This window comes from Streptomyces sp. NPDC028991, from assembly GCF_055564775.1.
The window spans coordinates 1-57,495 of sequence record NZ_JBVHVP010000032.1 but is presented as its reverse complement, the minus strand read 5'-3'; the positions used below and the strand labels follow the sequence as shown (position 1 = coordinate 57,495).

The window sequence follows — 57,495 nt, the reverse complement described above, 5'->3', positions numbered from 1 at the left end:
CCCCTCCCCGGGGGGAGGGGGGGGGGTTTTTTGTTGCAGAACTACCCGAAAGCCTTGTCGTTTGTCGTTCACCCCCTTTGGGAACTGTGTGAGGGCCCCCCCCCCCCCCCCCCCCCAGGGCCCGAAGGAACTGCTACACCATCTGCCGGCCCCACTGCTGCGCCGGCCTTCTGTCACCGCACACCCGGCCGGAATGCTGCCGGGGATGCTGGGATCGCGGTTGCTTGACCGGAGACCACCTCACTATCGATGTCCTGCGGTACCCGGACTCGAAAGGCCGCCCGGGCGATCCTGATGGCGTCCACTTCCTCCGTTCATTCCCTCATTGCCGGTACTGCTCTACTGGGTACTGCTGGTGATGCGAACTGCTGGTGGCCTGTTGCAGCGCCACTCTTCGGCAGCCAGCCCCGTCGCCCGTCCTGCGTCTGCTCTGGCTTGGAACCCCACTGCCGAACCTCCCGGTGCGCGCGCCCGCAGCCGACGCCTTCACCGAGGTACTGCTCACTGATTCCACTGCGGATACAGCGGGTACTGCTCGCGGCGGCCCCTGATCACTGCGGGCCACCCGGTCCGGCCGTCAGTCCCGTCGCCGTCCTGCAACAACCCTGGCTTCGGAACTCCACCACCGCACCGTCCTGCGCACTGCAACTGCGGTACTTCTCCCCGGCAGTTCATGTCTGCCGGGCCCTGCGGTCTCTCTGGGTTACGAGAGAAACCATAACCACACCACTAACCAATGTCTACTCCGACAAAGATAGATTTTCGGGGGTGGGTGGTGAGGTGTGGCCTCGAGCCGCAACGGAGGAGCCGCGTGAGCGCAGCATCGACTCCGCCTCGAACACGGACGAGCGCGGCATGGGCCAGCACGTCCGCTTCGAGCTGCGCGACGGAAAAGGCGCGGACGGGCACACGCCCGACGGCCGGGAGGCGGACGTCGGCGACGAAACTGAGCCCAGTTCCCGCAGGAAGGGTGAAGAAACCAGGAAGATCGGCTGCGTGTTCTTCGAATCGCCGGGCACAAGGAGCAGCGGAGGTTGATAACTATGGTTCCCCTGCTTCTCGTCCTGCTTCTGGCCCTGATCCTCTTCGGTGCGGGGTTCGCACTGAAGGCACTGTGGTGGATCGCCGTCATCGTGCTGGTCGTCTGGCTGCTGGGCTTCGTGCTGCGCAGCGCGGACACAGGCGGGCGCAAGGGCCGCTGGTATCGCTGGTAAACCACCACACGGAAGCCAGTTGTGGGCCCCGGGAACACCCGGGGCCCACAGGCATGTCCGGCCTCATGACATCTCCCCGGACAAACGGAGTAACCACCACCTTCCCGGGCACAAGGTCCCATAGCTGGGGCCCGGTGAAGCAGCGGTACCTGCACCTCCAACCACCGGACCCCAGCCACATCCCGACACCCGACGGCCGACGTCGCCTCTCACAGCAGAAGCCGGCAGTCACGAGGAACCCCGCCCTGATTCCCCAGACGGTCACTCCAGGCCAGAACCCCGAAGGCTCGGCAACCAGCCTGCTGTTACTCACTTTCGAGTGACGGACCGATCCACTGCGGGGTGGCGCACCGTAGCGGAAAGACGCCATGCCCCAACCTCCGCAAGGCCTGGCAGGCTGTCGGGGCGTCAACACCACGCACGGGTGGCATACATGGGTGTTGCATCCGAGAGGCATGCAAAAGTGGACAACAAGTAACAAGGTGTCGCATTTCCCCGCAACTTCTCCACGGCGTGGACAGAGTGTGTGCGCGGCCAGCCGGTCGCCGACGCACACCACACCCACTCCCCGGGCAGCCTGCACGCCGGCTCCTCGAGGGAAGGTGTCCGCACCCCGAGGGGGCTCTTGTCCGCTTCCGCTTCTGTCACCACTCGCCGTCTCGCAGACGCCGCGCGGTGGTACGGCCACAATGCGCCACAGTGGCGAGAAACAGCAAGAGTCCGGACAAGCAGAGGCCCCGCTGTCCGGACAGCGAGCTGAGGCCGTTCGGTTATGCGGCGGGTTCGTACGTCACGCTCTGGTCCGGGCAGTCGGCCGCCACCTCGCGCAGCGCCGCCACTTCGGCCTCGTCCGCCGACAGGGTCCAGCGCAGCTTCGTACCCACCCATTCCGCGATGTACCGGCAGTGCACCTCGGCCGCCGGCGGCAACCACGTCGAAGGGTCCTGGTCGGACTTCGACCGGTTCGAGGGGGCCGTGACCGCGACCAGACTCGTGGTCGCGCCCAGGTCGTTGGCGTACGCCTCACGACGCTGCGCCGACCACCCGGACGCACCGCTATCCCAACTTTCCGCAAGTGGCACCATGTGGTCGATGTCGAGGCTGGAGGCCGACGTCATCCACAGCTGGTCGTAGTACGACCACCACCGACCGCCCGACAATCGGCACCGAGGCCCCACCGTCGGCGCCTCCACTGCCTCCACGATCAGGACCTCCGCGCGGGTGTTGCACCCGTCCCGGGGGTCGGCGCCGGCGTTCCAGTGTTTGAAGGCACTCCGGTCGTAGCCCTCACGGGACTCGGCCGCCACCGGCAGGCGCGTGACGGCTTCGGTCAGGGGGAGGCTCTCCGCCGCATGGGCAGACGTAGAGACGGTGAGGGGCAGGACGGCGAGGGAAGCGGTGGCCAGGCCGCGCAGCAGTGTTTTGAGCATGCACCGTTGGTATCGGCCCGCGTGGGGGCGCTCAGAGGCGTTTGGCGAGTGCGCCGCCCGTGTGGGTGCAATGGTCGTACCGGGACGGGCGTGGCATGGCATGGCATTCCTGCTGCGCATCACCGTCGAGCTCGTCCGTGCGTCCGGCTGCTCGGAGCGGGGCGGGCTGATCTGGCGTCCGTACGGTCACGCGGGCACACGACGGAGGTCAGCTCGCGCGTTGCGCCGTACCCGGTCGGGTGACGCTGCCCGCACGCGAGAACTTCGGCAGGTGACGCGGCGTCGTGCCAGGTATGAGGCCGATCAATGACGGGCATGTGGCGGAGCCGGGACTTGCAGTGGTAGAGGTCGCGGCCGTCGATGACGAGACAGCGTTCGCAGTCCAGGAGCTGCTCGCTACACGGTGGGCGATCGCACCAGCGGACCGCACAACCCACGAGCCCGGCGAACCAGGCCTACGGCTGCGCTGCTTCCTGAATCTCCGGCAGCAGCCCGGCTCGTAGACGTGGAAGGGAGCTGGGATGACATGAAGGCTGCCGGAGCCGGTGCTGAGTGCCTCCGTCCCCAGCCCTGATCTGCCGCTGGTTGGGGGCGAGGCCAAGTGGATCGGATTCGGGCAGCCGTCTCCGTCAACTCGGGCCAGGCCGTGCTGCGCTCCGGGCGCGGCACGGAAATGGGGCCGGCGTTTGGGAGGCCGTGGCCGGGGCCGTGCAGCTGCCGGATGTGACCGCGATGGACGGCGAGCTGGTCGTAGGGGACGCCGCGGGCCGCCTCGCGTTCGAGCGGTTGCAGAACCGGCTTGCCCGGCGCGGGGCTGGCGCGGTCCGGGCATCTGAGGAGTGGCCGGCTCACTTCCTGGCGTTCGATCTGCTCAGGCTGTCCGGGGCCGACAGGGGCGCAGGGCCAGGTCGTCCGGGAAGGAAGCCAAGGCAGCGTCGTGCTGATAGTCGTCCGCCTGGCCGGCGCTGTGGGGGGCGTGATCGGTTTGCGGATGCGCCGGGCGTGCGCCGGAGCGAGTGCGCCTGGCGTGCATGCTGCGGGCGCGCTGTGTACCGACCGGCGTCCGGGTGAGGTCCGTGTGCCCGGGTGTGCTCACTGGTTGGCCGTGGGACAGCTCTGGCAGGCCGCTGGTGCTGCTGCGGCGAACGGGAAGGCTGATGAGAGGCCGGATCGATGCGACCCGGCACTGCAGTGGTGGGTGCGCTTCGTGCCGGTCCTTTTGACCCCCATCTGGGAGACGACGTGACCGACGGCAGGAAAGCCGGCTTGAAGACCCTGATCTCGTTCGTCGGCCGTCGTGCCGCGATGTTCGCCGGCAAGGATGCCCGAGACGTCTCTGGCCTGGTGCGACGGACGCTCGACCCTGACTGCCTGCCTCCCGCACCCACCGCGCCTGCCGGGTTTGCCGCGCAGGGGGCGCGGACGCGCCCGGGCGCGTTGCGGTGGTTGCGCGCGGTGACGGCCTCTCCTTCCCTGTTCAGGGACTACCGGCAGGTGGACGGGACGGTGGCGACCGGCTCGTACCTGCCCGCCGCGGGAGCACCGGCTGGGCGGTGTATGTCGGTGGTGGCGCGCGTGTACGGGTATCCGCCGGACCACAACGCCGGTTCGGAGTGGATGCTGCACTCGATGCTGCGTCCTTTGGCCGAGCGCGGTCACCGGGTGGAGGTCTGGCTGTCCCACCCCGGCAAGAGTGAGAAGACGTATGAGATCGACGGGGTGCGGGTGGTGCCGTTCCAGGAGGGCCTCGAGTTCTCCGCCCGTGCCCGCCGTGCGGACGTGCTGGTGTCCCACTACGAGAACGTGCCCCTGGTGGCCGGCCTCGCCCGGGACGGCCGTATCCCGATGGCGGTGATCTGCCACGACAACTTCCCCGCGACCTTCCACAACGCCGCGGGCGCCGACCTGGTCGTCTACAACAGCGAGTGGATCCGCCGGGACGGAGAGATCCTATACGCCCGCTACCCTCCCGAATTCCTGCCCCAGCGCAGCATCGTGGTGCGCCCGCCCGTCATCGCGGATGAATACCGTACGCGGCCCGGTGACTGCGCGACTCTGGTCAACCTGAACGCGGACAAGGGCGGCGAGCTGTTCTGGCAGATCGCCGCCTGGACACCCCAGTGGAAGTTCCTCGGCGTGCGCGGGGCCTACGGCCAGCAGGTCATGCCACCGCCCCGCCTGCCGAACTGCGAGGTCCTCGACTCGGTGCCCGGACAGCGGATGCGCGAACACGTCTACGCCCGCTCCCGGGTGATGCTGATGCCGAGCCTGTACGAGTCGTGGGGACGGGTGGCGGTGGAAGCGTTCGCCTCCGGCATCCCCGTGATCGCCCACCCCACCCCCGGCCTCGTCGAATCACTGGGCCAGGCCGGCATCTTCGCCTACCGCGACGACCCCAACGCCTGGATCAACGCCCTCGCCTCCCTGCAGGACCCCGACAACTGGGCCCGCGCCTCCCGCCGCGCCCTGGCCCGCTCCCAGGAACTGAGCGCCGCACCCGACCTCAGCCAGTGGTGCGACGCCGTCGAAGCCCTGGCACCCACACCCCGGCGCAGCACCCGCCACGGGCACACGACCGGCGCGGCCGGCGGCGCCGGTGAGATGAACCCCAGCCCCAGCAGCGACACCGCGGCCACCAGGAGATGACCCGCACCATCCACCACGGCCCGGTCACACACCAGCAACCCACACCCCCGGACCCGGACGACTCACCGCGAGAGGACGGCACACCCTGACCACGCCCGCACCGGGGTGCTCTCCCCCGCTGCCCGCGCCCGGTACAGCGGCAGCGGAGTTACTTCGGGGCGTCGAGGTGATGCCGGTGGAGGTTCCCCGTCCCGGGGCGTGGTGGGAAATGCTGGGGCGTTCGGTGGTGGGGCCGAGCGAGCCCTATGCCTATGCCGTCAGGCGTCTTCGAGCCGCGGCATCTTGCCTGCCCCGGAAGCAACCGGTCAAAGGTGCGCTTCATGCCCGACGGGAAGTCGGGGCGGTCTACTTGACAACGACCTTCAGGCCGGTAGAGGCCGATTCGATGCCGCCCACCCGGAAGGTCAGATGAGTAGTTTCGGTCGCCGCGGTGGCGGTAGCCGTCACGGCTACCCACACGGCGGAGAGCGGATACTGCTGCGAGAGGTCGAGATCCACATTCCGACAGGTCAGAGTCTGCCCGTCGTCGGACAGTTCCGCGTCGAAGTTCTTTGTTCTCGTCGCTTTACGCGAAAGCACGGTCATCTGGTGTTTTCCGTCGTTTTCGGGCTTGAAGGCGAAGTCGGCTCCTGAAGGGAGGAGCGCGGTGATGGTCTGCGGAGGGACTGGTCCTGCTCGGTGGACTTCCACCCCCGGGTACCTGGGGCCGCCGCCCGGCACCATCTCCACCGGCGGCGATGTAGGCGTCACAGTGAACTGGGGACCTTCCGTGACAGTGGCTCTCAGCGGGATGCCTGGGTGACGGCCCACGGTCAACTGCCCGTCGTGGTAGGTGTTGGGCTCCACCGCTGCGACCGCTGTGACTGGGATGGTGCAGGTCAGTGGGCCCTTGTCCCTGGCGCGGGTGTTGAGGTGCAGGTTGCTGGTGACGACCATGACGCTGCGGTCGGATTCGAAATAGCAGCCGAGGCTTCCTCTGCGGGCGTCATTTCCGTTGTAGGAGTAGGTGGGCCAGTCGGCGAAGGCGAAGCCTTTGGGCGCGGTGAACGTCTGCACGACGTTCCCCGCGTCGACGGCCTGCCCCGTGCGGTAGGCAGTGATCTCCACGGTCAGCTTGACGGTCTCGCCGAGACTGGCCTGCGGCGCCTCGACCTGTCGGATCTTCAGGCTCCGCTCCTGGGGACCCGCGACCTTCCGCACCCGGCCGTTGGTGGTGTCGGCGATGTACAGGTTGCCGTACGGGTCCAGTGCCAGCCCCGTGGGGTACTTGAGCCTGGCCCTTGTGGCCTGCTCATTGTCCCCGCTGAAATAATTGCTGGCCCCCCCCAGATCGCTGCCTGCGAAGGTGTTGATGATGCCGTCCGGCGTTACCTTCCGCACCCGGTCGTTTGCGGTGATGTACAGATTCCCGTAGATGTCCCGCACGACCCCGGTGGGCCAGAAGAGCTCGGCTTTGATAGCCGGTCCGCCGTCGCCGAGATTCTGCACGCCGGGGCTCGCCCCTGCGCCGGCAACCGTCGTGACGATGCCGTCAGGGTCCAACTTCAGCACTCGATGGTGCGAATCGTCGGCGATGTACAGGTTGCCGATCTCGTCCAGGTACAAACCCTCGGGCCGGTAGAGTGAGGCGTCGGCTGACACTGTGGTGATCTTGCCATCCGGAGTCACCTTCCGCACCCGGTTTGTGTCGTATTCGGCGAAGTACAGGTTCCCCGCACTGTCACATGCCAGGCCCTTCGGCCGTTTCAGGTCGGCGACCGCCGTGGTGATTTTGCCGTCCGGAGTCACTTTGCGCACTCGAGAGTATTCGGAGATGTACAGGTTCCCCTTGGTGTCCAACGCGAGCCCCCAAGGCTCATGGAGCCGGGCGTCCACCGCGGGCCCGTCGTCACCTTCGTCACCTGCCGTGCCGTCTCCGGCCACTGTGAACATCTTGCCGTCCGAGGATACTTTCCGTACCCGGTGGCCGCTGTTTTCGGCGACGAACAAGGTTCCGTCCCGGGCAACCACCACGCCCGTCGGACGGTTGAAGCTGGTACTGGGGGCGCCGCCGCTGCGACCCTCGGCTTCGGTGTACTCCACCGAAGTGATCACACCTTCCACAGCCGCTGACGCGTGCTGCCCGTCCAGCGGAGCAGAAATTGCCAGTGGCATGTTCAGCCCAGCGAAGTCCACAGTCTGAGTCACCGTTGATGCTCCTGTCTCACGTGCGCGACACGAGCGGCCATGGGAGATTTCGCACAGCCACACTCGCGTGAGCGGCCCATAGCGACACTGCCGCTCCATCGGAAAGGGGATGCCGAAGAAGAAAGGGGCCGGCACATCCGCCTACGGGCATCGTCCATCAGGACCTCACAGCCCGCATCTGTAGGAAAACAGCCCGGGCCACCACCCCCGGGCGGCATAAGCAGGCGACGGCGACGTTGAGCGGCTTGTCACCGTCCTTCGCGGTGTCGACCACACGCCAGAACGCTTCGGTGTCCATGACCGGCGGTATGCCAGGGTGCATGACAGTCTCCCGTGCTCGGGCACAAGGAGAGGAATAGCTCCGGCCACGAATACGTACCTGCTACCAGTTCCCCGCCCCGACGTTCCCCTCCTGACGACGCCGCCTCACGATGGCACGCGCGGAGGCCCCGGCCGACGCGCAACCGGCTGATCGCGCCCCGATCCCCGGCCGCGGCCGTACCGCCCATCCCGCCCGCCCCTTACTCCTTCACTCCAGCCAGGGGACATGGGCAGAGCGGCCGCGTGCGACGGCGGTGGAACCGAGGCGGTTCGCCGGCGGTTTCGGCTCCACCCGCACGAGGCCGGCGTCCTTGCGCAGGTGCGTGAGCCGCACGGCGAGCGCCTCGCGGGCCGCCTGTGCGCTGGACGATGGGGAGGCGGTCGTCGTGAAGTGCGGGGCCCTTGGGTCGTGCGTCGGTCAGATGCGGTAGTCGGTGTGGTCGGTGGCCAGGTCCCACACCGAGCGGAACGCCTCAGCGCACAGCTTGACCGCTTGCGGGTCGTCGGTGTGGTCGGGCTCGAGAGCCTGGCCGTCGCCGGAGAAGATGTTCCAGCGCACGAGGCGGTCGTCGATGAGCCAGAAGTCGTTGCCGGGCAGGGCGAGTGTGGAGGCGCGGCGGCGGGGCAGCCAGCGGACCTGTTCGCCGGCGCGGAGGTTGGCGTCGGTGATGGCGTGCTCGAAGCGGATGTAGTCGGTGACGGGCTCGGAGACGATCCGGGCCCGGCGGACCTTCACCCCCCGGGCGACGGTCCGCTGGACCAGGGGCAGCCACCCGCTCCAGTACTCCGAGTCGTCCGCGGGCACGCTCCCGTCGCGCAGGAACGCCTCAAAGACCTCGTGCTCCTCCCCCACGGCGTAGACGTCGCGGAGCTCCAGGTGCAGGGCGTGGGCCTGGGCGGAGTCGATTGGGAAGTCGTTTGACCCCATCAGAGGGTGACGTAGTCACCGGCCAGCCGAAAGCGGTTTCGGCTCCGGAAGTTTCGCGGCTCCGACAGAAGCCTATCCGGAAGCACTGTCCAATAAAGCTTCATCTCGCCATCCGGCATTGCGGGAACTATTCGAGGATCAAGACGTCATCACGATCGGAATAGGAACCCCATAGCACCGTTTCTTTATCATGTTCTCCAGCCCACAGCGCGCCAGAGCAGCCGTCGTCAAATCGCACAGATATTTCGCTTCCATTACTTCCCTTGAATATTTCCCATACACCCTCTCCGGACTTCACATGTACACCCTCCAGAGAGCATTCAAAATACTCCAACGTCAAACCATTGGCGAAAAAGGAGCCGTCGGCACTAAAGGAAATACTCGCACTATCCGACACCCATTCGCGCACCACATCTTTTCGCCGAATGTCGACACTTTCCGGATATCGACCGTAGTCACTCGAGGCGTAACAGCCAGACAGTCCGACGGCGCAAACCACGACCGACAGGAGCCCTCGCCTCCACTTTCTCAATGAATTCTCTCGACGATTTACAGCACACATCATCATCTTCTCCCAAAACGGAGGTCGGGGTGCTTTGGTAGCACCCCGACCGACCTCACTTCACAGCACAGCACAGCACAGCACGCCAGCTAGTTGGGGATAACCACTCGGAACGAGATATTCATGTAGTGAGAGGTGCCTGCACCGCCGAGCGCGACAATCCCGTCGTGATCAACCTTTTGCACCATTCTATCCGATCTCGTCCCATAGCCAGTCGCAATGTGCGCGAACGACGACATTGTCATGCTGTTCTCGATGGTGATCCGTGCTTGCACGCCAGTCGAGTTGGCGCGCAAGATTTCATACTTCGCAGTATAAGACCCCAACACGGCAGTCGCAGTGTTGTGATCTCCTGTGAGAATGGACCACTGATCAGCCATGAACTGCCCAGCTCTAGAGCCTTTTTCCCCGATGGAGTTCGACGTCAACTGCCCCTTCTTCTTTTCGAGCTCTGCCCATTTATGCGCAATCTCCTTCCTGTGCGCAGCGGTGAGATCACTCATCCCAACCTGTGCGGCCACCCGACTGTCCTCACCGTAGGTCGTACTGCCATCGAGGAGACCTGCAGCCCATTTGAGGCCAATGGTGCGGAAGTCATCGTCGCCGCCACCCAGAACAGCATCCTGCGGATTGCATTTCAGCTGGATCGGCATGATCGCACAGTCACGCGCTTCCAGGTAATCGGGGTGAGCGATACCTGGAGGAATGTAGGGCATTGACATGGGCGGAGGACCAACAATGGGTCCCGCCGGTGTCACACCGCACGGCGCAAGAGGTACTACGCCACACGTTGGCGTTGCAACAGGTGCCGCACCGGAGGTTTCGCCACTACTGCCTGCTCCACTACCGCCAGACCCCGTGGCAGCCTCGTTCGGACGCCCGTTCCCTGGCGATCCGTCGGGGCGTTCTGGGCAGGGGATGTCAAAGCCTTTTCCGCATGCGAGACCCATTCCGCTGGGATCGGAGAAGGTGAGGGGGTTCTGTGCTGCGTAGCTGTAGCCGTTGAGGGTCTGCGGTTTGTCGATTTCCAGGAGTGGGTCAGCGCTGATGAACTGGCCGATGGTGGGGTCGTATTCTCGGGCGCCAATGTGGGTGAGGCCTGTGTTGGTGTCGCGGGTCTTGCCGAGGAAGCCCTTATCGTCTGGCCAGGGACCGTACAAGGGTTGGCCGCGGTCTTCGCCGAAGGGGGTGGTGTAGCGCTTGGTGTATGCCTGGTCGAGTCGGTCGATGGCAAGGCCGGAGGTGCCATGGTGGTCGCTGACGAGGAAGGTGACCTTGTTGGTGCCGGTCTGGTTGGAGCGCATGGCACCGGTGATGCCGTCGGCTGCGTAGTAGCGCTGTGCCCAGGTGGTGCCGTCGGCACGGAGGTGGAGTTCGGTGGAGCCGGCGTACAGGACGCGTTCGCCGCTTTCGGTGGCACGGATGAGGAGGGTGCCGTCCGCGCTGTAGAGGTAGTCGGTGGACTGGTCATCTTCGGTGAGGCGGGCGAGCTTGCCCTCGTCTGACCAAGCCAGGTTCTGGATCGCGTCTGCAGCATGGCCTGGACGCTCGGTGGTGTTACCAGAGACGTCGTACGTGTAGGTGCGCTCGGGGGCGGTGCAGTCCGTCTTGGTCGTGGTGCCAGTCAGGGTGTGGGGCTGCTTGGTGTTGGTGTAGCAGTAGGTGGTCTTGGTGGCGGTGTTGGTGTGCTGGGTTTCGGTGGTGCGCTGGCCTGCGGTGTTATAGGCGTAGCTGGTCCAGTAGGGGGCCGGGCCCGACAGTGAGGTGGCACTGCGGGTGTCGGTGCACTTCTGGGAGGCGGGGGTCCAGGCTTCGGTCAGACGCTGGTGGGCGTCGTAGGTGAAGCACTGGGTTTCGGCGCTGCTGGTGCCGCCGAGGGTGGTGGGGTCGCTGATGGCGGTGACGTTGCCGGCCTGGTCGTAGCTGTAGTGCAGGTCTTGCAGCTGATAGGGGTGGGTCTGGTCCTGGGCGTAGCTGCGGGTGAGTCGGCCGGTGCCTTCTTCGTAGCTGTTGGCGATGTAGACCTGGTCTTCGCCGGTGCCCATGGTGAGCATTTGTGGTTCGGTCAGGGCCGAGTAGTCAATTTTGGTGAGGTAGGTGCCGATCTCGGTGAGGTTGCCGAGGTCGTTGTAGTCGTAGCCGACGGTTTCGGCCGGCAGGCCGCCGAGGGCTGGGTCCTTGGTCTGCTTCAGCGTGCCGTCGATGTTGTAGTGGGTCTCGAAAGGCATCGTGGCCGGTTGGCCGGCCTTGACGAGCGGGTCGCTGGTGGGCAGTCGCAGTTCGGTGTGGGTGGCGCGGCCCATGCTGTCGTAGTCGGTGATGGTCTGGGTGTAGGCGGCGCCGGTCTTGCCTCCGATGTAGCGGGTGGAGGAGGTGGGCTGGCCCTTGAGGAGGGTGTCGTACGTGTAGCCGGTGAGCTGATTTGCGTCGGTCTTGGAGCCGGTCCAGGTGCCGGTGGGGCGGCCAAGTTCGTCGTAGGCGCTCAGGATCGACTTACCGCGCGAGTCGGTGGCCTTGATGACCTGGTCGAGGGCGTTGTACTGGGTGGTTGCCTTGCCCTTGTCCGGGTCGTCGGCGCTGGTCTGGCGGCCGAACAGGTCGTAGCCGTAGGACCAGATGGCGCCGTCCGGGCCGGTGATCGTCTTCTGACGGTTGCCGAGGTCGTAGGTGAATTTCGTCGAGGTATAGCCGGCGCCAGGGCCGGTGCCGAAATCGGCGTCGGCGGGACTTTCCCCAGCGTAGGCACGGGTTTCGATGGTGTTGCCGCGAATGTCCATGATGGTGCGTTGCGCGGAGCCGCCGTCGAGGGCGGTGGTGGCGGTGGACTCACCGGTGTAGCTGGTGGCAGTGGCCCACTTCTTGACGCCGCCGATGTACAGGGTGCTGCTGGTCGGCCGGCCGGCGCCGTGGAAGACGGTCTCCGTCTGAGTCGGGGCGCGGCCGTACTCCGCGCGGGTATAGGTGCCGTTGGGGGTGCTGGCGCTGTCGAAGATGTCGGCGAACGTTTCGTAGGCCAGGCCGCGGGTGTCGTAGTGCGTGTCCGTCAGCAGCCGTCCGCCCTGCGGAGTGGGCGACTGGGACTGAAGGGGGCGCAGCAGGGCATCGTAGAGGGCGTAGCTGGTGGTGTAGGTGTCCTTGTTGGTCAGGGTGGAGGTGGACACCCAGGACGCTTTGGTGTTGTCGAGGTGGTAGGCGAACTTGACGTTCGGGAGCTGGCTGCCGCTGGAGCGGTTGGGCAGCCACACCTCGGTGACCCGGCCGAGCGCGTCGTAGTGCCGTTCTGTCTTCTTCGAGTTGATGTCGTAACTGCGCAGTGCCTGGCCACGGCGCGGGTCAAGGTAGTTGACCGACCGGTAGCCCTTGGGGTCGGTGGAGAGGGTCCTGGTGAGAGGGCCGGCCTCTGCGGGGGTATAGGCGGTGGAGGTGGTGCGGCCTGCGGTGTCGGTGACGGCCAGCGGGCGGCCCAGGGTGTCGTAGGACGTGATGGCGGTGGTCTGCCAGCCGGACGGCATCCGCTGCCCGTCGCTGCCGGCGGTGGCCGTGTAGCCGGTGGCGCGGCCGGTCCAGGTGGCCTGTCCCTTGGTGGGTTTCTGGGTGGCCAGCCACGTGGTGGCGTCGGCCTTGTCGTAGACGGCCGCGGCGTCGGCAAGGACGTCACCGGAGGTGGCACTGGTGGCGGGCAGGTTCAGGCTGGCGTCGGTGACCGAGCACGTCTTGGCGACGGTGCGGGTCCGGGAGACCAAGCTGGTGATGCCGGCATCCGCGTTGCGGGCGTACCAGGTGCGGGTGCAGGTTTCGTCGCCGCCCAGACCGGCCTGGCCCCAGTCGTCGGCGGCGTACACCATGCCGAGGGCGTCGTACTTCTGGCCGGTGGTGTGGGTGCGCCAGGTCTTGGAGCCGGTGAGGTAGGTACTGGTGTAGGTGGAGGAGTTGCGAACCCACAGGGCGGTGTGGTCGGCGGCGTCCGGCACCGTCTGGCTGGCGGTGTTCTTGTAGGTGTAGTTCTTGAAGACGCTGGTGATGGGCTGGCTGCCGTTGTAGGTGACCTGCTGACGCAGGCTTCCCTTCCAGCGGTCGCTGTCGTACGGAGCGGAGAAGTCGACATCCGTGTCGAGCAGCGGAGGCACCGTCACGGACTTGGTGGTGCCGTCCTTCTTCTTGTCACCGTGCATGCCCTGCAGGTACAGCGAGACGGTCTTGGCCCGGGTGCCGCCGACCGCGCCGGTGTAGGCGGTGACCTGGCGGTAGCCGCGCCAGTCCGACCAGGTCCGCTCACCCTTCGGAGTGAACGGGTCGTCGTTGTGGTGCCAGGCGGCGCCGCTGTAGGAGTAGGCGTGCTCCACGGCCGGATTGCTGGCCGCAGGGTCGTGGACGCCGACAGCGCTGACGCGGTACTTGTGGAACCAGTCGATCGCCGCGTTCTCGGCGCCGTTGATGTGCCAGTACTGCGGGTAGCAGGAGCGGGTGTTGGTGTCCGGCGCCGCGTCCAGGACCTCGCTGCGCTTGCACTCCGGGGACGAGAGGGTGACCTCGGTAATCGCACCGGTCTCGGAGGTGACGGTGGAGATCCGGGGACGGGTCAGAGGCAGGATGTCGTCGGTGCCGTCGGCCCGGTTCGGCCGCATCTGGTAGGTGAACGCGATCGGGTCACCCGTGATGGCCGTGTCGCCGGCCTTCGCGGTGCGCTTGAGCGACTTCAGGGTCAGGACTTGGTCGGAGCTGTCGCCGATGTCACCGCCGTCCAGGTACTGCCCAGTCAGGTCCCAGGAGTCCACCGGGTCGTACGCGCTGCTGATGGCGTTGTACGAGAACGTGTCGATGCCGGTCAGCCGCTTGCGGGTGAAGAAGGAGGTGCCGGCGGCGTTGCATTCGTCGTCGTCTTTGGTGCAGATCGCGTCGAACGGTACGTCGGGCCAGTTCTCGGCGGTGTCCTTGGTCAGGCTGTCGCAGTTGGATGCGGTGCAGCGTTCGGCGTAGGTGAAGGTGACCTTGGCGTCGGCTTTGTCGGTGAACAGGGCGTCTTGGCGCAGTCCGTACTCGATGCGGTTGAGGTATCCGCCGCGGGTGTAGGAGGTGCTGGCCTTGGTGGCCTTGTTCTTCTTGTAGTAGTTCGATTCCTTGGTGTACCAGTACGTGGATGCGTTGCCGCGGGTGTCTTCGATGTAGTCGAGGTTCCAGCGCCAGGCTTGGGTCAGGGCGCGGTCGGCGAAGGCGTCGCCGGCGCTGTAGCCGGGTTCGCCGGAGTCGTCGCCGAAGACCCGGGGCGGTCCAGGTGGAGTTGGTGCGCTGGGTGCCGGCGCCGTCGAGCTTGTTCTTGCCGAAGACGTATTTGGTGCCGTCGCCGGTGATGACGGCCCAGTACTCGCCGTTGTCGTCGCCGTTGTCGGCGCCGGTGGAGCGGGTCACGGTGGAGGCGTCGTCATCGGCGAGGTGCCACTTGCCGCTGTCGTCGTCCTTGACCAGGCGGGTCGACTTGCCGTTGAGGACCAGGCTCGCGTTGTCGTACTTCCAGCACTGGTCGAAAGAGGGTCTGCCGCACGATCGGGTGACATCTGAACTGGCTTGCCCTTTGGGGCGGGTGGGAAGGATGTCGCTGTGCCCAAGCCCTATCCGGAGGAGTTCCGCCAGGACGTCGTGCGGGTTGCGAGGAACCGCGGTCCGGGTGTGACGGTCGAGCAGGTGGCCACCGATTTCGGAGTCCATCCGATGACGTTGTGGAAGTGGATGCGTCGCGCGGACGTCGACGATGGGACCAAGCCCGGAACGACCAGCCACGAGAGCGCCGAGCTTCGGGAAGCTCGTCGGCGGATCAAGCTGCTGGAGCAGGAGAACGAGGTTCTACGGCGGGCCGCAGCCTATCTTTCGCAGGCCCATCTGCCGGGAAAAGGATCTACCCGCTCGTGAAGGAGCTGGCCGGGGACGGGGTGCCCGTCACGGTTGCGTGCCGGGTGCTGAAGCTCGCCAGACAGCCCTACTACCGGTGGCTGGACCAGCCGGTGACCGATGCCGTGCTGGAGGAGGCGTATCGCGCGAACGTGCTGTTCGACGCGCACCGTGACGACCCGGAGTTCGGTTACCGCTTCCTGGCCGACGAAGCGCGCGGCGCCGGGGCCGTGATGGCGGACCGGACCGCGTGGCGGATCTGCCGGGACAACCGCTGGTGGAGCGTGTTCGGCAAGAAGCGCGGCAAGGGCAAGAAGGCCGGCCCGCCGGTGCACGACGACCTGGTTCGCCGGGACTTCACCGCAACCTGTGCGAACCGGTTGTGGCTCGCCGACATCACCGAGCACGCCACCGGCGAAGGCAAGCTCTATGTCTGCGCGATCAAGGACGCCTTCAGCAACAGGATCGTGGGCTACTCCATCGACGCGCGGATGAAGTCCCGCCTGGCCGTGACCGCCCTGGACAATGCCGTGGCCCGGCGTGGAGACGTCGACGGGTGCATTCTGCACAGCGATCGCGGATCGCAGTTCCGCTCCCGGAAGTTCGTCCGGGCGCTCGACCGCCACCGGATGGCCGGATCGATAGGAAGGGTCGGAGCTGCCGGCGACAACGCAGCCATGGAGTCCTTCTTCAGCCTGCTGCAGAAGAACGTCCTCGACCGCCGTGTCTGGGCCACCCGCGAAGAACTCCGGATCGCGATCGTGAGCTGGATCGAGCGGACCTACCACCGGCGCCGCAGACAAGCCTCACTCGGCCGGCTGACCTCCATAGAATTCGAGACCGTCAGGACCACACCGGCCCTCCAGGCCGCGTGACCGAACCTGTCACCCGAACCTGCATCAGACCCGACGGCCTTCCCAACTCGATGGCTTCAAGCATGTCTCGCATGCAGTGGATGCTGATCATCAGTCCGCTGGGACGGAAGACGTGCTGCCCCGGCCGATCAGACTCCGAGACCGCGGAAAGATCGCGGAGCGAGTCCAGCGCCGTGTTGGCCGCGTGCCGAGTCATACCGATCCGCAACGGGCCAACGCCGGTCGGTGGGGCGAGGTCGAAGTCCATGTGGGCATGATCCCAAACAGGTCTGTCAACGAGTCACGAAGGGCCATCGTCCCGGCAGGTTACAGAGCGTGAGAGCTCCACAGAAGTTGGACCAGAACCGGGTGTGTGCCTGTCTGCTCCGTTAGCGCAGCGCTTCCCCGCGGTGCTGGCGCGGGCGGCGAGTGGCGGCGAGGTAGCGGGCGCACAGATCCGTGCCCGTGGGGCAGGCCGGTATCGATCAAGCGGCGGGTCCGCAGGGCGAGCCGGAGACGGAGGGCGTCCAGGTGAGTCCAGGGCCGCGACGGTTCCGTCCGGCAGGGGCAGACGAGTCGGTGCGGGATTCGGCACCACGGGACGCCGTCACCGCTGGGGTGGGCGATGCCTGCGCTGAGATGCCAGCGGCAGTCCTCAGGGATTACGGCAGCGGCCAGCTCTGCGGGGTGCAAGGCGATGAGTCGATGGTCCGCGCGCGGGAAGAGCTCGGTCGGGTTTCCGCAGGCGCAGCAGTGGCGGGTTTGTCCTGCAGTCGGAAATCGGTCTGGGCTGATGGTATTTGCTCGCAGCGGCCGTCTGCGGGGGCGCACGGTGTGAGCGGTTCCGTGCAGAGGGGCGAGGTGGGAGCGCATGCGCGGACCGTGTCAGGCGACACGCTGTAATCGGCGTAATGACTGCCGAGGGCCCCTCGAACGGTCCAGCACTCGCGAACACATGCACGGAGATGCGTATGCGGGTGCGACTCCCTCTCGCCTCTTCGGGTGATTCGCCGCGCCGCGAATTTCGGGGCGTGGCCGGTCGGTCAGGTGTCGTTGCCGCCGGGCGGGGTGTGGTTGTCGCAGAGCACCGCGAGCAGGTGCTCGATGGGTACGTCGAAGACGTGGGCGAGGGCATGCCAGGTGGTGAGATTGCCGGGGGTCCGGCCGTGTTCGAGGTCGATGAGGGTGCGGCGGGCCAGGCCACTGCGGCTGGCGAGTTCGTCGAAGGTCCAGCCGCGTTCGCCCCGCAGGCGTGCGAATTCCACGCGTAGTGCGCTGAAGTCGGGATCGGGGGGCAAGATCGTCACTCCACCATCCGACGGTGCAGAAGCCTGCCCTGTCAGTGCGGGTTTCTGCACTATCTGTGCTGATGGGGGTGACATTCACGGTGCGGAAATCTGCACTAGCGTGCTGGCGTCCTGGCGCCTGCCGCCAAGACGCCTGCCCACCAGTTGTGTTCACGGGAGGACGACGAGCCGATGAGGCTGGCCGGTACACAGACCGCGGTGCGGCGCGTCTGGACAGTCGAGCTGCGCCCGCGAGCGGGAGAGCTGAGACTGTTCTGCATCCAGTGCCAGGCCCACACGCCCCCAGTGGACGGGTCCTCGGCCCGGTCGGCAGCCCTGACTCACCTGGCCAGCCATGCCAGGGCCGAGGCGCTGCCCGGGCACCTGCGCACGTGCCAGTGCCACGCCCTGGGCTGTTCGTGGCACTCCCGCACCCGGGGCTGCGGCGGGCCGGTGCTGCTGGCGCTCACCCGGCAGGCCGGCGGGCGCTCCTGGCGTTTGGCCGACGCCTGTGCCGCCTGCGCCGCGGCGACCGGCGGGACCGCCGTCGTGCCGGACACGCTGCTCGGCGCGCGCCGGCCCAAGCCGGCGGGCGGCATTCTGCGGCGTGCCCGCCGCGGCCTGTCTTCGGGACACGACGAGCTGGCCCGTGTGCGGGAGATGCTCACCTACCTGTCCGCTGCACTCCCCCAGTTCACCTCACCCGCTGCCCGGCTGCTCGCTCTGCAGTGCGCCCTGCGTGCGGACACCCTGGGCCGTGTCACGGTTGCGGACGGGCTGCTGCGCAGCATGCGGCTGCGCGGGCGCCGGGAGCTGTGGCTGGAGCTGGCTCAGGCCGGGTGGCTGGAGACGGTCGGCCCCCGGCCCGGATCCGTCGCCGTACGGCTGCTGGATGCCACCGTGCTGGACCAGGCGCCAGGCCGCGGCGCGCGGCGCCGCGCCGCTCACTGGGCGCTGAACCCGGCGCCTGTGGTGCAGCTGGCTGCGGCTCCTGCTGCGTTGCGGCTGACCGCTCTTGCACTCGCGTCGCATCCCTTCAGCACGGAGGACTTGGACGCTGTGTCCCGTCTATGCGGGCACTCCCCGCAGCAGACCGTGGAGTTGCTCGACCGGCTGGTTTCGGCTCGCACCCTGGTGTCCTGGCGCCAGTGTCCGGAGACCGGTGACGTGCTCTGGCAGTTCCCGCAACGGCTGTCACAGCGTCCGGCAGATCGGGACCGCTGATGCTGCAACATTGGGAGTCCAGCTCAGGCGTGGGCATGGATGTGGTCCGAGAGGGCCAATCCTCATCTCGTATCCGTACTATCTGTGCACGGGGGTATGTGCGGCAGGTGTTGTTTCGCGCCTTTCAGGCGCAGCCCGCGCATCCATGTCCGCAGTTCCCCCTCCACTTCCCTCACGCAGCCAAGGAGAACAGCACTATGTCGGAGACAGCGACCACGACCGAAGTGGCCTCGCAGTATGCCGCCCAGGTGGCCGGCGACCTCGAGCGCAACGCCCAGGAGCAGGAGCGCATCGGCGCGGACATCGCCACGCTGCAGGAGAAGCTCACCGTTCTGCAGCACGACCACAGTGTGCTGGTGAACATCCAGCAGGCACTGGCCAGCACGGTACCTGCGCCGGCTGCCGAAACCACCACCGTGCCTTCGCCCCGCAAGAAGACGGCCGCTGCGCCTGCCGGCGGCAGGCGCTCACGGGCCGAGAAGACCGCTGCCTCGCAGGGCCGCGCAGCGGCCAAGAAGCCCGCCGCCAAGAAGACCCGCGCCGCCAAGGCTGCAGGCAAGGCAGCAGCAGTGAAGAGCGACGCACCCACCCTCGTCGAACTCGTCCGCCGCCACCTTGCCGCGCAGAGCGAACCGCGGTCCGCGGCAGAGGTCACTGCCGGTCTAAACCAGGCCCATCCCGAACGCACTGTCCAGACCACCGTGGTTCGCAACACGCTCGAAGGTCTCGTCGCCAAGCAGCATGCCCAGCGCACCAAGCAAGGCTCCTCTGTCTACTACACCGCAACCGGTGCGCCCGGACCCGTAGCCGCTCCCGAGGCCGCTGCACAAGCCGAGAAGAGCAAGTAGAAACCCAAGTCCGCTGTGCTCACCGCCCGCAGACCGGGCCTGTGTCGTGTCACGTCGCCGACGGCGTGGGTTGACACGACGGGCTCTGGCCCGGGCGGACGGCGGCGCCATGGACGTTCGCCTTCTTCAGCGTGCGGCCCTGCTTGAATCACAGGTGTGCCACCAACCTGGGACGAGCAGACCGGCCGCGGCTGATGAGGATCTGTGAATTCGGCTCTGACCGCAGTTCCGTGATTCCGCTGATCGTCAACGTCTGGGCGGCGGCATGGGCCAGGGGTATCCATCTGGTGACGTGTTTGCTGGCCGTCCGGCCACCACGTAGTCAAGATACTGGTCTTGGACCACGCCAGCGTTGACCCACCTTCCGCTTCCCGCTCCAGTGACGTCTTCGGCGGCTGCGAGGGCGCCGAGAGGGTCGTCGCAAGTCGTCACAAGGCGGCCGAACTCCTCTTCCTCATCGTCGGTGTAAAGAGGAGGGAACTCGACTACGTCAACGAAGGTTTCGTGACCAACGTCTTCCAGGGTGTGCAGGTAGATCTCATAGCGGGCCCTGGTCGGTCTGACCTCGACGTAGCGGATGCTGGGACGCTCGGGTGAGCCAGCAGGGCCGAGGAACTGCTCGATCGGTCGGCCCCGGCTCAGGGCACCTAGGGCGAAGGACTGCGTCAGGTAGCGCACGTGAGAAGCGTAGAGGCCCTGCATGGACGGTCGGCGCGATGCTCATGGCTGGGCGAGGATGCGGGTCCGGAGCAGTTCGAAGGAGGCTCGGCCATACATTGCCCTCTTGAGGGTTTTCACCCGGTTCACATGTCCTTCGACCACCCCGGAACTCCACGGCAGGGTGAGTCCGGCAGTGACGGCGTCGAGGTCTTGGCGGAGGAAGCCGGCGAAGCCCTTCATCGGTATCGGCGCATCCTGTTCAGCCTGCCGGATCCATTCCATCCGGAGGTATCCGCGCTGGTGGCGGACCAGGTCGGCGAACGCACGGGCGAGGTCGCAGGCACGGGTAATGTCCGGGCAGGCGAGCCGGACCTGAAGGAGTCGCTCGTTCTGGCTGTCAGTGAGCGTCTCGGGGGAGCGCATGATCCACGAGGTGATCTTGCGCGGGCTGGGGATGTTGGCCCTGACCGGTTCGGCGGTGCCCGCGCGGAGGGCGGCGAGGTGTTTGCGGACGACTTGGCGGCGGCCGCAGTAGCCCCGGGCCTGGATCTCCAGGAACAGTCGGGTGCCGCTGACCTGGCCTTGTGCCTCGGTGAAGCGGGTGTTGAGGTATGCCTTGAAGGGTTCCAGGACGCCATTGGGGCGGCGTTCGCGGGCGGAGGCCAGCAGCTCGTCGAGGTCGGTGTCGCGGAAGCGGCGCACGGTCTTGCGGTCGAGGTTGAGTCGGCGGGCGATGGCGCTGATGGTCCAGCGTTTCACCAGGAGCTGGTGGATGTCTTCGTAGCGGTGGCGATCTGGGTGCGGGGCAGTTCCGCGGGCGGTAACAGCATCGGGGGCGGCTCCGGCACCTTGGTCACCGTCTCTTCCTCGGCACGTTTGCGCAGGCAGTCGCGGTGCTGGTGGCAAGTCTTCTGCACCGCGGCGGACAGAGTGCCATCGCCGGACCACATCCGCAGCCGATTGTAGACGCCACGCCAGTTGCCGTACTTCTCCGGCAGCTGAACCCACTGTGCCCCGGTCTGAAACTTCCAGACGATGGCGTCGATCACCTCTCGGTGGTCTCGCCATCGGCCACCCCGCTTCGGTGTCCGGTCCGGCAGTAACGGCTCGATCCGCGCCCACTGCGCGTCAGTCAACGGCACCCTCGGACAACAAGCGGACGATCCGAAAGGAGCGACTACACGCAGCCGGTGGCATCGGTAGCGACGACAACCGTCCACCAGGAGGTCACTTTGGCAGCCATCGCTTCCGGCTCTGACGGAAGGGGGGTGAGACCGAAGTGATCTACCAGCTCATGCCGCAGGAACTCGCCGATCTCCACTTGGTCGGCGCCACGTCGGAGCCGCTGCAGGAGAGGGACGAGCATGCAGTCGTACTCGTCTTGCACCTCGTCAGCGACACCAATCGGGTCCCACTCATTGAGCAGGTGCCGCAGGCCGTTCTCGGTGACGTCGGTTCCAGGTCGCATCGCTCCAGGGTGCCACCCCGGAACCGCCGTGATCGCTCGCCCCAACTTGATCCAACGAATCCGCCTAGAGCGTGTCTCTTTGGTGCGCTGGTCAGTTGATCGGACATGTCCATCCGGTTAGTGATCACTGATGCGATGTGGGACCGGACCGAGCCGCTGATGCCGGCCGATCCGGTCCGCGGTCGGCGATGGGCCGACCACCGTCGCACCCTTGAGGCCATCGCGTGGAAGTACCGCACCTGTGCGCCCTGGCGGGATCTGCCGGAGGAACTCGGATCCTTCCAGACGGCGCACAAGCGTCTCATCAGGTGGGCCGTCGACGGCACCTGGGCACGGATCCTTGCCGCTGTCCTGGCCACCGCTGACGCGGATGACGACGTGGAGTGGACGGTCTCGGTGGACTCCACTGTCTGCCGGGCTCACCAGCACGCGGCTGGGGCCGTGAAAAGGGGGCTGCGCGACGGTCAGAACCGGACGATCACGCACTCGGACGTTCTCGTGGCGGCCTGAGTACGAAGGTACATCTGGCCAGCGATAACCGGGCGCGACCGTTGGCCCTCTACGTCACCGCTGGTCAGGCGGGTGATGCTCCGGCATTCGAGGCCGTCATGGCCAGGATCCGCGTCCCGCGACGCGGACTCGGCAGGCCCCGGACCCGACCGGAGGCCGTCCTCGCGGACCGCGCCTATTCCTCTCGCTCGATCCGCATCCATCTCCGACGGCGAGGCATCCGCGCCGTCATCCCGCAGCCTGCCGACCAGGTCGGACACCGCCTGCGGAGAGGACGAGCCGGAGGCCGACCACCAGGTTTCGACGCGGAGGCGTACAAGCAGCGCAACACCGTCGAACGGTGCATCAGCCGCTTGAAGCAATGGCATGGTCTGGCAATGCGCACGGACAAACTCGCCCTGGCCTACGAGGCTGCTTTGCACCTGGCTGCCATCCTGATCTGGTCCCGCTCGACACGGTGATCAGGGCAGATCGTGCACGACCAGTCGCGACTGCTTCCCCGAAAACGCGCTTCGCAGGGCTCGGGCCTCGCGGTTCCGGGCAGCGAAGACTCCTCGCTTGTCCACGTGCACGACCAGGACGTCATAGCTGTCGATGACCTCAGAAATGCCCCGCGTCTGGATGGTGTCCCGCCAGGCTTCTGTGTTCCGGCCGAACCACTCCGGCAGTCCGCAAGGCTCAGCCACAGCGTCCCAGAAGTCATCGAGCGTCTCGATCGGCCTACCTCGCAGGTCAACCACCAGTTCCGACTCAATCCTCTTGGCCATCACGACAGAGTAATCGGCCCTCTTTCCAAGGCGTCAGAGCTCCAAAGAGACAGGGCCTAGCTGCCCTCCTCCGGAGGGCAAGCACACGAGCATGGGCCTGCATTGCTGTCCCGGCGTCGGCTGCGGGCGCGTTCCAGTGCTGCCGAGGCCGTCAGGAGCGCTGTTGAGACGCCGCACCAGGCGCTCGCCATGGTTCCGTTCTGCGCGAGCAGTTCCTCCGCCGTGAGGAGGGCACCGACCGCGCCTCCCAGAGCGGTGACGACTGTGCCGGCCATGAGGGCGGCTGGTTTCTTGTGCCGGAGGCTAAGTTTCATGACGGCTCCTTGCCGAACTCGCTGAGCGGTGCAGCGGAGTCGTCAGTCTCGGGTGCGTCCGTCTTTTCGTCAGGGGCCGTTGCCGTTCGCTGTTCCAAGGCGCCGCTGAGCGAGCACACTGGAGATGGAATCCGGCGTGGCCATTCAAGGTGGCCCTTGACTCGAGCAGGGCATGGGCGCTAAGCGCCCCGAGCGCAGAGGGTGTGGCATGGCGACGCAGTGGACGTGGCAGAGGTGGTCGTCCCGTTGGGCGGGGGCCCCTAGCGAAGACCTGGCCTCTGTCTTTCGACGGGTCCGGGTCAGCCGCACGGCCAATACGCAGGCAACGTGGGCGAGGGACGAACGGACGCGCGCGTTCTGTGACCTGGGCGCATACCTGCTGCACCAGCATCATCTGAAGGGAGAAGCGGCCGCCGAGCGGCGTCTCTTCCGCAACCTCAGCGGCGAGGAGCTGATGCACGCGGCCGCGCGGCTGATCCCGGACCCGGAGCTTGCACAGTCGCTGGACAAGCAGCGGTGGAGCGATACATGGGGCCACCAGGAGGCATTCATCGAAGACCTTTTGGCCTACATCTTCCGCAGCGGCCCCACGCTGCGAAGAATCCTCGAGGCTCAGCAACAACTCGTCGACCAGGCACAGTCGATGTCGCTGGGCGAGCTCATCCGTGCCGGCGTAGAGGTGGAGATGGCGTCGAGCGCGGAGGACCCCGTCGTCGCCCTGCAGACCTTCTTCGAAGCTGCCTTGCCGCACAAGCCGAGCATCCGCGAAGCCGTTGCCCGGATCGAAAACGAAATGCTCCTCGTCTGGGCCAGTCTGTACGAGTCCCTGCTCACTGCCTACGACGTGCCGCTGCGCCCAGGTGTGACCTACTTGGACATGGCCGGGTTGTTCAACACCATCATCGAGGGAGCTCTGATCCGCACGCGATCCCTTGGGGCGGCACCGCGAACCTCCACGGGTGAGCACATCCTCGCTGCGGCCATCATGAAAATGCTGCCAGGCCTGTGCGAGATCACGCCGCCTCAGATAGAGACACGCCAGCGCCTGTTGCCCCTCCCCCTCCCTCCCGACGCTCCCGCAGCGGGCGAGTGAGAGCAATCGGCTTTCACCGAACTCTGAGACTCGGACCGCCAGAGGTCGCTCATCGCTCCCGCCGTGCATCGCAGCCGCTGAGGCATCGTCGCCACTGACCCCACCTCCAGAGTGGCAACGACACACAGGCCCTGATGCAGCCAGCTCTGAGGGATGGGCGGCACCGCAGCCCCAGCTCTACAGGCCAGCCCGGAGCCCTCCCCGGCTGGGGCCCCTCGGCCGTGCTGGAGCAGGTGAGGAATAGGGACTGCTGGTCCCTCGGTTTCTCCCCCGATCCGGCGGCCGTGCCGCCGGCCCCGGACGCGTCGGCGCCGGCACTTGGTAGCAAGAGCGCGACCCGCCAGTTCTTCGAAGGGACATCCGTGCGTCGTACCCTCGCGCTCGCTGCCATCGTGACCGCCCTACTCCTCCCCGCCCACGCCGCCCCGAACGTCTGTCGTGCAAGGGAACAAACACCGAAGAAGCCTGGGGAAGCCGCGGATGGGGAGATGTGGCACCGCCCTCCCTGAAGGGGCGATCGGGCCTACCCGGCGGCTCGTGCAGCTGGCGGCGTACACGAACCGGGATGCCCTGCGGCCCTCTCTGACTCTGTGTTCGCCCTGGCCCTGGGCTCGTCCACGGCGGTTGCCGCGGGCCCAAGCAGGTGCTGATGATGTGAATGCAGGCACCGGGGCCATACAGAAGCTGGTCAGTTCTTTCCTGAACTGCTGGGTTCGAGGGTGGCTTGATCGTCAGTACAGGCAGACAAATGGTACGGAAACGTGAACATCGCACGGTGACGGGGAAGATCCGTGATGCTAGAACGCAGCCGCACGAGTGCCCGCGACGAAGGAGAAGACATGGCTGGCCTCATCGCATGCCAGGACTATCCCGTAGACGTGGACTTCAGTGGGTGGGCCTTGCAGGATTTCGACGATTCCCAGGTCCCGGTCCTGTTCCCCGAGGGTTTCGAGGCCGACGTCTTTCTCACTGCTCACCGGGGCCGTCTGGACTTTCACAGCGCCGGCCACACGCACACCGCTTCGTTGTCGGTGGAGGTCTGGGACGTCGAGCCGGAGCCGCCGGAGGGAGTCTGGGAGGAGACCGCCACGGCGAGCATCGTCTGTGCGTCGGGCAGGCTGCGAGCGACGGGGGTTGCGGGAGGTCCAATGCCCTGGGCGATCGACTTGTCGGACGGTCCGGGTGTCTGGATGGTGCGGGTGGTGTGCTCGGGGCGGGCTCAGGTGGCAGCGCAGGCCTCGCACGGTGTGGTGCACGGGGTGGAGCGGTACGTGGCGCAGTTCTGGCCACAAGAGTAGGCGGCTGGGGCTCAGCGCCGTGGCGTGGTCCGCCCCAGCCGCAGGGAACGGTCGCTACGGAGTGATCTCGACGAGGAAGCCGTCGTCGGGGCCGTCGAGGAGCCGGTTCTTGTTGTAGTACTGGCCGAGGAGGTTTCCGGCGGCGCCGTTGTCTTCCTTCTTCACGGCCATGACGCTGAAGTTGCCGGGTTCGGCGAGCGGGTCGTAGGTCGGCTGGGCTGAACCCTCATAGGTCGCTGCCATCGGGTATTCGTCGCACTCGCGGGCGTAGCCTGCCGATGTCGCGTAGTCCTCGCCGAAGTACTTCTGGCAGTTGTAGACGGAGCGGTTGCGGTTCTGTTCCCGGCGCTTGGTGTCCCAGTAGAGGCGGGTCAGCGGAGCGTCGGCGGTCTGTCCCGGGACGTCCTTGGTCGCCAGGGGAGGCTGTGTTTTGCCCGGTTCGGTGAACGCCTTCTGGATGTGCAGGGCTACTTCTCTCTCTGGGGCGCCGGCCGCGGTGCTGTACTGCAGCGGGGTCATGACGGCCCAGGTGGCGGCGCCGCCTGCGGCTGCGTTGGGCAGGTACTCGGCCTTGTCCCAGCGGGGCGGCAGCATGAACAGATTGCCTCCGGTGATGGGTTCGGTGGTCCAGGCCGGCGGTGCCTTGATGCTGATGTTCGGTATGTAGACCGCGGCGAGGTGATCGGCTCGTGTTCCGGTGGATCCCTGGCCTGGGGCGGCGTACACCGTGTGCTGGAAGGTGTCGGTTCCCAGCAGTTGTGTCAACGTCCGGGTGAAGGGCATGGATACCCCGCCCTGGGTGTACTTTGCTGTCGATGGCCAGCTCTGGGCGATTCCGCCCTTTGTGGTGATACCCATGGAGGGTGCGCCGTTGTCGCCGACCGCGGTGAAGTCGGTGAAGTGGTAGGTGATCGTGAGCGTCCTGCTGTTTAGCGGGATGGTGCCGATGGTGAGTACGTCGAAGTGGCTGGTGCCGACCGGGCGACCGTTGCGCAGCCAGACCTGGTCGAATTGCTTGCCGGAACAGACTGCGTAGCGGGACTTGATGTAGATGGATGCTGTCGCGAGTCCCAGAACGCATTCCTGTTTCGTCATGGTGTGCGGGGGTTCGGGGAGAGTGACTGCTGTCGGCGCCATGGCGGCGGACGGCTCGCGTCTGGGTGGCTGGTCACGGGCCGACTCTTCCGCTGCGAGGGGGGCGAAGGTCTTGGCGGGTCCTACCGTTTCATGCGGCAGGAGCCCCTGTGCAGCCGCTTCCTCCGCCAGGCCGCTCAGTGTGGATCTTCTCGACTGCTGCAGGTCTGCCAGGTCGAGAGGTGCAGCGTTGAGCGGCCGCATATAGGTCTCGACGCGTAAGGCGTCGGAGTCGCCTGCATGCGCACTGCCCAACGGCACCAGGAGCGAGGCCAGCAGTCCCGGGACGAGTACGGCAGCTGCACGCATCCGGGCTCGTGAGAGCGAACGTCTTAGTGTCATCGGCACCCCAGTCCACAGGTACACGCCAAATCGCGTGAGTCTCCCCAGGGCTACCGAACACAGAACGTTCACAACCAGCGGACAGTCTCCACTGACGTGATCTCTGCGGAGGACGACCGAAAAACGGATCAAGGCCCGCACCAACGGGCTGATCCAACGGTCCGCGACGGTCCGATCCGTCGGTTTTGTGCCCGACGTAGACAGATGATGGGTTTGCCTGTGAGGCGGACCGGTTCAGCGGCAGGCTTCACAGTGTTGGCGCGCTCGCCAGGCCACCAGAACGTAGTGCTGCGGGGAGTTGGGCACGAGCCGGACCGATCCGCCCCGCGCTCCTCTCGGGTATTTCTGGAGCGCGCTGGGCGCACGGCACGGCCGGCCTCCCCCATACCCTGAGGGGATGCCGGCCTGGAGCGGTCTCACGCGGCAACGTGATCGCGCAGGGTTCCTGATCTGCTGGGTGGAGCCCGCAACTGTCAGGAGTGGCACATGCCGTCGTGCCGCTCGAATGCTGCCCGGGGCCCCTCAACGGGCTTTGAACACGATTGGGATGGCGCGGCATCTATATGGCGTGCCGGGGGCAAGAAGAGTTGCCGTCGGCGATAAATGTGCTGGCCTGCCGGGTGCTCGCCAGCAGCGGCGCTTGGACGGCCCCGCACAAAGGTCTTGGACGCCTACGCATCATCGATTCTGGGGGTATCCCCCGATCGGCGGGGCGGGTGGCAGGATGCAGGCCCCGGACGGCGTCGGCAAACACCGTTCCGGCTGTTCGACATTGGAGCCCGCAACGCGCCCCCGCCTGGGCGGGGTGCACTTGATTCCAGGAGAAGACCATGCCTCGAACCTTCGCTTCAGTACGGTGCGTGCTGCACGGCTCATCGGCCGGGCACCGGTCCCCGTTCGCCGACGCCATGGTGATCGTGGTGATCGCCGTGCTTGCCTGCGTCCTGTCCGTCTACGGCCTGGAGCTCTCTTCGGTTCTGGCTGTGCTGGGCGGGGCCGGTCTCGTGGCGGCCGGCACGCTGACTGCCGTTCGTGGAGCGGGCAAGCGCCTGCACCGATCCGTGGTGCAGGCTGCGACCGCTCTCGCCGCCGGCTGACGACCATACGGCTGTGGGGCGCAAGGAGAGACCGATCGCCTCGTCGAACCGGGCCCTGGTGAGGCTGGCCAGGTGGCTGCGCGACCAGCGTTCGAACACGGGCTGCTCATACGCCGAGTTGGCCGCACGCGTGGGCCTTCACGCCACCACACTGCAGCGGGCGGCATCGGGCCGGTCCGTGCCCAGTGAGCGCAGCGTTCGCGCATACGCCATCGCCTGCGGTGCACCGGTGGACACAGCGATGGATCTGTGGCGGCAGGCTCGCCGGGGCAGGCTTCGCAGTGCGGGCTCTGCGCCGGCGAGCGTGCAGGACATCGACGGCGTGGAGATGCTCCATGCGGCACTGCGGGAGTTGTACGAGTTGGCCGGTCGGCCCTCGGTGCGTGTGATGGAGAGGCGTGCGGGTGCGGGGCGGCTCCCTCACAGCACCGCCCATCGCATCGTGCTCGGCCGGACGGTGCCGCGTGACGAGCACCAGCTGACCGGCTTCCTCACGGCCTGCCTGGTCGCCTCGTCAGAGCATGCGGCGTGGGTCGCGGCGTGGGAGCGCGTCCGGGGCGGGCAGCACGCCAGCGTGTTCTCTCCCCTGCCGCCGCACAGGCCTGCGGCTCCGGCCGTGCCTGTGCGGCCGTCGGTTCCCGCATCTGGCCTGTACGCCGCGGCGCTGGGGCCGGTGCGGCTGTGGCGGGATGGCGAGCAGCTGCCCACCGGCTCGCCCCAGCAGCGAGCCCTGCTGGCGGTATTGGTGCTGCGGGAAGGACGGACCGCGACAGCGGCGGAGATCGTTGACGCGTTGTGGGGTGAGGACCCGCCGCCTCAGGCCCTGGCCGCTGTACGGACATACGCCTCACGGCTGCGTAAGGTGATGGATCCGGGAACGCTCGTGAGCGAGTCCGGCGGCTACGCGGTACGCCTCCCTGACCAGGGGTGCGACGTGACCATGGCAGCTCATCTGGCACGGCAGGCCGAGCAGCTGCGCGTACGGGGAGATCTGCAGCGTGCACGGACATTTCTGCGGCACGCTCTGGGGCTGTGGGAGGGCGAACCGCTTGCCGGAGTTCCAGGACCTTTCGCCGAGACCCAGCGCGTTCGTCTGGAGGAGTGGCGGCTGCAACTGCTCGAAAGCCGCGTGGACATGGACCTCGCATGCGGTCTGCACGCGGACGTCGTGCCCGAGCTGACTTCACTGGTGTCCGTGTATCCACTGCGGGAGCGTCTGCGCGAGCTGCTGATGCTCGCCCTGTATCGCGCAGGAAGGCAGGCTGAGGCCCTCGCCGTGTACGCGGAAACCCACAGGCTGCTCGCCGACGAGCTGGGGGTAAGTCCGCGGGACGGGCTGGCCCGGCTTCAGCAGCGGATCCTCCAGGCCGACCCAGAACTCGCACTCGGCGCGGCTGCATCCTCCGGCGGCACGCAGGCTGCAGCCTTCGTGCGCCCCGCCCAGCTGCCAGCCGCCCTCCCCGACTTCGTAGGACGCTCAGGCGAGCTCGCCGAACTGACGAGCGTGCTGAGCGCCACCGGCGACGGCCTGCAAGTCGCAGCTGTTTGCGGCCCGGTGGGTGTGGGCAAGACCGCCCTGGCCGTGCAGGCCGGACATGCAGTTACGCAGCTCTTCCCGGACGGCCACCTCTATGTAGATCTGCAACGGACGACGCCGGAAGCGGCGCTCGCTGCGGCACTGCGCGCACTCGGGGTGGCAGAGTCGATCGTTCCAGCAGGGCTCGAGGAGCGCTCCGCGCTGTACCGCTCGGCGCTTCACGGCCGCCGCGTCCTCGTGGTCCTGGACCACGCAAAGGACGCAGGGCAAGTCCAGTGGCTGCTACCCGCCGCACAGGGGTGCGCCGTACTGGTCACCTCCCGAACGCGAATGATCGACCTCCCCGGCGCCCACCTGGTCGAGCTCGACGAGATGTCCCCAACCGAGGCACTCTACCTCTTCACCCGGATCGCTGGCCGCCCGCCCACTGACGACCAGGGAGCGGCCCGCTACGTGACGGCCGCATGTGGCTTCCTACCGCTCGCTGTCCGTGCCGCTGCCTGCCGTCTACTGGCACACCGGACCTGGACGGTCTCAGACCTTGCGGAGAGACTCGCAAACGAGGACGGGAGGCTGGACGAGCTGCAGGCGGGGAGCATGTCCGTAAAGCCAGTCATCGAAAGCAGCTACTGTCAACTCAGTGCCGAACAAGCCGCCGCTTTACGTATGTTGAGCACAGCGGACGCGCTGGTGTCCCTGCAGCAGGCGGCACGTACCCTCGACTGCGGCATGGGTGATGCCGAGCGCCTTACGGAGGCCCTCCTCGACAGCGGACTGCTGACATCCGCCGGAGGCGGGCTCTATCAGATGCCTCTACTGGTCCGGCTCTACGCGAGAACCCTCCCCTGCCCATGACGTCGGCGTCCCGCGACTCCCCGCACAGCACAAGTGCCAGGCCGCCGACGCCCCTCCGACAGCCTCACCCACGGAGTTCACCCGATAGAGCGACGGAATGCGAACACGAGTCCACGACTGGAACACAGGTCTTTCCATCCGGGTCACTCACAGCGCCGGCGCGGTGTGGCCCGGTCAGGGAACGAGACGCGCCTGGCAGCCTCCGGCCCATGTGCTCCAGCTTTGATGACTACGCGCGGGCCGACGATGCACTCAGCACCACCCCGGGGCGGCAGGCCCTGTGGAATGTGCGTTCGTGCGAGGTCATGACGATCGTATGCCCGACCTGCGGGGCTGCCAGAAACGCCCCGTGCCGAACTCTGTGGGACCGTCCCACCGCCGCGCTGCACCGCGGCCGCACGATCCGCTACGTGAAGATGCGCTTCGCCCTCGACCTCGCCGAGCCCCACGAACGTCCCGTCCAGCACCGGACCGGTCCCGTGCTCTCCGGCGTGGGCCTCAGGGCCACCCGTACGCCGCACCTGCAGCCGTGGCGGCTCCCTATGCATGAGCTGGCGGATCTGGTGACCGTGAGCTTCCTCGACCTGGCCAAGGTGGTCACCGCGCACGCATGCGGGCTCCAGCGAACCGGCCTGGACGAGCTGCTCTTCGGTCCGGATCGCATCGAGCAGAGTATCGATGCCCTCACTTACGCGGTGCACGACCGGCAGATCCGTCGTGAGGTCCGCGTCCTGTCCGGCAGCGGCCGCGAAGAGGGGAGGACTTGGCCGTACAGGAGCGGGCCGTACGCAACCAGCTGCGCGATGCGGAGCGGCGCCTCAAGGGGCAGCGCATCGCGGAACTCACCGCCGCGGGGGTCCTCCCGTTCCCCGCGGCAACCAACGACTCCCGGCGCCTGGCACGGGCGTGGCTGGGCCGATACCTTCCGGAGGAGAAGGAGACGCTGGTACGCCGCCTGGCGGCAGACGCAGGCGTCGCTCCTTCGGCCACCGTGCACATTCGTTCCATCCCGGAAAAGATCACGCGCTGCATCGACAATGGATGGCTCGCCGCGCCGGTCACCGACGTGGTGCGCGAGTTGTTCGAGCTTGACGGGCCGGCCTTCCGGCGGCGCATCGTCGCGGACGCCGCACGGCAGGACGCCCGCGACGACGCGCTGTGCCATCCGCTGGTACTTAACCGGTGGCGCGACCAGCTCACCGAGGCCCTGATCGAGATGGCCCCGAGCGCGCACAACCCCCACCCCAAACACCTGCACGACCTCACACTCACGGGCCGGCCTCGCCACGCCCCACAGCTCGGACAACTCCACGGCCGACGACGCCTGTTCGCCGCACTGCTGCAACGCCGCTCCGAATCCATCCGGCTGATCACCGCACTCAACGACGGGATGACCCTGGCCGAGCACCGGGACCCCAGCTACAAGCTGCTGAAGCAGGCCGGGGACCAGGCCTACGACGAGCTCGTCCGCCGCCACCCCGACCTCTACCGGCACATCCGCGCCCACCTGGCCCGTTACGAGACGCGCTACGGACGCCTGCAGCTTACGGAGCCGCGTGCCCAGCTGCGCGCACGAATCTACGACGAGCTGGACCGGATGCGGCAGGCGCCATTGGCCTCACCCGCACACCGCTGACGTTCCGAGGGGGGCATATAGGTGGCCGATAGGCAGGGCAGGAGCATCGTGTCTCGTTCGTCATCCGCTGTGGTGCTCGTAGCCGTTGAGGCCGGCCGGACTGTGGTCTGTGTCCTCCCCTTGGGTGGGGTGTTCAGTCGGTACCGACGTGTCGTGGGCGTCTCTTAGTTGTTGTGCGATGGCCTCGCCACCGAATTCGGTGAGGGTGGTACTGAGGCGGTCGATGATGAATCTCTTGGCGTCGGTCGGCAGGTCCGCGAACCACTTGTCGAGGAGGAGCGCTGTCTGCACCCACCTGGCGCCGGGGGCGTAGGCGGCTACGGCCCTGGCGATTTGGGGGAGGATGTCCAGGGTTTGCTGGGTGATCGCTTGGGGCGAGTGGAGGAGTAGCTGCGCGAGGAGCAGGTTGGGGTCTTCGCGCAGTTGGTCTCGGTAGGTTTCGGCTTGGGCCATTGTCATCTGCTTGAGTTCCCACTGCGTTTGTGCTCGGGCGCGCAGGCGAAGGCGGGTGTGGGCCACGTGTTGAGTCTCTGGGTGGACGTGTACCAGTACACGTGCCCAGTTGAGGCTCACGGTGGTCTCTGGCAGTTGTCTTGGTCGGCCGAGGAGTGCGTTGACCCGGTGCTGCAGTTCTGCAGCGGCGAGGACCGAGTGTTCAGCTGCCAGCCGTTTCGTCTCGTCGATGACATGGCAGGTCGCGGATGCGGCGGGGTCGTGGTGGCCTCGGCGTGTGGCCCGCCAGTGTCCTTCGGCGTGCACGTCGAAGCGGAAGTCGGCCTCTGTGCTGGCAGCCGTGAACGTTGCTGTCAGCGTGCCCTGCCGTCCCGGCCAGAGCCGGATCCTAGTCACCCGTCGATGCGTCCTCTCTGTCCTGGCTGCGGTGAGGGTCTGCCTGCATGGTGCGGTGCATGAGCATGGTGTGGACGTGCTCGCGGTCGTGATGGTGGGTGGTGCCGTGCCGGATGAGCCATCGTTCGGCCATGCGGACGAGATTGAGGTAGCGCTGGCCCCGCAGATCGTGGCCGGCGACGTCGTGCACGGACCGGACCAGCGTGGTGAGGATGCGTTCTGTGGTGTCCGGTCGTGTCGTGGCTGCGTCGAGCCAGACGGCGCAGGCGTGGTGTGCGGTGGGGCTGGGCTTTTCAGCCTCGAGCGTGGTTCTCCAGCCGCGGATGACCCAGGGGGCTGCTTCGGCATTCGATGCGTGCAGCAGGGCTGGGAGGCCGGCTGGGTCGCGTTGTGCGGCGACGTGTACGAAGGCGCTGGCCGCGGCATGTTGCAGGGCCTGGTCGGTGCTGGTGAACCATGAGTCGAGTGTCTGGCGGACCTGGGGGCGGAGCTTTTCGCTGCTGAACAGGGTGTTGAGAGCTTCACCGACGGCGTCCGCGACCCCTGGTTTCTGGGAGGAGGCGAGGGTGCCCAGTCGGCGTAGCATGCGTGCGGGTTGTGCGGGGGTGAGGGTTTGGAAGACGTGGGCGAGGGTCCGCAGGAGCGGTGGGCTGGTGTCCGGCTGTCCGGTCCAGCGGTCGGCGGCGTTCTTGACTAGTTGCGCGGTCTGTGGGTCGAGTATGGCTGCGACGATGAGGTCGTGTGCGTGGGGGGCCTGGGCGTCTTCCTGTGCCCAGTCGTCGGCCACCTGGCGCAGCAGTTTGGTGGAGCGGGAGGCTTGGAGGTCGTGCAGCGCCCAGGGGATCATGCGTTCGGCGAGCTGCGTGCCTTGCTTCTTTCCGAGGTCAAGACAGAGTTTCGCTGTCCACCGGGTGAAAGGGGTGATGAGTTCGGGCCGGTCACGCCAGAAGTAGCGCACGACGGCCTCGGCAAATCCCGGCCCGGGAAAGCGCAGACGGCCGTCGGGGAGCGGATCGGCTTCGATCTGCCGTGCCAACTGGATCAGGCCCGGTCCCTGCTGGCCCTTGGGCCGTGCTCCGGCCGGCTCCTTCTCGTCGAAGGCCTGTGAGAGCGAAGCGATCTTGGTGTGGACGCTGTCGATGGGTTCTCCGCCGTAGACGGCGGTCAGGAGCAGGTAGTTGCGGTCGTAGCTGGTTCTCTGCGGGTGGGAGTGCCAGATGGCAAGCACGTCCATCCATCCGGAGGTGGCGTTGGCGGCGGCTGCGACGACCGCTTCGAAGCCCGGGCTCCGTGGGTCGGTTCCTCTGCCGGTGGCGCTGCGGTAGTGGCGTTCGGCGCGGATGAGCGTCTGGGCGTGCTCTTTGACCTGTCCTGGTCGCAGGTTGGCCAGTTGTTCGGTCAGGCGGTGGTCGGCGGCGAAGTCTCTCGCGTGCTCGAAGCCGGCGGACTGCAGGAGTGCGGCGAAGAGCGTGGCCTGGGCCGGAGGGGCTGGGGTGTGTGCAAGGTGGCCGGCTCCGTGTCCGATCTGGTGCCACAGACGGGTTCTGATGAGCACGACGAGGTGGGAGTCGTCCGCGTCCAGGTCCGCGGTGTGGCGGAGTTCGAGGCCGAAGTCGCAGGTGGCCGGGATGCTGTCGTCCGGATCGCGAAGGTCGAGGATCCAGCCGGTGCGTTTGTGGCCTCTGATGCCTTCGGTGCTGAAGGCGTCGCCGGGCTCACGGCGGATCCGCCTCAGGGTGCGGGGCTGGCTGGGAAGCGTCGTCAGCAGACGCAGCGCCGTCGTCCACCGGCCGCTGCCGAAGTGATCTGCGAAGAGTACGACGACGCGGTCGTCCTGCAGCCGGCGGGCGAGTTCCGCCTCGTTCTTCACCGGCACGTAGTCGGCGAGTTCCCGGTCCACCCATTGCGGAGGCAGGGGGGCACCGCTGAGGCGTTCCACTGCCTCGAAGAACTGTCCGATCATGGTGCCGTGGTTGGTGTCGGCGTGAACGTCGGCGTAGGCCCCGCTTGGGAAGGCGGGCGCCTCGCCGGAGCCGTCCGCAGCGGCGTCGGCGGTGGCGGGAAGAGTGACGGCCGTCGGCTCACCGGGGGCCTCCGGCTGTGTGTGCCTCGTTGGCTCCTCCCCCCTCACGTCGTCGTTTCCCTCGCCGGCGCCGGGGGCGTCGTCGGTGTCCTCTGTACGCGCCGGATCGGCTTTGGGCGATTCCGCCGTGGTGTGTGCCGGGTACGCCGCTAGGTGGGGGGCGGCGGCCGGGGCGGGAGACGGTGAGGGCTCTCGTGTGCTGAGGTTGCCGGAATCCGGAGTCAGGGGCTGTCGCGTGTCCTTCTCATCGACGGACTGCGGGAGATCTTCGTCGGACCCTGCAGCTGGGTTGTCGGAGACGGGCTGGGTCATGCGGTGGGTTCCTCCTCGGGAGAGAGCAGAGGGGAGGCTGGCAAGGGCAGCGGTCAGCTGCGGCCGTCGATGATCGGGGCTTTCATCCCGACGACCCTGCCCCCGGCTTCGACGCTCCCGGCCCTGATCGTGCTCGTGGCGGCGCCGAGGATGGCCTGCTCTGCTTCCATGCCGACCACTTCGCCGGTCACGGTGTCGTAGTGCTGGACGCTGAGGGGGCCGCTGCTCTGTCGCGTCTCCCCCTGGAAGGTGAACCGCTGGCCGTAGACGCGCTCCAGTCCTTCACGCACCTTTCCGAGTGCCTGCATCAGGTCGGCGTCGTGTGCGGTGATCAGGTGGGGGTCGCGGTCGTAGGGTCGCAGTCCGAATGCCAGGGCCTCCAGCACCGGGGCGTGGTCAGCGAGTTCCTCCTCGTCGATCCGCAGCGGCAGTTGGAGACTGCCGACCAGTTCCACCGGGATGTCCGGGTCGTGTTCCGGCTGCTCTGTCCGCGCTGAGCGACGTCGCTCCAGGGCCGTCTGCAGCCGCTGGAACAGGAAGGTGAAGGCCGCCGGCAGTGCGCTGCCAGCGATAAGAGAGAGGTCTGCGGCGTCATTCATGGCTTCCCCCGGAAGTGGCGACCAAGGACTGGAATACGCGTGCTCTTCTTACCTCCGAGGCGGTGGCGCCCGCACTGTTTCCAGCACCCATGGCGCGAAAGAAGCTGCAAAATAGGCCACTTCACTGCAGCCGCGCGACTTTATTCGAACACTTTTCGAGCTCGCGCAAACAGTGGTTATGGAGTGGTCACTGTGGTTCGCGAGGAGGCGGTGACACATGGGCTGACGTCGTGTCCGATGCCAGGTGTGTACGGTGACCGGCCTCGCGGTAGACCAGCTCGTCGGGGTGGGAGGCGATTCGTGCGGTCCGCCATGCCACGTCGAAGGACAGGGACCACCCGGATTTCCGCATCAGGCGTACTGCTTTCGCACAGGTGACCGGAGAAAGAAGCAGGCGCATGGCCGTGGAATTCACGGACAGAGTGTGGCAGGCGCACCGACTCCGCCACCCTGAAGATTCCAGCCATTACCCATGGGAAATGTCAGTACCAATAGTTAACTTGCACCCCGCAAGTCACGACACAGCACAGGTGAACTGGCATGTGAGAGTTCTGCCGACATCTTTGGTCCGCCAGATGTCTGGTGGGATCGTCGGTCTGCGGCCTGACAGGCGGGCGGTCTCTGCCGCCCACTGGCTGCTTGGTGCTTTTGATCTGTGCTGGGAACGGCTCAACGTCCGGCGAGAACAGCACGTTGTCTGCCTGGGCGGGCTCCCTCGCTCGCCTCGGCGCTGCGGCGTCAGGGTCAGGCCGTAATCCGATTCCTCGCCGGTGAGGCGAGCGGCAAGGCGGGGTGAGGCTTATGCGCAGGTCGGCTCTCGCACAGCTACCGCCTGTGCGCGATGACGATCGCCTCGTACAGAAATACCTGCCGCTGCTCCTCCATCATCTGCAACACTCGGCTCACGTCCGCGCCGAAGTACTCTCCGAAGACACGGACGACCGTCTCGATCGCGCCCATGGAGACCATCACTGCGGCCATGACTGTCGCAGCCTCCCCTGCGAGGGCCTCCTCGCCCGCCAGGTCCTTGGCACGGCCGATCATCCACGGTCGATTGTGCGCCGCTCCCGAGGTCAGGCGGTAGGGCGCCGGCAGCCAGTCGGGCATGGCCATGGTGGCTCGCTCAGTGATGTTGATGTCCAAGGGCGCAGGCTCGCTGCCGAAGCTGTAGCCGATGAGCTTCCCCTTCGCGTTGTGCCGCTCCGTGGCCTGGCACCTCTGCAACGCATCCTCGACGTAGGCGAGCATCTGGCCGGCTTCAGCCGGTTCCTGCCCGTGAGCTTCGGCCTGCCTCTGTGCATAGCCGGCGTCCGTCCTCCATACTCCGGCCAGACGGGCGAGACGCCGGTTCAAGGGGATGGTGGGGTCAAGGAGGTACTCGGAGAAGAGCACTCCTTCCATGACCACGCGGCTGAGTGTCAGTGGTGACCAGACAGGTGGTGGCTGCATCGAAAGGTCATGCTCCAACGCACGCACATGATCGAGTGCGTTGTCCTTCGTCAGGCACGCTGTTTCCAGAAGCAGGCCGTGCAGTTTGTGGCGCTCGCCGCGCAGCGGCTCACTGAGGGCGCCGAGCTCGGCATTGTCCCTCCCGAACGGCGAGTCGGCGTTCTGCTCGAAGGCTTCGGGGCCCTTCAGGCGCAGGGAGTCGTCAGCAAGTCCACGAAACCGTTCGAGGATGCTGGCGGCAGCCGTGGCAAAGTCCGGTGTGATCGGGACGGTGAAGAGGCGTATGGCTTCGCCCTCGGGCATGGCGTCGTTCATGCGAAGAAGGTAGGCGCCAATCACGGGGCGTGTCCTGCCGATTTGTGGACGGTGACTGCCCGGCTGAGCGGGCACCCGCGCTGGTTGTCAGTAGGGCCGCTTAATTCGATCTGCATGATGGTCTGCTACGCAGACCGGGGGACGGACATTTCGCTGACTACAGGCCCACCGCGCCCAGGAGCATGGCGGCACGATCGGCGTCGGTGGTCTCTTGGGACGCCGTGAGAGTGCTTCCCGGCTTCGGCGGTCTGGGAGGCTGGGTGCTCGCCGTGAAGAGCGGGGCTACTGCGCCTTCGGTGTCGGGGACGCTGAACAGGTCATAGAGGTTGGACACGGGGCCTCCTTCGGGGGCTCGGGGGTGGCGCTGCCTGGGTTGCGTGCGAGGCCTGCGAGGACCAGCAGGAATACGAGGGCTGAGACTACCGCCAGGGTCACGGCGTCGCGGAAGACCGTGAGGAATGTCCTCACGGTCTCCTCTCCGACGGCGACGTTCTCGGCGTAGGCTTCGGCGAGGTAGCGGTCAAGAGGGCGGGGCCCCTCGGCCGCCATTTTGGTATCGGTGGAGCCGAAGACAGCGCGTGCCGACAGCACAGAAGCTGCTCCGGCGACGGCCAGGAGAGCCAGCGTGCAGGCAGAGGCCCACAGGGCAATGAGGACCCAGTGACGCTCAAGGATGTCTGCGCTCTTGGTGAAGACGGCTGCGGTGAGGCCGAGGGAGACGGTGGCAAGGGCTCCGGCCCGGTTACGGATGCGGTCGAGGTCGGCCATCTGCCGGTCGAGCTGGCGCCGGCCTTCGTCGATGAGGAGAGTGAACTCGTCGCTGGTGTGCGTGTCGAGGTCAATGCTGACTGCAGTTGACTGGGTGAAGGTGGGCACGGCGCGGCCCGGGTGGAGCAAGGCCGCACAGTAGGTGAGGTAGAGGCGGGCTTCAGCGAAGCGACCTGTGACGCTCGGCATTTATGCGCTCCGCAGCCAGGAGGCGAGATGGTCGGCCACCTGGGAGGTGAGCGTGCCGGGTAGGAACAGCCACTGGCCCCCCGGGTTGAGGTCGATGAACGCCGCTCCGGAGTCGTCGACGATCCAGTCCTGGCAGCTGATGCCGGTTGCAAGGTGCTGGGCCAGACGGATGGCGTCGTGTTCCACGGCCGGCCAGCGATCTGAGGCCGCAAAGGAGTGGTGGGCTCTGCTGGCTTGACGCCAGTCGAGGGGCAGGCCGTCCGCGCCGAGTTCGGCAGTCCACGCCCGGTCTGTGACCGTCACGATACGCAGGTGGGCCTTGGCTGTCAGAAGCTCTTGTGCGAGGAACGGCGCGTCGAGAAGGTTCGCGCCTGCCAGTTGTGCGGCGGCGACGGTCTGGGTGTAGATCACCTCTTCCCGTCCATTCGTCCCAGTGAAGTTGCCCGGTCCCAGCGGTTTGATGACAAAGGGCTCGCCAAGTTCGGCTGCCAGCGCAGCTGGGTCGCCGGTGATCACGGTCGTCGGCGTCCGCAGTCCGAGTGCACGGGCAGCCTGGTACTGCACGATCTTGTTCTCCGCGGCGAAGAGCGCGTCGACGCCGCAGAGCCATTGAATGCCAGGCTGGCGCAGCACGGCGGCCAGCGCTGTCATCCGAGCAGCCATGCGTGCTGCGCTCTTGCTCCCCAGGACAACGTCACGGTCCCATCCGGCTGGTGCCAGGCGCCGGAGCCAGCCCCGCACGGGCCCTTCCGGCGTAAGGCGTACGGGCTCGCCGGCCAGGTCGTCGAGCATGCACTCGTCCAGGGTCATTCTCCGCAACACCGACGGCAGTGTCGCCGCGTCAAGAACAACAGTGCCTCGTGCCGGGAGCCGGTCTGCCACGACAGCAATGTGGTGGTCGACCGGGTCTCCGATCATCAGCACTCTGACAGGGTGGTGTCGCGTTCGTGACGTGGTGGCGCGGGCAACCGGAGTGTCTCCCATACTGGCATCCTAAGAGTGTCGTGACCCCGCCCAGGCCTAAACGTGTGGGCTTCCGGGGTCGGTGGCTAGGCCACGTCGCAGAGGACCAGCCCAGACTTGGTGAGGACGCTCGTCGCGCGCCAAAGTCCACGTCCGCGGCGGAGCCGCACCCTGGCGGACCTACACGTCGATGATGTCGTCGTCGGCCTCGCCGACGTCACCCGCGCGTTCGTGCAGGCCGAACTAACCTCAGGTGGCAAGGCCTTCGAGGACACCGTCGACCAGTGGTGTCGAGCCGTCACCTCCGGTGCGTCGGAGCGCAGCCACGGCCCCTGCTTCCCCAACAGGCCGTAGGTGGCGAGCAGCGCTGTCACACCGGCACGCTGGTTGGCGCCCACCTCAGCTCGCACCACCGAGCGCGCCTCGCTTCGCCGTCTGCTGCGGGCGCGCCCACACCGCTGGTCCCGCGTCCCGCTTTCGCGTAGGCCGCCGTGAGGTCATCCGCGTTGCGGAGTGTGGCGGGTGGTGGGGTCGATGCGGCTAAGTACCCAGCGGATGAGGTCCTTGTTCAGAGTGAGGCCGGGATTCTCTTCGAGGGCGTCGTGGAGGAGGAGGGTGATTCGTGCCCAGTTCCTGAATGATCCGTGGCCAGCCATGTCGTCGGTGTACAGGATCAGTTCGGGCTGCGCGTCGGCCCAGATGCGCTGGTAGGCGGGGATGACGGCCTGTATTTCGGTGGGGGTGAGGGGGCTGAACTGGTACCAGTCGAGGATGCGGGAGTGCAGGGCGGGATTGTTGAGGATCTTCTGCCGGGCGTTGCCGCTGCCGACGAGGATGATGGGGGCGCGTCGTGCGTCGTCGCCCCACAGGGTGCGGAAGTACTCCAGGGCTTTGGTTCCAAGTCCTTGTACTTCGTCGATGAGCAGGACGCGTGGCTCGGCTTCGAGTGCCTCGTGGATCTGCTGGTCGCAGGGGCCGACGGACTGCGGGGGTGGTCCGGGCAGGTCGAGGCGGCGCCAGAGCTGGGTGCGGATTTCGTTCATGTTGGCGCCATTGTTGTAGCGCAGCCGTACGGTCGTTTCGGGGGCGTGGCGTCGTAGGACGGTGTGGACGGCGAAGGTTTTGCCGAGGCCGACGTGTCCGTGGATGCAGACCAGTGCGTTGTGCTTGATGGCTTTGAGGATGCGGGTTTCGGTTTCGGCTACGGCTTTGGTGGCCATGGCGTTGGCTCCGGTGAGGCCCAGGTAGTGGTCCTGGCTGGGCGGCGGGAGCTGGCTTGGGCGGGGTGAGTTGGCGGGGGCACTCACGGCTGGTCCTCGGGCTGTGCGGGCGGGGTGGATGGCGGTGTGGTTCGGGGGTCGAGTGGCCGGGTCAATGCGGCGTCGGGTTCGGGCAGTTTGATGAGGTCGGGCAGGGCTTCTGCGGCCAGGGTGAAGCCGTCGAGGGTGCGCAGGTGTTCGAGGGCTTCTTCTTCGGGCATCGTGTCCAGCGGGACGGGTGGTGCGGGGCGGGTTGCGGCTGCGTAGCGTTCGTTGCGGTTCTTCTCTGCCTTCTTCAGTTGGGCGCGCAGACGGTCGGCTTCGCGGCGCCGGGCTTGTTTGAGGCTGAGGGCCTGTTCCGGGGTGGCCTGTGCGGTCATGGTGGCGGGGCCGAGGTGGCGGCCGGTGTGGGGGTCGTAGAGCTCGACGCGGTGATCGTGGTGCGGGAGGTAGCGCAGGTCGACTTTCTCGCCGACGCGTCCGTGCATCCAGTCGGCGATGTAGTTGCGCTTGCGCCACCGGACGCCGCTGTTGTTGATGGTCAGGGGTTTGCCGTGGCGTTCGAGGGTGTAGGTGTGGAGGTCTTCGGCCCTGACGGTGTCGATGAGTGCGGGGTCGGCGTCCCAGGCCTGGCGGGGAGTCCGGCCGTCCAGGCTTTTGAGGGTGTTCTCGTGGTTCCAGTGGTGGACCCAGGTAAGGACATGGTCGACGAACGCTTCGAAGTGGAGCAGGGGCTGGTCGGGGTCGACGGGTTTGCCGCCGCGGAGGGTGGGGGCGTGGGTGTAGCCGGGCATGCCGGCGAACAGGGTCTTCTTGATGGCTCCGTTGACGGCTTCGACGTTGCCTTTACCTTCGGGGGTGAAGGGCGGCAGGGCGATGATTTCGGTTCCCAGGACGCCGAGTGCTTCGGTGACCGTGGCGCACAGGAATTCTTTGCCGCCGTCGACGCGCAGGTAGGTGGGGATGCCGCCGAACGGTCCGTGGTGTTCGTCGATGAGGACGGCGTCGCGGATGGCGACGAGGACGCCTTCGCGGCTGGGGCGTTGCGGGCTGACGGCGAGGCCGCAGACGGCCGAGGTGGCGCAGTCGACGAAGAAGGTGATCCAGGGTTTGCGGATGTGGCCTTCGACGCGGACTTTGACGCTGGCTTCGACGTGGTCGGTCTCCCATGCGTGGTTGCGGTGGTGGCGTTCGCGTTCACCGGCCACGTCGAAGCGTCGGCGGGCGTTCTCGCCGGCGCGGAGGCCGGCCCGCATGCCGGGGGTGAGGGCTCTGTTGGTGGCGCGGTGGAAGGTGGCCAGGGACGGGACGGGGTGGTCTTCGGCGCGTAGTTCTTTCCAGGCGGCGGTGGCGTTACCGCGCCAGCGGGCCACGGCGTCGAGCATGTGCGGGGTGAGGGCGAAGCTGGTGCGGCTGGGGGGCTGGTAGGTGCCGTTGTTGGCTCGGGCGTTGGCGAGCCAACGGTCGACGGTACGGGGATCGACACCGAAAGCGTCGGCGACGCCGGCGATCCGGGCGCGGGTGAGCCGCTCCGACTGCTCGAGAGTGTAGAGGCGGTGGATGGCGGCAGCGCGCAGGGCATCGTGGTCGGGCGGGTGGGGCATCCGGAGAGTGTGCCTTCTGGTCGGGGAAGGTCAGGCGGGGGCGAGGGAGAGGAGGCCGGCTCCGTAGCTTTTGGCCCGGCCGATGCCGTGCTTCAGGGCGTCGGTGAGGTGGGTGGTGTCGGTGATGCGGGCGAGGCCGTCGAACTGGGTGAGCGTGAAGTAGGGGGCCGAGCGCGTCACGCGGGTGCGGGGAAAGGGGCGCGGGAGGGAGGCCATGGTGACGGGTTCGAGTCCTGCGGCGGTGGCGCGGCGCTGCCACCAGGCGAGGGCGTCGTCGCCGGTGAGATGGGTGATCTTGCCGCGCCTCTTGCCGGTGACGGGGTGGGGGGTGGGGTTGCCCGCGGAGCGGGCGACGGTGGGGGCGGCGGTGATGCGGTAACGCACCGTGCGGCCGGGCGCGAGGAAGTTCAGCAGAGGGGCGAGGTCGAGGGTGCGGCCGGTGCCGTAGTGGGCGGGCAGGGCGGTGAGGTCGGGCGGGTTAGCCGTCTGGACGAGGAGGACAGGATCGGGTCCCGGTTCGGTGCGGAACAAGAGGCCGGCCCTGGCCCGGGGGGTGGGACCGGCGTGGTCGGGAACCAGACGCATCAGGGTCTTGTGGAGGCTGTCGACGTCGGCGAGGTCTGCTCTGACCGCGGGATGGCCGGGGTCGAGGATGAGGCGGGAGAGGCTGGTCATGCGGGTGCTCCGTGCTTGTACGCGGTGAGGGCGTCGATGGGTCGGGGTCCTGCGTAGAGGTGGGTGGGCAGGGATTCGGTGGTCATCCACAGGGGGCGTGGCAGGTGGCGCCGGGCGTGGCGGGTGAGGTTGACGGGTTCGCTGGTGCTTTCCCGGTCGGGCGGTGTGGCGGGGTCGGTGCCGGGGGGCGGGTGTTCCCAGACGAAGGTGGTGGGCAGGTGGGTGTCGGCGGGGCCGGGCGGCCGGCTGCGGGTCAGGGGGACGCGGGCGCGGAGTTCCTGGACGGGGTCGGGGCTGTCTGGGTTGAGGACGAGGGGTTCGTCGGGCAGGCAGGCTCGGCGGCCGAGGAACAGTCCGAAGCGGGGCCGCTCCAGGGTTTCGGCGATGTGGCCGATGAGGAGGGCGGGCCCGGTGACGGCGACGGTGAAGACGGCGCCGGTGAGGTAGTCGCGGTGGGAGACGAGGGTGGCGGCGGCCACCTTTCGCCGAGTGCCTTCGCCGGTGTGAAGGCCCTGCTCGCGGGGGCGGCCGCCGCCGACGGTGTGGAAGTCGCGGTAGCGGGTGCCGGGCTGGTCGATGCGGAGGGTGAGGGTCAGGTCGCGGTGGCTCGGGACGGTGGTGTCACCGGGTGCCTTCAGGTGGGGGTAGGGGTCGAGGGCGTGCTCGCGGGGGCGGCCCTGGGCGGCGGCGAACATGCCGATGAGTGAGGAGCGGGTGGGGAAGGCGCAGGTGTCGCGGTAGTGGAAGACGCCGCGTTCGCCGGAGGACTGCAGCAGGCCTGCCAGGCGCAGGACGAGGCCGGTCACGGCCGGCCCGCGCCGGTGAGGTCGGCGGTCGCGGCGGCGGCGCAGGCGGCGGCGAGGTCGTCGAAGGACGTGTGGCGGGCGCCAAGGTCCTTGATGGGCTTGGCCGGGGTGCCGGTGTGTCCGTGGGCGACGAGGTGGCGGGTGCCGAGCAGGCGGCTCATGGTGGCGGCGTAGTCGGCGAGCGCCTGGCGGGCGGGGGCGGTGTAGCCGCCCTGGGCGGGGGCGGTGACGGGCTGTTCGAAGGCGGCGCCGTAGGAGACGGAGCGGCGGTCGCGGACGGCGTAGTGGACGAGGTCGGGCACGGTGTGCGGTGCGGTGGCGGTCTTCTTGCCGCTGGGCATGCTGAGGATGAAGTGCTGGACGAAGAGTTCGACGAGATCCTTGACCGTGCCGGCGGTGGCGCTGGGTCCGAGATTCGCGTGGAGGTCGGTGATGTTGATGGTGGCGAAACGGTAGAAGAGGCTGGTGGTCAGGAACGCGGTCTGGAGGTGGGCGCTGCCGGAGTCCCCGTCCTGGGGGAGGTCTTCGACTGCGGTGAAGAAGTCGGGCTGCGGGTCGCTTTGGTGCACGGAGAAGGCGGGGGCCATCTGCACGGCTGCTTCGACGTGGCCGGCGGGGAGTTCGGCGAGCATCCGTCCGAACAGGTTGATGCTCGCGGTGCGGCGGGTCAGGTGCTCGGCGAGGTCTTTGGCGGGCAGGACCGGTGCGATCTGCTTCTTGGGCCTGTGGGCGGCGAGTGCTTCTTCGAGTGCGGTGCGGTGCTTTTCGCACAGGGCGACGAGGTCGTCGATGACGTCCTTGGGGAGGTAGAGCATGGCCTGGGTGCGGTAGCCCTCCTGGTCGTTGTGCTGCAGGCCTTTGTCCTTGGCCGAGTGGACGATCTGGGCCGCCGCGAACGCGGCGAGGTCCTCGGGCCACTGGGCGTCCTGCAGTTTCCGGGCGACGAGGGGCGGCACCATGCGGGTGCGGGCGGCGTGCTCGCCCAGGTCCTGCTCGACGTTGAGGCGGATGGGCCGCTTCCACGCCTGAGGGGAGACGAAGGCCCGGGTCGTGTTCCCGAAGAGGATGGTCTTGGGGTCGCCGTCGGAGTCGCGGTTCAGGTTCGCCGCGGTCACGGGCTGCAGGATGTGCAGGTCGAGGAAGCGTGCGGGGGTGTGCATGAGAGGGCTCTTTCACAGTGGGCGGCGGGCATGCCGCTGGTGCAGCCCACGGAACGGGGCTGCCGGAACAAGAGGGACGAGGTGCCGGCACTGTACTGGTGGCCGGCCAGTCGTGCGCCGTGGCGTGGTGTGGGGTCCGGCGGGCGCCGGGGACGTCGGCAGGTCCTGTAGGGGGCTAGCAGGAGCCGGCTGCTGCCTCTGCGTGCTTCAGGTGCGCCGGGGTTCGGGAGTGGCGAGGTAGAAGGCGTCGCGCCAGCGCAGTCCGACCTTGTCACGGCGGTAGGGGCGCTGCACCAGGTCGTTCAGGAGGACTGCCCAGTCGGGGGTGATGCCGTCCTGCAGCAGCCGTGTGACGGGGGCGGGCAGCCGGCGGTGGAGTTGGTCGTCGCTGAGGCGGGTCAGGACGTGGAGAAGGCTCTCGGTGCGCTCAGCTTGATGGCCCACTCGACGTACGGCGGTGGCGAGGGTGGCGCCGAGGTTCGGCCGGGCGTACCAGGAGGCCGGGTCCGGCTTTGGCGGTGGGGCGGGTTCGACGGGGGCGACGAGCAGCCCGTCGGGGCCGTCCTCGGGGTTGAGGAGGCCGGCGTCGTGGTCGGGGCGGACGCCCGGGGTGTGGGACTGGGGTCCGGCCATCGCGATGAGGCTCGCGACGGTGTAGTAGGCGCGGCGTCCTTGGCGGTGCGCGGTGCGCCGGGCCAGGTAGCGGTCCATGGGGGCGCATTCCTCTACGGGCCGGCCCCTCCCCCGGCTGAGGCGGACACGGACGCCGGGTTCGGCGCACAGGAGGTAGATATGGGCGACGAACGCGTCGCAGGAGGCGCGGTGTTCGGCTGCGGTGGACATCAGGCGGCTTTCCGGGGTGGGGCGGACCGGCGGTAGAGCTCTTGGACGGAGTGGGCGACGGCGCGGGCCGCGGAGGTCTGGCGGGTCCGGGCGGCTTCGGTGGTCTCACGCAGGGCGGCGGCGGCCGCGGCGGCGAAAGCCGTGGGGGCTGGAGTGTCGGGTTCTTCCAGCAGCCGCCAGAACACCGTCTCGGCCTTCGTCCAGTAACGGGTCAATGACTTGTTCACCCAGGGCGGCGGTGTGGTGCGACGGCGGCCGCGCATGGCGGTGTCCCACGCATCTTTGGCGACGGTCTGCAGCCGCTGCGCGGCCTGTTCGGCTTCCCGGCAGCACTCGGCGATGCGCTGGGCCTTGGCCGGGTCGTGTTCCTGCGTCCAGTTCAGCAGAGGCGGCGTGATGGCGGTGTACCACTGGAGGTCTACGGCCTTGCCGTCCTGGTCGAATCCGTGGACCCGGATCCGCAGGCTGCGTCGCAGGGGTTCGGGGAGGTCGTTGAGAGTGTCGAAGATGGCCGGCCGGAGCTGTGTGCCGTGTTCGTCCGGGGCCAGCAGCAGGGTTTCCAGGTCACGCCACCACGCGCGGGACGCGTCGGCGCGGTACAGGATGCGGCGCCGCTCGACCTTCTTGGTTTCGGGGATGATGCGGTAGGCGAGGTAGGGGTCGGTGGTGATCGGCTTGTCTTCTTGGGTGGCCCAGGTGAGGTAGGCGTCGGTGACGGTGGTGCCGTCGTCGCCGGGCACGAGGAGGATCGCGTGCCGGCTCAGTCCCGTCAATTGCCGGCCGGGCCAGGTCACCGGACCGTGCCGCGTGGTCTGTGGGCCGGGCGGTGCGGCTTCTTCCCAGGGGCAGGTGTCCGTGCCTGGCGGCTGGTCGTCGCCGGTGAAGGCGGGCACACCGGCCAGGAGCGTCTCGTGCAGGGTGCGTCCCAGCGGGTGGAAGGACACGCTGGAGCGCAGGGGTCCGCTGGTCTGCTGCCCGCTGGTGACACCGTCCAGGGGGGTGCGGGTTGTGCCGGTGCCGGAACGCCCGTAGTAGTGGTGGATGAGCAGGATCTGCAGGGCTTCGGCGGTGGGAACGGGCTCGGCGGTGTGGTGGCCGTGCGGGCTGAACCAGGCAAAGTTGCGGCCGGCGGGCCGCCCGGGCACGAAGGCGTTGATGCCGGTGCTGTGGTCGCACTCGGTCCGCAGTGAGGGGGTCTGCAGCCAGGGCCTCACGGGGTCGAAGACGTCCCAGACGTGCTGGTCGAAGTAGGTGTGGACGGCGTCCGGGTCGAAGCGGCCCTCGGCCAGGCGGTTGCGGCGCAGCGCGTTCCACTGGGAGGCGGTGAGTTCGGGGTCGTCGAGGCCGGTGATGCGGGCAGTGATGGCGGCCGCGATCCGCAGAAGTGCTGATGCTGCCGGGGGTTGGGGCAGGGCGAGGTCGTCGATGCGGTGGGCGTCCAGGAACAGGGATCGCAGGCCCGCTTGGTCGTACTGGCCGCCGGTGCGGACGTCGATCCAGGGGTGGTCGGCTGCGCTGAACGGGGTGGTGGGCGGGGGTAACGCAGACAAGAGCGTGTCTTTCGAAAAGGGGGGCCGAAGCGGAAGGTGCGGTGAAGGGTGAAGGCCTGGGGCGATGGGGTGTGCCGGGGCCAGGGTGGTGTTCCCTTGGGCCGGTGGTTGGGTCCGGCTCGGGCATGCGGCAGCTGCACGTGCCGCGCGTAGGCACGGCTGGGCAAGGGGTCGTCACCGCGCCCTTGTGGGGCGAGGGGAAGGATGTGCGAGGTGCGGTCGAGGGTTCGACGGGGTCGCGGGTACAGCGAACCATGCCGCTGCCGTCTCTCACGACCAGTGAGAAAGTCCGACGATCAAGTAATGGCGTAATGCTTTTGGCGCTGGGCTTCACGCATCGTGATTACTGCTGTTTGCGGTGTTGGAGGCCGAGTTCTTCGTCCATGCGGAGCCAGTGCTGGCCGAAATGATGTTCACTCTCAAGGGTTACGGAGTCGGTGGGCAGCAGCACGATGTCGGCGAGCAGGGGGTGCTGCTTCCAGCTGGCGGGCGGCTCGTGGCGGGCGGAAGCGCGGGCGACCCAAGCGGCCGGGACGGGCAGTGAGTGTTCGAGGATGCTGCGCAGGTGGCGCGGGCCGAGGTGCTCCTGGTCCGGGAGCGGAAGCAGGCCTCCTGCGTCGAGCGTCAGCGTGCCGTCGGCACTTCGGTAACAGGGCAGCAGCCGGCGGGGCAGGACACCGGGCCGGGTGGCGGCCTGGGCGGTGGTGAGGTGCTGGCGGTGCAGGTCGGCCAGGGAGGAGACCCGTTTGGCCGGGGGTACCAGGTGGACTGCGCTGAGCTGCTCCTGTCGGCTGGTGCGGGCCTGGTGGGCTGCGGCCATCTGCTGCAGGCGCGTCGTCTGGGCTGCGAAACCGGAGGTGACGCCGTAGACCTGCTCGACGAGAGCCTGGACGTCGTCGGGGACGACGAGCGGTTGTTTCTCCAGGGCCGGCAGGAGCCGAGCGGTTTCATGGAGGGCGACAGCAGGCTCGACCGTGTCCCAGCCGGGCGGCAGGGCGGTCGCGCCACGGGAGTTGACCGGTTGCAGCACCGTCAGCGTCGGACTGTTCTCCCCGTCCCACCAGACGGGCCGACGCCCCTGTCCGGTCCACAGATGCGTGAAGCGGCCCAGACGGCCCAGACGCTGCAGCAGGCGTGCCACAGAGGCGAGGTCGCTGACCATCAGGTCGACGTCGATGTCCAGGCTCACGTCGAGGAGACTGGTGGTGACGAAGACGCGCCGGGCCGGGCGCGGGCCCGTCGGCCCCAGCCGGTGGCGGAGGTCTCCCAGTGTGCTCTGCCGTCGCCGCCCCCTCACCCGGGCATGGACGAGGACCAGGTCGTCAGGCGGGCCGCTCCAGATGCGGCGCAGGTACTGGTAGGTGTCCTGCGTCTCGGCGACGGTCGCGCACACCACGGCCGCGCACCCGCCGTGGCGGATGATCCGCTGGAGCACGTCGGCGATCACCGCCAGGCGCTCCCCCGCTTCGACCGTACGGCCTGCCGGCCCGAGGGGCCGGTAGGTGACCGGGCGGACGTGGATGCGTGCGGTCCTGCGCTGGGCGGCCCGTTGCTCGTCCTGGGCCGGCTCGGGCATGCGGTGGACGGTGGCAGTCGCCGCATCCGCGAACAGCCATCCGGGGTAGCCGGGGGCGAACGAGGCACCGTGCAGACCGGTACGGCCGGCGCCCGACAGGTAGGCCCGCACCAGCTCGGTGGCGGTCGATGCGGGCATCGTCGCTGACAGCAGGACGACCGGGCAGTTCAGGGCTCCCAACCACTGCAGCAGGCGCAGCAGCTGGAGCTGGCTGAACGGGTCCAGTGCGTGGGCTTCGTCGACCACGACGGTCTTGCCCGACAGGGCCAGCATGCGCAGCGCACTGTGGCGGACGGGCAGGACGGCCATCTGCGCCTGGTCGGTGGTGGAGACGGTGTACTGGGCCAATAGCGCGTTGTCCCTGCCCCGCAGCCACCGGTCGGGCCCGGCGGTGCCCGGACCGTGCTCGGTTTCGTCGTCGGCAAAGGAGTCGTCCTGGTCGTCGGTGAACGGGTCGTCGGGCGGCCCGTCCACGACGGATGTGTCGGCCGGGGACAGGATCCGGCTGGTGTATGCCTCGTTGAGGTCGCTGTGGTGGTGCACCAGCGTCACCGGCGCGTACTCGACCTGGTGGGCGCGCACATATCGGTCCAGGACCTCGTAGGCCTGATCGGCGGCGGCCGTCGCCGGCAGCAGCCACATCACCCCCTGGGTGCCGCAATGCTCGTTGAAGATCCGCGCCATCTCTAGCGCGGCCACACTCTTGCCTGCCCCCATCGCGTCCGTGACCACCGCGATGCCGCTCCCCCGCTCGGCGACCAGGCGCGGCAACTCCTCCATCACCGAACGCTGCAGAGCGTTTGGTTCCTCCAGTCCCGGGTGCGCGGTGGTGAACGGGATCCGGTCCAATGCGAAGCGGGCAAGGCCGAGCCGCTCGACTTCCTCCTCGGCCTGTCGGCGGGCGCGGCTGTGGTGCTCGGCGGCGCCGAAGGACGGCGTGTCCGCGTTGGGCACCCAGTACCGGCGCTGACTCGCAATCCGGTCCGCGACCATCGTCAGCCCCGTGATCAGCAACGCAGCCTCCACCGACAGCCGCTCCGGAGCCTCATCGACGCCGAACAGATGCCACAGCAGCCGGGCGTAGCGGCGACGCAGATCCTGCCACGCGGGCCCGCCCAACGTGGCCTCCACCCGCCGGGCGGACGCCGCCCCGTCCACATCGAGTTGCAGGAACCGGCCATGATGCCCGCCCAGACACTGCGCTGCACGCACCGCGGGGCTATCGTTACCGCCAACGGCGAATCCCAATTCGCTCAGCAGTTGCAGCCCCACATGCATCGACGCACGCGCGTGCGGCACATGCACCACCGGGTCCGTGTCTGCCAGCAGGTCCTCCCCCAGCCGCACATACGCCGCAGGCTCGAGAGCCTGGAAATACGGGATCAGCTTCCCGATGTCGTGCATGGCAGCCAGGAAACACACCACCGAACGCGCCAGCTCCTGCGGCATGTTCAGCCCTGCGCTGATGACCCGGCGCTGGCTCGGGGTCACAAACCGGTCCCACAGCACCCCGGCCACCGCCCCCACATCGATCAGGTGGAACAGCAGCGAGTACACCCTCAGCGTCGTGCGGTCGAACTTCCCCCACGGACGACGGTCAACACCGTCGTACCGGGCATCCTCAACAACTCCCATCCCCCAACGCTGCCACCCCGTGCTGCTCACGAGACCACGAACGCCAGAAAGCAGAGATTCCTGCCGTGCATCCAGTCCCGTGTGCCATCATCTCCCAGCCAGTCAGAAGCAAATGACAGGCACACCATGCCAGAACGGCCGGGCCGGAGAGGGCAGCGCCCGCGCGAGCGGGAGTGGCCCGGCGAGGCAGACACGGCGGCCACCTTTGCAGTCGCAGCACCCGCGCGAGCGGGGGTGACCCGCGCACCGGCAGCAGCTCTACGTAGCCGGCGCCGCAGCGCCCGCGCGAGCGGGGGGACTCGGCGACGTACTCTAGTGGTTTTCCACAATGGGGTGGAGCCTGCGTGAGCGGAGTTGAATTGACCTTCCGTGGCTGCAGACTTTAAGCGTTAGTAGTACAGTCCGTGCGTATCAGAGTTACTCAGCCAGCGACTCATGAACTAGGCCAGTGCAGTCCGCGGAAACGTGAATGACTCGACGACCGCGTCCCGGCCCACGATTCGCCGCCGGTAGCGCCCGCGCGAGCGGAGATGACTCGACGGGCACGATGATCCGCGCGACCTTGGTGGAGTAGCGTCTGCGCGAGCGGGAGTGACTCGGCAGGATTCGGGTCGGTGACGTCGATGATCAGGTAGCGCCCGCGCGAGCGGGAGTGACGCCAACGCGAGCTCTCAGGATCGTCGGAGTGGGTGGTAAAGCCTGCGCGAGCAGGGGTGACGCGTGCTCGCTCAGATACGGGCTCCCCTGGTCGATGTAGAGCCCGCTCAAGCGGGAGTGACTCGATCCGCGGCGTGTCCTCGCTGGCCATGCAGTGGCCCGCAGGAATGGCTCGGAGCACCACGGCCGCTCTGCCGGCGCACTGCCGCGCGTGCGGTAGTGTCCCGCACTGTCACACCGGCGACGATAGTCGAGGGGCGCATAGAGCCCGCGCGAGTGGGAGTGGCCCGAGGGGTGTGGTGGTGACATCGATGCCGGCGTAGAAGAGTCCGCGTAAGCGGGAATGACTCGTACGCGTACCTGCTGAACGGGCTGAACACCAGGCCGCGCCTGCGCGAGCGGGGGTGACTCACACTCCAGTGCACACGCCGCGGCCGTGATCATGTGCGCTTGTGCTAGTGAACTCGGGAGCAGTTGGCCGGGTAAGCCCGCGTGAGCGGGAGTGAATCGATGATGTCTGGGCGGCGGGCGCGGATCGTGTAGTAGAGCTCACCTGCGCGGGAATGACCCGGTGTCACCGTCCAGCTCGGGGGTGCATAGGGCGTATCGCCCGCGCGAGCGAAAATAACCCGGCAAGGGAAACGGCACACGGTGGGCTGTAGTGATCTCGGAGTCGAGACCGCTGGCAACACCCGCGCCGTGAAGCCTGCGCGAGCAGGAGTAATCCGACCGCGCTGACCGAACAACCTCGCACGTTTCTGCACAGCCTGCTTGAGCGGGAGTGACTCCCACTCCAGCGCGCACGCGGCGGCAGTGATCGGGTGGAGCCCGCGCGAGCGGGAGTGACCCAGCCTGCTGTGCCTTGCTCGGACCCTTCGTCGCGTAAACCGTACGAGCGGGAGTGCCGTGACGATTCAGTCTGCCGTTGATCAGATCGACGTAGCGCCCGCGCAAGCTGGAGGGATACGTGACGATTGCTGTAGAGCCCGCGTGAGCGGGAGCTTCTCAGGAGCCCCGGATCGCGCCCAACCGGTCCTGATAGTCCCGAGGTGGAGTCCGCGCGAGCGGGGGTGACTCCCTCGACGTGATCGACCGGCGCATGAGCCATCCCTCGGCCCCGCGCGAGCGGGGATGCGTCGGCGAGGGTGTCGCTCGGCACGGACTGCGGGAAGCAGCGCCCGCGAGCGGGAGTGACTCATACGCAGAACTCAGCATGAACGTCACTGAAGAGCGACTTGCTCGGTTGCTACACTGCAGGTGAGCAAGCCTCGAGCCCGCGCGAGCGAGGGTGACTCGAACAGCAGCGTGGCGAGTTGCATGAGGCAGGGCTCGGCCCCGCGCAAGCGGGGAGCGCTGCTCGACCCCTGGTTCAAGACGGACGCGCAATGTAGAGCCCGAGCGAGCGGGAGTGGCTTCCCACAAGTGGGGAGTACTTCGTTGTGCGTGCGAGCTTCACACCGCTTGGGGCGGTTGTTGTGCTTGCGCGCTCTTCTCCCCGACCTCCGAGGTGGATTGGTCCTCTAGTTCCTGGTGCTCTGCCTCGACCGGCCCGGACCAGATCTGCGGTGGTGGCGCATCTGGGTGGTCTGCCGTCTCATGCGTTTGCAGCAGTTTGCCGTGGGCGAGGCGGTGCAACAGGTCCCAGCCGCGGTGGGTAATGACTGTGTCGAGCCAATCCGGTGGTCCCTGTGAGAGGCCGTGCTCCTTGTTGAAGCGGGCGACCGCCTGGCTGGTGGCGGTGCCGTAGTGATCACTGTCCACCGCCCAGCCGGGCAGGTAGCCGGATTGCTTGAGGACCGCTTGGAGCTGTCGCACGCTGGGATGCGTGCGCTCCGGCAGGAGTCTGCGTGGAAAGGGCGGGGGGACGAATCGGTTTCCTTCGCTTTCGAAGGGAATGAGGAGCTGCTGGCGTGCCCGCAGGTGGAAGGGCACGGGCAGGTCATTGGCTTCGACGATGCTCGCCCAGCGCACGCCGTAGCGGGTGGCGATGCTGTAGACGGTGTCGTCGTCCTTGACGACGTATACCGCGTGATCGTGCGGCGAGGGTGTCCGGCGTTTCCTGTCGGGCCATCCGTTTCTGGGCCACCAGAATGTCAGCGCCTGCCAGATGGTTTCCTTCTGTGCGCTGCGCAAGCTCTTCAGCGCGTCGACAAATTCTTTGGACTGGCTGGCGTCGTACTCTAGTCGTTGGGCGCATCCGGTCAGTGAGCGTTCTTCGAGGGCGATCACCAGGCGGGCCTGGCGGTGAGGATCCCAGTCGCGGACCGTGGCGTCGAGGACTCGGTTGGTCCGGATTCCGGCTGAAAGTGTCTCCAGTGAGGCGACGAGTGCGGTCACGTCGGTGACGGAGCGGTCGTCGATACTGCACACCAGGTCGGCCTTGGCCGGCAGGATGGTGTCGAAGGCCCTGGCCAGATGGGCGATGTCGAGTGGTGGATGAGTGCGCCACAGCATGCGCAGGGCGGAATCGGCGGTGAACGGCGAGCGGCCTGTGTCCAGGTGGCTGAGCATGATGCCGGTATGACCAGGGGGGCGGTCGCGCACGGTGTTCCACAGGACATGTGTGGCGTTGGCGCTCTGGCCCACTTCGTCGAGGACCTGAATGAGGTGGGCGACGTCGTTGGGAGCAGACGTACGGACCGCTTCGTCGAGCAGGGCAGGCATGCCCTGGCGGGCGGAGGAGGCGTCCAGTGTCTGGGTGATCTCGACGAATTCCGCACTGGTCCGCAGTCGGGCTGCTTCCAGTGCTGCGGCCAATGCGTGCTGGTGCTGTCCTACGGCCAGCAGGTGGGTGATGAGCAGGCTGGTCTCAGTGGCGGTGCTGCTCTGGACGGCCAAGCGCCGTCCGAGTGCGGCTGCGTCGGTGAGGCGCACCTGTTGCAGGGCAGCGATGAGTTCGCCTGTGTGCTCGGGTCCGCGGTGTCCTATGCCGGTGTGGAAGATGCCCTCGGCGATTCGCTGATGTCCGTCCCGGTAGAGCCAGGTGATCATTTCGGCGGTGTCGGTGGCGGTGCGGCTGCGGGCGGCCGAGGTGATCAGTTCCAACGCGTGGTGAGGATGCTGGTGTTCGTGCATGCGCTCGAAGAGGTGGATGACGTCGGCGATCGGCCGGTGTTGTGCCAGGGCGTGCATGACGGGCTCGAGGAGTTCGTCGAGTTCGCCTCGGCAGGCCAGGCCTGTCAGGTCGAGGGTCTCGTCGAGGTCGCGGGTGACGGCGAATGCGGAAAGCAGGACGGTGGTGTGTTCGCGCAGGCCAGTGCGGATCAGGGCAGTGGCCAAGCGTACGGTGTCCGCGGCGGGCTTGAGTTCGGCCGTCAGGCGCAGCAGGGCCACCGCGCCATCCTCGGCGGGCGTGGCCAGGAGTTGCTCGAGGAGATCGGCGCATTCCTGGACGGTGCGGGCGGCTACGAGGGCGGGCAGAACAGCCTCTATGTGGCGCTGGCAGCCGGCCTGGTAGAGGGCGGCGAAGAGGCGCACCAGGTCGGCGACCGGGCGGTGCTGCAGGGCAGTGTGTACCATCTCGGTCGCGGTGGCCGGGCGGTGCTCGCTCAACCCGCTGATCTGCGCCACCAGCACCGGCACCGGCACGGTGCGGGATGCGTCCAAGGCGCGGGCGACGTCCGCAATCGGGGCGTGGCCTTCCGGCGCAGGCCGGTAGGCGTTGTTGCGGGCGAACGGCCAGGAGCCCAGGCTGTTGCGGCACAGGCTCTGCGGGCGAGGACAGCCCTTGACCTGCAGGCGCCGGGCGAGCTGGTCGAAGACGGCGTCCAGGTCGAGGAACTCGTTCGGGGAGGCAACGCCGCCTCGCAACAGATCGAGGAGTTCGCCGGTGAAGGCGGTATGGGGCTCGCCGGGCGGGGACAGGGCCACAGCGGTCTCCGCCGCGGCCGCCATCAGATAGGTGCCGTCGATCTCAGCGAGTGCCGCGACCGACTCGGACTGCACACCGAAGGCACGGGCACTGTAGCAGCAGTCGAGGATCACGATCCTACGTGCGGCACCGCTCGTCTCGATGGACCGCTTGATCCACTCATAGGGCACGGCCGTGTCGAAGACGGAATCCCGGTCGCTATCGGGGACAGCCAGGTGAAGCAGGCCGGTACCCGGATCAATGAGCCCGTGACCTGCGTAGTAGACCAGTAGGGTGTCCGTGGCCTCACGGGCGGCCGCCCGGACGGCAGCGGACACCTCGCGTGGGGAGGCCGGGTCCACCAGCGTCTGGCAGTCCTCCGCGGCCAGATGCAGCACCGGGTCACCCAACAGGCCCCGCAACGCCGGGACATTGGCCTGTACTGCCGGGAGATCGTCCAGTGCCGTGAAAGTGCTGGCCCCCACCAGAACCGCCCTGGACGCGGGCGCCAGATCATGCATTTCCGCTACGCCCGCTCCAGTTCGGCGAGCAGACGCCCAGCCTCCTCACCTACCGCTCCGGTCAGGACGATTCGGGTCCCGTCGGCGCGTTCGACGACGAGTGTCGGCGTTCCCGGCCGGCTGCGCCGCCATGCGGCGACCGCCACCGCAAGCGAAGCAGCGTTGAAGCCCGTCCCGAGTACCAGGCTGAGCACATCGATGAGGCCGCCTTGCGCCCCAGGAACTGCCGCGGCGCCAGATCCCAACGCGGGACGGGCGTGCCGACGGCATGCCGCATCAGCCAGCAGCCACTCGTACAGCGACCGCAGCTGTCTCTCCGAGTCGGCAGTCTCCTTCTGGTCAACGCCGATCACGATGTCCACGAGCACCAACTCCTCACTATTCTTGCGGCATTCACTCTTCCAGACGTTCCATCACCTCCGGCAGTTCCCGGACATCTCGTCCACCGGGGCGACGGCGCACCGGCCTCCTATGCCCTCGACGGCGTCGCGTCGGTGGGGACGCCTCGGGAACCTGACCGAACTGAAGGTGGGCCACCTCGCAGAAAGCTCCGTGGCCCGGCGAACGAAGGATCTGCGGCCCGGCGGCTCCACCGCGGTGCGCAGCAGACGCCCTCATCACGGTCCTCTTCCCACTCCCTGCACCGGGGCCTACTGTCGTTCCCATGGCCAACGGGGTGTTCCACACCGGGCACGGCATCGAGATCAATCTGACGTACGAGGATCTCGGCAACCCAGGCTATGCCGGGCTGCTGGAGGAGATCACCCAGCCCGTCGATCAGCGCGCCAGGAACCTGCTGCAGTGCCTGAAAGATCACAGGGGCGAGCCTTGCCAGTGCGCTCTGGCCGGCAAATCACCGTGGATGTTCGTGCGGCGCCGGCGCAGCCACGGGCAGGTCACATGGGTGGCGGCGCATCTGCCCCTCACCCATGCGGCGACACCGCAGGAGAGCGATAAGCACAAGGCGATGAAGGAGCGGATCGCGCGCACGGCAGCGCGGCACAGGCTGGGTGTTGAGACCGAGGCCCGGTCGCCCGACGGGCGGGTCGTCACCGATGTGCTGGTGACGGGAGCAGGCGCACGCGTCGGATGGGAGGCCCAGTACTCCCCCACGCCTGCGCGAGCGGGAGTGACTTATCGTCGGCTGATCCAGGTACAGCACATGCGAGCGCAGCCGACTGCGAAGCGTGTGTGGACCATCTCGCCACTGCTCAGCGCGAAACAGCAGGTCACAGCCCGCATCGTATTGTGATTCTCAGTGGACTGAACTCGCGATTCTCAGGTGCCTGCATCAGCAGTTCTCATGCTGCGTCTGAACCAAACTCATGACACCCCTACAACTAGCAGGCCACGGACATCTCTCAGATGACATTTAAATGAGAATCGCGTGCGGCACGGACGTGAGAGTCAGCAGCTGGGCGTATGGGTCTCGAACGCCCGTTCCAGGTGGGACAAGCTCACCCCCGACCAGCAGGCTGCCCTCGCCACGCTGGGCATGCCCTGGGCGAAGGCCGCAGCGGTGCCGGCCTCGTCCAGCGAACCGATCCCGGCGAACGACAAGCCTGTCGAGAGCGCCTCCGTGGCGGAGGAGGAGCGACAGGCGGCGCGGATGCAGCGCATGAACGAGCTGATGCGCAACCACACCTAGGAGTCGTCTTCAAAGGTGCTCAAGTGATGAGGGATCATGCTTGTCGTGGTGCGTCGTCATGAGCTTTCGGATGCTGAGTGGGCTGTGTTG

The 57,495-nt window shown here is 67.4% G+C and carries 43 protein-coding genes and 3 pseudogenes; 17 read left to right on the top strand and 29 right to left on the bottom strand.

Annotated elements, in window-relative coordinates:
• The first annotated feature begins 855 nt into the window (after nt 1-855).
• Together ACZ4V1_RS33385 and ACZ4V1_RS33380 are read left to right on the top strand one after the other, a co-directional pair.
• Entirely contained in the window at nt 856-1,038 is a 183-nt protein-coding gene (locus tag ACZ4V1_RS33385; protein ID WP_468344042.1) for a hypothetical protein, read from the top strand.
• 5 nt (nt 1,039-1,043) lie between these two features.
• Nucleotides 1,044-1,214, top strand: a complete 171-nt coding sequence (locus ACZ4V1_RS33380; RefSeq protein ID WP_031106884.1) for a hypothetical protein — start codon at nt 1,044-1,046, stop codon at nt 1,212-1,214.
• Nucleotides 1,215-1,984: 770 nt separating this feature from the next.
• Here ACZ4V1_RS33380 and ACZ4V1_RS33375 read toward each other — a convergent pair.
• Complete coding sequence (locus ACZ4V1_RS33375) at nt 1,985-2,644, bottom strand: HNH endonuclease family protein (protein ID WP_468344038.1); 660 nt, start codon at nt 2,642-2,644, stop codon at nt 1,985-1,987.
• Nucleotides 2,645-2,937: 293 nt separating this feature from the next.
• Here ACZ4V1_RS33375 and ACZ4V1_RS33370 point away from each other — a divergent pair, with 293 nt between their 5' ends.
• Together ACZ4V1_RS33370 and ACZ4V1_RS33365 are read left to right on the top strand one after the other, a co-directional pair.
• Nucleotides 2,938-3,147: a DUF6207 family protein gene (locus ACZ4V1_RS33370; RefSeq protein ID WP_468344035.1), complete on the top strand. Its 210-nt coding sequence runs from the start codon at nt 2,938-2,940 to the stop codon at nt 3,145-3,147.
• A 763-nt stretch (nt 3,148-3,910) separates the two neighbouring features.
• Nucleotides 3,911-5,290, top strand: coding sequence for a glycosyltransferase family 4 protein (locus tag ACZ4V1_RS33365; RefSeq protein ID WP_468344032.1), 1,380 nt, complete (start codon nt 3,911-3,913; stop codon nt 5,288-5,290).
• Nucleotides 5,291-5,635: 345 nt separating this feature from the next.
• On the opposite strand, the gene ACZ4V1_RS33360 is transcribed toward ACZ4V1_RS33365, so the two are convergent.
• The 4 genes and pseudogenes from ACZ4V1_RS33360 to ACZ4V1_RS33345 form a co-directional block, all read right to left on the bottom strand.
• A complete protein-coding gene (locus tag ACZ4V1_RS33360; protein WP_468344029.1) occupies nt 5,636-7,477 on the bottom strand; it encodes an NHL domain-containing protein in 1,842 nt (613 codons plus the stop codon).
• Between the two features lie 607 nt (nt 7,478-8,084).
• Nucleotides 8,085-8,177 (bottom strand): annotated as a pseudogene (locus ACZ4V1_RS33355) (transcriptional regulator); the annotation flags it as partial.
• Nucleotides 8,178-8,216: 39 nt separating this feature from the next.
• Nucleotides 8,217-8,726: a DUF6879 family protein gene (locus ACZ4V1_RS33350; RefSeq protein WP_468344027.1), complete on the bottom strand. Its 510-nt coding sequence runs from the start codon at nt 8,724-8,726 to the stop codon at nt 8,217-8,219.
• Between the two features lie 651 nt (nt 8,727-9,377).
• Nucleotides 9,378-14,811 (bottom strand): annotated as a pseudogene (locus tag ACZ4V1_RS33345) (RHS repeat domain-containing protein); the annotation flags it as partial.
• 72 nt (nt 14,812-14,883) lie between these two features.
• Between ACZ4V1_RS33345 and ACZ4V1_RS33340 the strand changes: the two are divergent.
• Nucleotides 14,884-16,046 (top strand): IS3 family transposase gene (locus tag ACZ4V1_RS33340; protein ID WP_468344024.1). Its coding sequence is split into 2 segments (ribosomal slippage): nt 14,884-15,168 and nt 15,171-16,046, totalling 1,161 coding nucleotides; the frame shifts between segments, so codons are not numbered across the junction.
• Here ACZ4V1_RS33340 and ACZ4V1_RS33335 read toward each other — a convergent pair.
• The 3 genes from ACZ4V1_RS33335 to ACZ4V1_RS33325 all read right to left on the bottom strand — a co-directional run bounded on the left by ACZ4V1_RS33335 (nt 16,015) and on the right by ACZ4V1_RS33325 (nt 17,332).
• The gene (locus ACZ4V1_RS33335) at nt 16,015-16,293 is read right to left on the bottom strand and encodes a hypothetical protein (RefSeq protein WP_468344021.1); all 279 of its coding nucleotides are present in this window, start codon (nt 16,291-16,293) and stop codon (nt 16,015-16,017) included. The genes ACZ4V1_RS33340 and ACZ4V1_RS33335 overlap by 32 nt on opposite strands.
• Before the next feature lie 59 nt (nt 16,294-16,352).
• On the bottom strand, nt 16,353-16,898 hold the full coding sequence (locus ACZ4V1_RS33330) for a DUF6083 domain-containing protein (protein ID WP_468344018.1): 546 nt from the start codon (nt 16,896-16,898) through the stop codon (nt 16,353-16,355).
• Between the two features lie 170 nt (nt 16,899-17,068).
• Entirely contained in the window at nt 17,069-17,332 is a 264-nt protein-coding gene (locus ACZ4V1_RS33325; protein ID WP_109031393.1) for a helix-turn-helix transcriptional regulator, read from the bottom strand.
• Between the two features lie 171 nt (nt 17,333-17,503).
• Between ACZ4V1_RS33325 and ACZ4V1_RS33320 the strand changes: the two genes are divergently transcribed.
• The 3 genes from ACZ4V1_RS33320 (at nt 17,504) to ACZ4V1_RS33310 (ending at nt 19,980) form a co-directional block, all read left to right on the top strand.
• Entirely contained in the window at nt 17,504-18,535 is a 1,032-nt protein-coding gene (locus tag ACZ4V1_RS33320; protein WP_468344014.1) for a hypothetical protein, read from the top strand.
• 197 nt (nt 18,536-18,732) lie between these two features.
• Nucleotides 18,733-19,383, top strand: coding sequence for a hypothetical protein (locus ACZ4V1_RS33315; protein ID WP_468344012.1), 651 nt, complete (start codon nt 18,733-18,735; stop codon nt 19,381-19,383).
• A 336-nt stretch (nt 19,384-19,719) separates the two neighbouring features.
• On the top strand, nt 19,720-19,980 hold the full coding sequence (locus ACZ4V1_RS33310) for a hypothetical protein (RefSeq protein WP_468344009.1): 261 nt from the start codon (nt 19,720-19,722) through the stop codon (nt 19,978-19,980).
• Between the two features lie 123 nt (nt 19,981-20,103).
• Here the strand turns inward: ACZ4V1_RS33310 and ACZ4V1_RS33305 are convergent, their stop codons facing one another.
• Genes ACZ4V1_RS33305 through ACZ4V1_RS33295 form a run of 3 tightly spaced genes read right to left on the bottom strand, consistent with a single transcriptional unit; the run spans nt 20,104 to nt 21,511 of the window.
• The gene (locus ACZ4V1_RS33305) at nt 20,104-20,802 is read right to left on the bottom strand and encodes an ISL3 family transposase (protein WP_468344006.1); all 699 of its coding nucleotides are present in this window, start codon (nt 20,800-20,802) and stop codon (nt 20,104-20,106) included.
• Nucleotides 20,799-21,185 carry a transposase gene (locus ACZ4V1_RS33300; protein WP_468344003.1) on the bottom strand — a complete coding sequence of 129 codons (387 nt, stop codon included), beginning with the start codon at nt 21,183-21,185 and terminating at the stop codon, nt 20,799-20,801. Before ACZ4V1_RS33300 ends, ACZ4V1_RS33305 begins: the two co-directional genes overlap by 4 nt.
• A gap of 35 nt (nt 21,186-21,220) precedes the next feature.
• Complete coding sequence (locus ACZ4V1_RS33295; protein WP_468344001.1) at nt 21,221-21,511, bottom strand: hypothetical protein; 291 nt, start codon at nt 21,509-21,511, stop codon at nt 21,221-21,223.
• Between the two features lie 105 nt (nt 21,512-21,616).
• Between ACZ4V1_RS33295 and ACZ4V1_RS33290 the strand changes: the two genes are divergently transcribed.
• A protein-coding gene (locus ACZ4V1_RS33290) for an IS5 family transposase (RefSeq protein ID WP_468343998.1) occupies nt 21,617-22,482 on the top strand; the annotation gives its coding sequence in 2 pieces (ribosomal slippage) (nt 21,617-21,974 and nt 21,974-22,482; 867 coding nt in all).
• Here ACZ4V1_RS33290 and ACZ4V1_RS33285 read toward each other — a convergent pair.
• Nucleotides 22,483-22,788 carry a barstar family protein gene (locus ACZ4V1_RS33285; RefSeq protein ID WP_468343995.1) on the bottom strand — a complete coding sequence of 102 codons (306 nt, stop codon included), beginning with the start codon at nt 22,786-22,788 and terminating at the stop codon, nt 22,483-22,485.
• Nucleotides 22,789-23,310: 522 nt separating this feature from the next.
• Between ACZ4V1_RS33285 and ACZ4V1_RS33280 the strand changes: the two genes are divergently transcribed.
• Together ACZ4V1_RS33280 and ACZ4V1_RS33275 are read left to right on the top strand one after the other, a co-directional pair.
• Nucleotides 23,311-24,195 (top strand): hypothetical protein, encoded by an 885-nt coding sequence (locus tag ACZ4V1_RS33280; RefSeq protein ID WP_468343992.1) that lies wholly within the window; start codon nt 23,311-23,313, stop codon nt 24,193-24,195.
• Between the two features lie 839 nt (nt 24,196-25,034).
• On the top strand, nt 25,035-25,493 hold the full coding sequence (locus ACZ4V1_RS33275; RefSeq protein WP_468343990.1) for a hypothetical protein: 459 nt from the start codon (nt 25,035-25,037) through the stop codon (nt 25,491-25,493).
• Between the two features lie 54 nt (nt 25,494-25,547).
• Here the strand turns inward: ACZ4V1_RS33275 and ACZ4V1_RS33270 are convergent, their stop codons facing one another.
• Complete coding sequence (locus ACZ4V1_RS33270; protein ID WP_468343987.1) at nt 25,548-26,936, bottom strand: hypothetical protein; 1,389 nt, start codon at nt 26,934-26,936, stop codon at nt 25,548-25,550.
• 893 nt (nt 26,937-27,829) lie between these two features.
• Between ACZ4V1_RS33270 and ACZ4V1_RS33265 the strand changes: the two genes are divergently transcribed.
• From ACZ4V1_RS33265 to ACZ4V1_RS33250, 4 genes and pseudogenes are all read left to right on the top strand, one after another.
• Complete coding sequence (locus tag ACZ4V1_RS33265) at nt 27,830-28,066, top strand: hypothetical protein (protein WP_109031513.1); 237 nt, start codon at nt 27,830-27,832, stop codon at nt 28,064-28,066.
• Between the two features lie 13 nt (nt 28,067-28,079).
• Nucleotides 28,080-30,458 carry a BTAD domain-containing putative transcriptional regulator gene (locus tag ACZ4V1_RS33260; protein ID WP_468343984.1) on the top strand — a complete coding sequence of 793 codons (2,379 nt, stop codon included), beginning with the start codon at nt 28,080-28,082 and terminating at the stop codon, nt 30,456-30,458.
• A pseudogene (locus ACZ4V1_RS33255) lies at nt 30,455-30,853 on the top strand (hypothetical protein); the annotation flags it as partial. The gene ACZ4V1_RS33260 and the pseudogene ACZ4V1_RS33255, both read left to right, overlap by 4 nt.
• Before the next feature lie 368 nt (nt 30,854-31,221).
• Nucleotides 31,222-32,094, top strand: a complete 873-nt coding sequence (locus tag ACZ4V1_RS33250; protein ID WP_468344045.1) for a hypothetical protein — start codon at nt 31,222-31,224, stop codon at nt 32,092-32,094.
• Nucleotides 32,095-32,154: 60 nt separating this feature from the next.
• Here ACZ4V1_RS33250 and ACZ4V1_RS33245 read toward each other — a convergent pair whose 3' ends face one another.
• From ACZ4V1_RS33245 to ACZ4V1_RS33170, 16 genes are all read right to left on the bottom strand, one after another.
• The gene (locus tag ACZ4V1_RS33245) at nt 32,155-32,943 is read right to left on the bottom strand and encodes a hypothetical protein (protein WP_468343981.1); all 789 of its coding nucleotides are present in this window, start codon (nt 32,941-32,943) and stop codon (nt 32,155-32,157) included.
• Complete coding sequence (locus ACZ4V1_RS33240) at nt 32,936-35,074, bottom strand: hypothetical protein (RefSeq protein WP_468343978.1); 2,139 nt, start codon at nt 35,072-35,074, stop codon at nt 32,936-32,938. The genes ACZ4V1_RS33245 and ACZ4V1_RS33240 overlap by 8 nt, the downstream gene beginning before the upstream one ends.
• Before the next feature lie 317 nt (nt 35,075-35,391).
• Nucleotides 35,392-35,937, bottom strand: coding sequence for a hypothetical protein (locus tag ACZ4V1_RS33235; RefSeq protein ID WP_468343975.1), 546 nt, complete (start codon nt 35,935-35,937; stop codon nt 35,392-35,394).
• A gap of 825 nt (nt 35,938-36,762) precedes the next feature.
• A complete protein-coding gene (locus ACZ4V1_RS33230) occupies nt 36,763-37,701 on the bottom strand; it encodes a hypothetical protein (RefSeq protein WP_468343973.1) in 939 nt (312 codons plus the stop codon).
• Nucleotides 37,702-37,983: 282 nt separating this feature from the next.
• Nucleotides 37,984-38,658 carry a hypothetical protein gene (locus ACZ4V1_RS33225; RefSeq protein WP_468343970.1) on the bottom strand — a complete coding sequence of 225 codons (675 nt, stop codon included), beginning with the start codon at nt 38,656-38,658 and terminating at the stop codon, nt 37,984-37,986.
• On the bottom strand, nt 38,659-39,582 hold the full coding sequence (locus ACZ4V1_RS33220) for an ATP-grasp domain-containing protein (RefSeq protein WP_468343967.1): 924 nt from the start codon (nt 39,580-39,582) through the stop codon (nt 38,659-38,661). It abuts the gene before it with no gap.
• 536 nt (nt 39,583-40,118) lie between these two features.
• Nucleotides 40,119-40,928, bottom strand: coding sequence for an AAA family ATPase (locus ACZ4V1_RS33215; protein ID WP_468343964.1), 810 nt, complete (start codon nt 40,926-40,928; stop codon nt 40,119-40,121).
• A complete protein-coding gene (locus ACZ4V1_RS33210; protein WP_468343961.1) occupies nt 40,925-42,484 on the bottom strand; it encodes a transposase in 1,560 nt (519 codons plus the stop codon). The genes ACZ4V1_RS33215 and ACZ4V1_RS33210 overlap by 4 nt, the downstream gene beginning before the upstream one ends.
• Nucleotides 42,485-42,514: 30 nt before the next feature.
• Nucleotides 42,515-43,159 (bottom strand): type I-E CRISPR-associated protein Cas6/Cse3/CasE, encoded by a 645-nt coding sequence (gene cas6e / locus ACZ4V1_RS33205; protein ID WP_468343958.1) that lies wholly within the window; start codon nt 43,157-43,159, stop codon nt 42,515-42,517.
• Complete coding sequence (cas5e, locus tag ACZ4V1_RS33200) at nt 43,156-43,965, bottom strand: type I-E CRISPR-associated protein Cas5/CasD (protein ID WP_468343955.1); 810 nt, start codon at nt 43,963-43,965, stop codon at nt 43,156-43,158. Before cas5e ends, cas6e begins: the two co-directional genes overlap by 4 nt.
• Nucleotides 43,962-45,125: a type I-E CRISPR-associated protein Cas7/Cse4/CasC gene (cas7e, locus tag ACZ4V1_RS33195; protein WP_468343952.1), complete on the bottom strand. Its 1,164-nt coding sequence runs from the start codon at nt 45,123-45,125 to the stop codon at nt 43,962-43,964. Before cas7e ends, cas5e begins: the two co-directional genes overlap by 4 nt.
• A 207-nt stretch (nt 45,126-45,332) precedes the next feature.
• Nucleotides 45,333-45,968, bottom strand: a complete 636-nt coding sequence (gene casB, locus ACZ4V1_RS33190; RefSeq protein WP_468343949.1) for a type I-E CRISPR-associated protein Cse2/CasB — start codon at nt 45,966-45,968, stop codon at nt 45,333-45,335.
• Complete coding sequence (casA, locus tag ACZ4V1_RS33185; protein ID WP_468343946.1) at nt 45,968-47,518, bottom strand: type I-E CRISPR-associated protein Cse1/CasA; 1,551 nt, start codon at nt 47,516-47,518, stop codon at nt 45,968-45,970. The genes casB and casA overlap by 1 nt, the downstream gene beginning before the upstream one ends.
• Nucleotides 47,519-47,861: 343 nt before the next feature.
• Nucleotides 47,862-50,729, bottom strand: coding sequence for a CRISPR-associated endonuclease Cas3'' (locus ACZ4V1_RS33180; protein WP_468343943.1), 2,868 nt, complete (start codon nt 50,727-50,729; stop codon nt 47,862-47,864).
• A gap of 2,109 nt (nt 50,730-52,838) precedes the next feature.
• On the bottom strand, nt 52,839-55,757 hold the full coding sequence (locus ACZ4V1_RS33175) for a caspase, EACC1-associated type (protein ID WP_468343940.1): 2,919 nt from the start codon (nt 55,755-55,757) through the stop codon (nt 52,839-52,841).
• 5 nt (nt 55,758-55,762) lie between these two features.
• Nucleotides 55,763-56,119, bottom strand: a complete 357-nt coding sequence (locus ACZ4V1_RS33170; protein WP_468343937.1) for an effector-associated constant component EACC1 — start codon at nt 56,117-56,119, stop codon at nt 55,763-55,765.
• 302 nt (nt 56,120-56,421) lie between these two features.
• Here ACZ4V1_RS33170 and ACZ4V1_RS33165 point away from each other — a divergent pair, with 302 nt between their 5' ends.
• Both ACZ4V1_RS33165 and ACZ4V1_RS33160 read left to right on the top strand, forming a co-directional pair.
• On the top strand, nt 56,422-57,009 hold the full coding sequence (locus ACZ4V1_RS33165; protein ID WP_468343934.1) for a hypothetical protein: 588 nt from the start codon (nt 56,422-56,424) through the stop codon (nt 57,007-57,009).
• 135 nt (nt 57,010-57,144) lie between these two features.
• Nucleotides 57,145-57,405: a helicase associated domain-containing protein gene (locus tag ACZ4V1_RS33160; protein ID WP_468343931.1), complete on the top strand. Its 261-nt coding sequence runs from the start codon at nt 57,145-57,147 to the stop codon at nt 57,403-57,405.
• Nucleotides 57,406-57,495 lie beyond the last annotated feature (90 nt).

What these genes read in the sequence shown, in the direction of transcription:
- ACZ4V1_RS33385 (WP_468344042.1), top strand. Translation starts at nt 856, where the DNA reads ATGGGCCAGCACGTCCGCTTCGAGCTGCGCGACGGAAAAGGCGCGGAC.
- ACZ4V1_RS33380 (WP_031106884.1), top strand. Translation starts at nt 1,044, where the DNA reads ATGGTTCCCCTGCTTCTCGTCCTGCTTCTGGCCCTGATCCTCTTCGGT.
- ACZ4V1_RS33375 (WP_468344038.1), bottom strand. Translation starts at nt 2,644, where the DNA reads ATGCTCAAAACACTGCTGCGCGGCCTGGCCACCGCTTCCCTCGCCGTC.
- ACZ4V1_RS33370 (WP_468344035.1), top strand. Translation starts at nt 2,938, where the DNA reads ATGAGGCCGATCAATGACGGGCATGTGGCGGAGCCGGGACTTGCAGTG.
- ACZ4V1_RS33350 (WP_468344027.1), bottom strand. Translation starts at nt 8,726, where the DNA reads ATGGGGTCAAACGACTTCCCAATCGACTCCGCCCAGGCCCACGCCCTG.
- ACZ4V1_RS33335 (WP_468344021.1), bottom strand. Translation starts at nt 16,293, where the DNA reads ATGGACTTCGACCTCGCCCCACCGACCGGCGTTGGCCCGTTGCGGATC.
- ACZ4V1_RS33330 (WP_468344018.1), bottom strand. Translation starts at nt 16,898, where the DNA reads ATGCGCTCCCACCTCGCCCCTCTGCACGGAACCGCTCACACCGTGCGC.
- ACZ4V1_RS33320 (WP_468344014.1), top strand. Translation starts at nt 17,504, where the DNA reads ATGAGGCTGGCCGGTACACAGACCGCGGTGCGGCGCGTCTGGACAGTC.
- ACZ4V1_RS33315 (WP_468344012.1), top strand. Translation starts at nt 18,733, where the DNA reads ATGTCGGAGACAGCGACCACGACCGAAGTGGCCTCGCAGTATGCCGCC.
- ACZ4V1_RS33295 (WP_468344001.1), bottom strand. Translation starts at nt 21,511, where the DNA reads ATGCGACCTGGAACCGACGTCACCGAGAACGGCCTGCGGCACCTGCTC.
- ACZ4V1_RS33285 (WP_468343995.1), bottom strand. Translation starts at nt 22,788, where the DNA reads ATGGCCAAGAGGATTGAGTCGGAACTGGTGGTTGACCTGCGAGGTAGG.
- ACZ4V1_RS33280 (WP_468343992.1), top strand. Translation starts at nt 23,311, where the DNA reads ATGGCGACGCAGTGGACGTGGCAGAGGTGGTCGTCCCGTTGGGCGGGG.
- ACZ4V1_RS33275 (WP_468343990.1), top strand. Translation starts at nt 25,035, where the DNA reads ATGGCTGGCCTCATCGCATGCCAGGACTATCCCGTAGACGTGGACTTC.
- ACZ4V1_RS33270 (WP_468343987.1), bottom strand. Translation starts at nt 26,936, where the DNA reads ATGCGTGCAGCTGCCGTACTCGTCCCGGGACTGCTGGCCTCGCTCCTG.
- ACZ4V1_RS33235 (WP_468343975.1), bottom strand. Translation starts at nt 35,937, where the DNA reads ATGAATGACGCCGCAGACCTCTCTCTTATCGCTGGCAGCGCACTGCCG.
- ACZ4V1_RS33230 (WP_468343973.1), bottom strand. Translation starts at nt 37,701, where the DNA reads ATGAACGACGCCATGCCCGAGGGCGAAGCCATACGCCTCTTCACCGTC.
- ACZ4V1_RS33225 (WP_468343970.1), bottom strand. Translation starts at nt 38,658, where the DNA reads ATGCCGAGCGTCACAGGTCGCTTCGCTGAAGCCCGCCTCTACCTCACC.
- ACZ4V1_RS33210 (WP_468343961.1), bottom strand. Translation starts at nt 42,484, where the DNA reads ATGCCCCACCCGCCCGACCACGATGCCCTGCGCGCTGCCGCCATCCAC.
- cas6e (WP_468343958.1), bottom strand. Translation starts at nt 43,159, where the DNA reads ATGACCAGCCTCTCCCGCCTCATCCTCGACCCCGGCCATCCCGCGGTC.
- cas7e (WP_468343952.1), bottom strand. Translation starts at nt 45,125, where the DNA reads ATGCACACCCCCGCACGCTTCCTCGACCTGCACATCCTGCAGCCCGTG.
- casB (WP_468343949.1), bottom strand. Translation starts at nt 45,968, where the DNA reads ATGTCCACCGCAGCCGAACACCGCGCCTCCTGCGACGCGTTCGTCGCC.
- ACZ4V1_RS33180 (WP_468343943.1), bottom strand. Translation starts at nt 50,729, where the DNA reads ATGGGAGTTGTTGAGGATGCCCGGTACGACGGTGTTGACCGTCGTCCG.
- ACZ4V1_RS33175 (WP_468343940.1), bottom strand. Translation starts at nt 55,757, where the DNA reads ATGCATGATCTGGCGCCCGCGTCCAGGGCGGTTCTGGTGGGGGCCAGC.
- ACZ4V1_RS33165 (WP_468343934.1), top strand. Translation starts at nt 56,422, where the DNA reads ATGGCCAACGGGGTGTTCCACACCGGGCACGGCATCGAGATCAATCTG.